A 54,319-nucleotide genomic window follows, 5' to 3' on the forward strand; every position below is an offset into this window, starting at 1 on the left:
TTCAACGCTGATTTCCTGGCGTTCGCCAAGTCCTAAATGCAGAAAGGGCCGCCGGCGCAATGGGAAATTGTCCATGCTATATTGCAAGTATGAACAAGCTGCCGGCGGTGCTGATGATGCTGTGCGCTAGCGTGCTCCCCGGAGCTGCGCTGGCCGAGGTCGTCACCGTCTATACCAGCGCCAGGGTGGCGCCACTGGTGGTTTCCGACGACCAGGGCATTTATCCCGACCTGATCCACTATTTAAACCGGCACGCACCAGGCGGGCTGAGCTTCAGGCTGGAATACCTGCCGCGCAAACGGCTGCAGCTGAAGGTGGAAAACGGCGAGCTGAACGGCATCGTCATCGGCATGATGCCGCGCTGGTTCGACGACGCCGCGCAGAAAAAATACCTGTGGACCACGCCGTTCGCGCTGGACCGCTACGTGGTGGTGTTACCGGCGGGACAGGCATACAGCCAGGCCAAGCCCGGTGCGCTGGCAGGGCGTTCGGTCGGCATGGTGCTGGGCTACAGCTATCCCGACCTGGAATCATGGATACGCCGGCAGGGTCTGATCCGCAGCGACGCTCCCAGCGACGATAAAAGCCTGGAAAAATTGCAGCTGGGACGGGTGGACAGCGTTGCCGCCGCCGAATCGGTCGTGCGCTACTACATGAAGGTGCACGGGATTCGCGAAGACAAACTCCAGCTGTATGGGCTGCCTTCCAGCCCAACCGAGCGGCGCTTTCTGGTGCCCCATTCAAAGGCGGCGGTCTACGAGAAGATTGCCCCTGTCATCCGCAAACTCAAGGACGATCCCGAGTGGCAGCGTCTGGTCTCCAAGTATGAATAAGCCTTAGCCCAGCCGCGCGTGGAAGAACTCCGTCGTGCGCTGCCACGCCAGCTTGGCAGCGGCGGCATCGAAGCGCGGCGTGGTGTCGTTGTTGAAGCCGTGCTCCACGCCGGGGTAGACGTGGTACTGATAGTTCACGCCGGCCGCCTTCAAGGCCTGTTCGTAGGCGGGCCAGCCGGCGCGGATGCGTTCGTCGTTGCCGGCGTCGTTGATCAGCAGGTGCGCCTTGATGTGCGCCACCTCGGCCGCCGGCGGCTGCGAACCGTAGAACGGCACGGCCGCCGCCAGTTCCGGCAATTGCGTCGCCAGATAGTTGGCGATGCCGCCGCCGTAGCAGAAGCCGACTACGCCCAGCTTGCCGTTGCCTTCCGGCTGTTGCTGCAGCCAGCGTGCGGCGGCGACGAAGTCGGCGCGCGTCTTCGCCGGGTCCAGCTTGCCGAACAGGGCGCGCGCCTTGTCCTCGTCGCCGGGATAGCCGCCCAGCGTGAACAGCGCGTCCGGCGCGAAGGAGATGAAGCCGTCCAACGCCAGGCGACGGGCGATGTCTTCGATATGCGGATTGAGGCCGCGGTTTTCATGCACCACGAGCACCAGCGGCAGCTTGCCCTTGGCGTCGGCCGGCGAGACCAGGTAGCCGCGCACTGTGCCGTTGCCTTGCGGCGAAGGCAGCTCGACGTAGCGGGTCTTGATGCGGCGGTCGTCGGCGGTGACGATGGGCGCGGCAAAGCTCGGGCTCAGCGCGCCGAGCAGGCTGGCGGCGGTCGCGCCGCCGACCGCATAGCGCGCCGCCGATGACAGGAAGTCGCGGCGCGTGATGCCGCCATGCACATACTGGTCGAACAGCTTCAATACTTCCGGATCAAAATCGGCGGCGGTTTTGCGTGTCATGTCTCGGTTCCTCGGGTAGGGGGCGATGGGCTAGTGTAGCGCAGCGCCGCTCCCGTGGCCGCCCGACCGGGCGGAATATTTCTGCATATTCAACGTTGGTTTTTGGCTCAGGCCGCGTCCACCAACTGCATTTTAACGTGCAGGCCGGCAGCAGCAGCCATGTTCACTAGCGCATCGATGGCAAACAAGTTGATTTTTCCGCGCATCAAATCGGAAACGCGTGGTTGGGTGACACCGAAGACTTTGGCTGCTTCAGCCTGGCTAAGTCCAGAGCCGGTGATGTAACTTTTCAATTGAAGCATCAGTTGGGAGCGTACCTTCATGTTCTCTGCTTCCTCCGGGGTGTCTTCAATGGCATCCCATACGCTTGTAAAACGTTGCGCGGTCATTTTCCCAACTCCTTCTTTAAATCACGGTAGCGTTGCGCTGCCAAATCGATATCGTGTTTGCTGGTCTGCTCGGTTTTCTTCTGAAAGCAATGTAGCACGTAGATGGCATCAGCAAATTTCGCCACATAAATGACTCGGAATGCCCCTGCCTCATCCCGAATCCGTATTTCCTTAACGCCTGGACCAACGGTGCCCATAGGCTTCCAGTCGTCAGGGTCTTTGCCATGTTGTACAAGGTCAATTTGGTGGCCTGCGTCGCGCTTGGCTGTCGCTGGAAAGGCGCGTAAATCCTCCAGGGAGCTACCGCGAAACTCTACTGGCTTGGGATCGGTCATGTCACGAATATACAAAAATTTGTATGAGCTGGCAAGCGATACGTCGTACCGATTCCCTTGGCGTCCGCCGATCTGCGAAGGTTTTTTGCTGCGTACAAAAACAAATGCCTCACGTGGATTCCACGCAAGGCATTGTTTTCAAAGCTAATTTTTGGTGCCGACTGCCGGTTTCGAACTGGCCACCTGATGATTACAAATCAACTGCTCTACCAAATGAGCTAAGTCGGCGAAACTTGTACGGGGCGAATTATACGCTATTTAATTCGCGTAAGGGTGGGGCGGCCGCCCTTTTTGGGCGGGTCCGTATCGTCGTCCGGGGCGCTTGGCGCCTCGGTTTTGACCTCTGCCGCGGTGGGTGGCGCGGCTGCCGGAACCGCCGCCAGCATCGGCGCCGGCGCGCTGATTTCCTCGTCCGGAACCGGCTCGGCAAAGCCCAGTTGCGGTTCGAACGCCATGCCCTGGCCGTTCTCGTTGGCGTAGATCGCCATCACATTATTGACCGGCACGTAGATCTCGCGCGAGACGCCGCCGAAGCGGGCGTGGAAGCGGATGCTGTCGTTGTCCATCTTCAGGCCCGAGGTGGCGCCGAAGCTGATGTTGAGGACGATTTCGCCCTTTTTCACATACTCCATCGGCACCGTGGTCGAGGCGTCGACCTTGACGGCGAGGTAGGGCGTGTAGCCGCTATCGGTGCACCACTCATAAATGGCGCGCAGCATGTAGGGCTTGGTTGAGATTTCAGACATGGTATTCCAGACTGCAGTAAAACACGGCGCGCCGCCCGCTAAGGCCGGCAAACGCGCCGATGGACTTCAAGTAAAACGGCCTGCTCCGCAATTAACGGCGCATGACCTTTTCCGACGGCGTCAGCGCTTCGATGTAGGCCGGACGCGAGAAGATGCGCTCGGCGTACTTCATCAGCGGCGCGGCGGTCTTCGACAGTTCGATGCCGTAGTGATCCAGACGCCACAGCAGCGGCGCGACCGCCACGTCCAGCATCGAGAACTCGTCGCCCAGCATGTACTTGTTCTTCAGGAACAGCGGCGCGAGCGTGGTCAGGCGGTCGCGGATTTCGGCGCGGGCCTTGTCGTGGCTCTTGTCGTTGCTCTTGGCGCGTTCGCTTTCGAGCACGTGCACGTGCACAAACAATTCCTTCTCGAAATTGAACAGCATCAGGCGCGCACGCGCGCGCATCAACGGATCGGCCGGCATCAGCTGCGGATGCGGGAAGCGCTCGTCGATGTACTCATTGATGATGTTCGATTCGTACAGGATCAATTCACGTTCGACCAGGATAGGCACCTGACCATACGGATTCATGGTCGAGATGTCTTCCGGCTTGTTGAACAGGTCGACGTCGCGCACCTCAAAGTCCATGCCTTTTTCAAACAGGACCAGACGGCAGCGTTGCGAAAATGGGCAGGTTGTACCCGAGTAGAGAACCATCATTTTTATAGTTCCTTAGAAGAACAAAGGGGGTGACGCCGCGAACGGATCACCCCGGATCGATCGCCCGCCAGCGCGGGCATCGCAAAACAAGCGCCGGCCAGCCGGCGCTCTCGATTATTTAACTTCTTTCCAGAACGACGCGTTCAGGCGCCATGCGAGGAAAGCGAACATCGCCATGAACAACACCACGGCCACGCCCAGTTTTTTGCGGGTCTGCGCTGCAGGTTCCGCCATCCACTCCATGTAACCGACCAGGTCGGCCACCGCAGTGTCATATTCCAGCTTGCTCAGTTTGCCCGGCGTGACTTGCTCGAAGCCGGCGAACTGGTGCGTCTTCTTGCCTTCCTCATGCGGATCGGCCACTTCTTCCATCTTGACCTTCTGCACGCCCTGCAGTTCCCACAACACGTGCGGCATCGCCACATTGTTGACCACCAGGTTGTTCCAGCCGGTCGGGCGGGTATCGTCCTTGTAGAAGGTGCGCAGGTAGGTGTACAGATAGTCGCCGCCGCTGCCGGCGCCCGACGCTTTCGCGCGCGAGATCACCGACAGGTCGGGCGGCACCACGCCGAACCATGCTTTCGCATCTTTCGGATTCATGGTGGTGGTCATCATTTCGCCGACCTTGTCGCCGGTGAACAGCAGGTTGGCCTTGATTTGCTCTTCCGTCAGGCCCAGGTCGCGCAGGCGGTTGTAGCGCATCGACGACGCGTTGTGGCAGTTCAGGCAGTAGTTGACGAACAGCTTGGCGCCATGCTGCAGCGCGGCCATGTTGTTCGAGCGGTCCGGTGCCTTGTCGAGCGCGACGCCGCCTTCGTTGGCCAGGGCCAGGCCAGGCAGCAGTGCCAGGATGGCGAGCAGTTTTTTAGAAAAATTCATGTAATGTCCTTTGTGTACTTTAGCCGAGTCGATCAGTGCGCGTGGAACACTACGCGGTCAGGAACCTTCTTGAACGTGCCCATGGCGCTCCACCAAGGCATGAACAGGAAGAAGCTAAAGTAAAGCAGGGTGCATACTTGCGAGAACAGCGTGCGGCCTTCGGTCGGCGGCAGGGTACCGAGGTAGCCCAGTGCCAGGAAGCAGAAGAAGAACACGCCGTACACATACTTGTGCCAGCTTGGACGGTAGCGGATCGATTTGACCGGCGACTTGTCCAGCCAAGGCAGGAAGGCGAGGATCACCACCGACGAACCGAAGAACACCACGCCCCAGAACTTGGCGTCCAGCACCTGCGGCAGCATGCCGATGATGGCGACCAGCGCGATGACGGCGATGGCGGTCTTGACCAGGCTCGACAGGCGCGACTTCAGCCACACGAACACCACGTAGGCGGCGACGAAGAACATCAGCACCCACATGAAGTCGGCGGTGGTGGCGCGCAGCACCGAGTAGAACGCGGTGAAGTACCAGGTCGGCGCGATGTGCAGCGGGGTCTTCAGCGAGTCGCCCGGCAGGAAGTTGTTGTACTCCAGGAAGTAGCCGCCCATTTCCGGCGCGAAGAACACGACGGTGCTGAAGATCAGCAGGAACACGGACACGCCGAACAGGTCGTGCACGGTGTAGTAAGGGTGCGACGGGATGGAGTCGACCGGGTGGCCGTCGGCGCCCAGGTTTTCCTTCACTTCGATGCCGTCCGGATTGCTCGAGCCGACTTCGTGCAGCGCGATCAGGTGGGCCGCCACCAGGCCCAGCAGCACCAGCGGGATCGCGATCACGTGGAAGGCGAAGAAGCGGTTCAAGGTGGCGTCGGAGACGACGTAGTCGCCGCGGATCCACAGCGACAGGTCAGGGCCGATCAGCGGAATCGCGCCGAACAGGTTGACGATCACTTGTGCGCCCCAGTACGACATCTGGCCCCATGGCAGCAGGTAGCCGAAGAACGCTTCGGCCATCAGGCACAGGAAGATGGCGAAACCGAACAGCCAGATCAGCTCGCGTGGCTTGCGGTACGAGCCGTACAGCAGGCCGCGCGTCATGTGCAGGTAGACGATGATGAAGAAGGCCGACGCGCCGGTCGAGTGCATGTAGCGCACCAGCCAGCCCCACGGCACTTCGCGCATGATGTATTCGACCGAACCGAAGGCCAGGTTGGCGTCCGGCTTGTAGTGCATGGTCAGGAAGATGCCGGTGACGATCTGCAGCACCAGCACCAGCATGGCCAGCGAGCCGAAGATGTACCAGAAATTGAAGTTTTTCGGAGCGTAGTATTTGCCCCATTGGTCATTCCACAGCTTCGTCAGCGGGAAACGGTCGTCGACCCAGCCCAGTGCTTTTTGTGCGGCCGGTGCATCGGCCGGGAATTTTGTCTCTTTGAAAGCCGCCATGATTTACGCCTCGCCTTTCTCGTCTTTACCAATGACCAGCTTGGTGTCGCTCAGGTACATATGACGCGGCACTTGCAGATTGTCCGGCGCAGGCTTGTTCTTGAACACGCGGCCGGCCATGTCGAAGGTCGAGCCGTGGCATGGGCACAGGAAGCCGCCTTCCCAGTCGTCCGGCAGCGATGGCTGCGGGCCCGGGGTGAATTTCGACGATGGCGAGCAGCCCAGGTGGGTGCAGATGCCGACGGCGATCAGGATTTCAGGTTTGCGCGAGCGCCATTCGTTGCGGGCGTACTCAGGGGTGAATTCTTCCGGGTTGCGCTTGGAGTCGGCGTCGGCCACTTTGCCGTCGGTCTTCTTCAGCGATGCCACCATTTCAGGGGTGCGCTTGATGATCCAGACCGGCTTGCCGCGCCATTCCACGGTTTTCATTTCGCCCGGGTTGAGGGTAGAAATATCCACTTCCACCGGTGCGCCGGCGGCTTTTGCGCGCTCGGACGGCTGGAACGTGCTTACCAGTGCCCCGGCGGTTGCCAGACCCACTACACCACCCGCCGCGCCTGTAGCGACGAGCAATCCGCGTCGGCCGGAATCGACCTGCTTTTCGATACTCATACAAACCCCAATCAGTCAAAGTGCGAACAAAATCTGAAAACCGCGAACAAAACCTGAAATCTGAAAACTTGTTGAAGCACGAATATAGCTTCTAGCAACCTTAAATTATAAGGTAAGCGTGATACGAATTAAAGCAAAAACGTTGCCGCAATCCCAATTGGGCGGTTTTCCGCACCGTTTTGGGCTTGAAATCTGCCGGGGCCGCCCCCTACTGGCGGACTTTTTACCCGTAATATTGATGCAAGACAAATTTATAGCGTAATTTGCGTTGCCGGTGCGCAAAGGGCAAGCGTGTTTGGAATCCAATTGAAAAAATAGTATGATCCAGACGCGGTTTTGTTCACAATTGACCACACAGCGGGGATGAGAAAATGTCAATGATGCAGGAATTTAAAGAATTCGCGATGAAGGGCAATGTGGTCGACCTCGCGGTGGGTGTGATCATCGGCGGCGCCTTCGGCAAGATCGTCGATTCGCTGGTGGCCGACATCATCATGCCGCCGATCGGCAAGCTGTTCGGCGGGCTGGACTTCGCCAATTACTATCTTCCGCTGAACGGCCAGGCCGCGAACCTGAGCCTGGTCGAGGCGAAAAAACTGGGCGCGGTATGGGCTTACGGTAATTTTGCTACTATCCTGCTGAACTTTGTGATCCTGGCGTTTGTCATCTTCCAGATGGTGCGCCTGATGAACAAGGCGCGCACGCTGAGCCATAAGGAAGATGCGGCGGCCGAAGCGGCGGCGCCACCGCCGCCGACGCCGGAGGATATCGTGCTGCTGCGCGAAATCCGCGACTCCCTGAAGAAATAAACAAGGACGCCGTCCAGCGGACGGCGGGTAGGAAGCTATGCGACGACTCTGGTTATTGTTTGCGCAAACGGTGACCGTCGTACTGGCACTGTATTTTGTCTACGCGGCCGTGGGGCCGGAGCGGCGCGCGCCGGTGCGCCTGCAGCAGATGGGCAACGCCGACCATCCGGCCGTGATGCTGGAGGCGGCGCCCGGCAAGGCGCCGGCCTCTGCGGGCGGTTCCTACCGCGCGGCGGCGGCGCGGGCGATGCCGGCCGTGGTCAACATCATCACCACCAAGACACCCAAGCGCGGCAAGCATCCGCTGCTGCGCGATCCCTTCTTCAAGAAATTCTTCGGCGACCGCGACCATGACGGCGAGAACGACGACGAAGAGTCCAGCCTGGGCTCGGGCGTCATCGTCTCCGGCGAAGGTTACATCCTGACCAACAACCACGTGGTCGAGGCGGCCGACGAGATCGAGGTGGTGCTGGCCGACGGCCGCAAGGCCGCCGCCAAGCTGGTCGGCACCGATCCGGAGACCGACCTGGCGGTGATCAAGATCTCGCTGGAAAAGCTGCCGGTGATCGTGCTGGGCCAGGCCGAGCAGGCGCAGGTCGGCGACGTGGTGCTGGCGATCGGCAATCCGTTCGGCGTCGGCCAGACGGTGACGATGGGCATCATCTCCGCGCTGGGGCGCAACAACCTGCACATCAACCATTTCGAGAATTTCATCCAGACCGACGCCGCCATCAACTTCGGCAATTCCGGCGGCGCGCTGGTGGACGCCAACGGCAACCTGCTCGGCATCAACTCGGCGATCTATTCGCAGACGGGCGGCTCGGTCGGCATCGGCTTCGCGATCCCGGTGTCGACCGCCAAGTCGGTGATGGAGGCCATCATCAAGTCGGGCCACGTGGTGCGCGGCTGGATCGGCGTCGAGACGCAGGAGATCACGCCGGAGCTGGCCACCAGCTTCGGGCTGACGCGCCAGAGCGGCGCCATCATCGCCGGCGTGGTGCGCAACGGCCCGGCCGACAAGGGCGGCATGAAGCCGGGCGACATCCTGCTGTCGGTGGACGACAAGCCGGTCACCGACACCAACGACATGCTCAACGTCATCGCCCAACTCGTTCCGGGCGGAAAAGCTAAAATGCGGGTCTTGCGCAAGAGCCGCGAGACCACGCTGGACATCACGGTCGGCAAGCGACCGGCCGGCGCCAAATAAGGATTACTGAATGCATCTGCGCGACCTGACTCAATTCCTCAAAGAACTGGCGGACAACAACAACCGTCCATGGTTCATCATGAACAAACCGCGCTACGACATCCTGCGCGAAGAATTCCTGCAGGTGGTGACGGAGATGATCGCCGAACTGGGCAAGTTCGATCCGGCCGTCAAGTTCAGCAATCCGAAGAAGGCGATGTTCCGCATCAACCGCGACGTGCGTTTCGCGCATGACAAGAGCCCGTACAAGACGCGCTTTTCGGCGGCGGTGGCGCCGAACGACATGCGCCGGCCGAGCAAGGCGGGCGGGCCGACCTACTACATGCAGATCGACGGCTCCGGCCGCATGCTGTTCGGCGCCGGCGAATACATGCCGCCGGCATCGCGCCTGAAGGCGCTGCGCCAGCACATGGTCGACGACGCGGCCGGCTTCAGCAAGGTATTGAAGAACAAGAAGCTGAAAGCGACCTACGGCGACATCCAGAACGAAGGCAAGCTGATGCGGCCGCCGAAAGGTTTCGACCCCGAGCACCAGCACATCGAGTACATCAAGCTGAAGAGTTTCTTCGTGTGGACTGAGATCGACCTGCCGCTGAACAAGCCGGAACTGCTGGTGCCGACGCTGGCCGCTGGCCTCAAGGATGCCTTCCCGCTGGTCCAGTGGATGCGGGAAGCCAAAGAAGAAGTGGGAGAGGAAGAGTAAGTTTAACTTGGCTTAGCTTAACTTAGCGCTTCACTTTTTCATCGCGCGGGTCGCGCGACAGCAGGCGGGCCACCATCGCTTGCGGCTGGTCGCCGTCGAACAGCACGCCGGCCACCGCGTTGGTGATCGGCATGTCGACGCCCAGGTTGGCCGCCAGCTCGCGCACCGCCTTCGAGCACGGCACGCCTTCGGCCACATGGCCCAGCTCCTGCACGATGGTGTCCAGCGCCTTGCCCTGCGCCAGCCCGAGGCCGACGCGGCGGTTGCGCGACAAATCGCCGGTGCAGGTCAGGATCAAATCGCCCATGCCGGTCAGGCCCATGAAGGTTTCGGTCTGGCCGCCCAAGGTGGTGCCGAGCCGGGTGATTTCCGCCAGCCCGCGCGTGATCAGCGCGGCGCGGGCGTTCAGGCCCAGCCCCAGCCCGTCGGCCACGCCGGTGGCGATGGCCAGCACGTTCTTCACCGCGCCGCCCACTTCCACGCCAACCAGGTCTTCGCTGGAATACACGCGCAGGTTGCCGCCGTGAACCGTCGCCACCACGCAGTCGCGCAGCGCCGCCGAGCTCGAGGCGATCGTCAGTGCGCACGGCAGGCCGCGCGCCACTTCCTGCGCGAACGACGGGCCGGACAAGGCGCCACCCGCCACGCCGGGCCCCAGCACTTCGCGCACGATCTGGTGCGGCAGCAGGCCGGTGCCGTATTCGAAACCCTTGCACAGCCACACCACGTTGGGAATGGTCCGCCCCTTGAGCGATTCCAGCAGCGGACGCAGGCCCGCCACCGGGCAGGCCGCGATCAGCAGGCTGTCCGGAGCGGCCACGTGGGCCAGCGCGGCGTCGAAACCGGCGGCCACGTTCAGGCCGGGCGGAAATGGATAGCCGGGCAGGTATTCGGTGTTTTCGCGGACGCGGCCCATTTCCTGCAGGGCGGCGTCGTTGCGGCCCCACAGCAGCACGTCATGACGCTGGGCCAAGGCCATGGCGACAGCGGTACCCCAGGCGCCCGCGCCCAGCACGGCCACCTTGCGGACTGCTGCCGCGGGTTTGTTTTGATGTTCTTGCATGGGACCTCATTCAGTGCCGGATGGCACTGCTACGGCAATTATATGCCCCAGACTTCGGAATTCTTGACGTAACCGACCAGGCCGTCGCGATGACGCACCTTGAGCCAGCCGCCGGCGGCCGCTTCGGTCACTTCCAGCAGCACGCCCTTGTCGGCGGTGAACACGGCGGCGGCGCTGTCGTCCGGCGTGGCGCGGATCTTCAGGTTGGGCGTGCGGATGATGACGTTGCGCTTGGCGGTCAGGCCCTTGGCCTCGGTCCACGCCAGTTCGCCGTTGACGTCGCGCACTTTCAGCCAGTCGCCGTAGGCCAGCACCACTTCCAGCGGCGCGCCGCGCGGCACGACAAACAGCTTGCCGCCCTTGGTCGATGGAGCGTCGTACAGGATGACCGGTGCGGAGCCCACCGTCTTGAAGTCGAACGCGTGGCTGCCGGCTGCTGCCAGCATCATGGTCAGACCTGCGATCAAACGGGGAAGAGTCATGGAATTACCTTGCAGGGGGACAGCGCAAACGCATGTCGGGTGATGCAGCTGCCGGACATGGCGTCCGGCAGCCAGGGTATTGCTTGCTACAACTTAGTGCGTGGTGGCGCCGTCGGCGGCGGCTGGTGCGGCGGCTGCCGCGTCAGCGATCGCTTGCATGCGCTGCTGGTAGAACACCTCGAAGTTGATCTCGGCCAGGTGCACTGGTGGGAAACCGGCACGGGTGATCACGTCGGCGATGTTGGCGCGCAGGTAAGGGTAGACGATGTTCGGGCAGCCGATACCCAGCAGCGGATCCAGTTGATCGGCAGGGATATTGCGGGCTTCGAAGATGCCGGCTTGCTTGCCTTCAACCAGGAATGCGACTTTGTCTTTGACTTTGGCGGTCACGGTGATGGTGACGGTCGATTCGAACACGCCATCGGCCAGCGGCTCGGCGCCTACGTCCAGCGCTACTTCGATGGTTGGCGCTTCCTGTTCCAGGAAGATTGCTGGGGAATTCGGTTGTTCCAGCGACATGTCTTTCAGGTAGACGCGTTGGATTTGGAATACTGGTTGCAGGTTTTCGTCAGACATGGAACGCTTTCGTTATAGTGAAAACGAGCGGCACGGGCCGCTCAAATAAGTTTGCTTTAAATAGGCTCAAATCAAACGCGAGGGCAATTGTATCAAAACCATTATGGTTTCCAAGGATTTCCGCCGCCCTCACGTTGTATTTGGGGTTCGTTAGCCATTTAACAAGGGTGACAGGCCACCGGCTTGATCCAGCGCATACAAATCATCGAAACCGCCGACATGGGTGTCGCCGATATAGATTTGCGGCACGGTGCGGCGGCCGGTCTTTTGCATCATCAACATGCGCTGTTCCGGGTCCAGGTCGACGCGGATCTTTTCCAGGCCGGTCACGCCCTTGGCTTCAAGCAGGCGCTCGGCGCGCACGCAGTACGGGCAAACGGCGGTGGTGTACATGATTACACGGGCAGTCATCAGGCATTCTCCCTGTTATTTAGCCAACGGCAGGCCGGCTTTTTGCCATGCAGCAATGCCGCCGTCCAGGTTGACCACATCGGCGAAGCCGGCCTTGGCCAGTTTAGCAGCGGCCGACGAAGCACGCGCGCCACTCTGGCAGACCACGATGATGCTCTTGCTCTTGAACTTGTCCAGTTCGCCGATGCGGGTGGACAAGTCGCCCAGTGGAATATTCTTGGCTTCCGGCAAGTGACCAGCGGCGAATTCCTTGGCGTCGCGTACGTCTACAATGGTGGCTTTGCCGCGGTTAATCAACAGCGTCACCTCTTGCGCGCTGGCGCGTTTGCCGCGCTGGGTCAGTACCGGCCACAGCAGGGCGCCGCCCGACAACACGACGATGGCGATGATGAAAATATTGTCAATGAAGAATTTCACAGGGTTCCAATGGTTTAAGTCAATCCGCGCATTATAAAATAGAAGCTGCAAGAGTTCTCGCAACACCGGTTTTTAGTCCCGTTCACTCCTTTTTGAAGATAGTTCACATGTATAAAATCGTATTCATGCGCCATGGCGAATCCACCTGGAATCTTTCGAATCGCTTCACCGGCTGGACCGACGTGGACCTGACCGCGAAGGGCATCAGCGAAGCCAAGGCGGCCGGCAAGGTGCTGAAAGAGTCAGGTTACACCTTCGACCTGGCCTACACCTCGGTGCTCAAGCGCGCCGTGCGCACGCTGTGGCTGGCGCTGGACGAGATGGACATGATGTACCTGCCGATCAAGAACGACTGGCGCCTGAACGAGCGTCACTACGGCGCGCTGCAGGGCCTGGACAAGGGCGAAACCGCCGCCAAGTACGGCGACGAGCAGGTGCTGGTATGGCGCCGCAGCTACGACACGCCGCCGCCGCCGCTGGACGCCAACGACGACCGCGCCTCGTACAACGACCCGCGCTACGCCGGCCTGGACAAGGCGCAGATCCCGCTGACCGAATGCCTGAAGGACACCGTGGCCCGCGTGATGCCGGCGTGGGACGAGGAAATCGCCCCGGCCATCCGCGCCGGCAAGAAAATCATCATCTCGGCCCACGGCAACAGCCTGCGCGCGCTGATCAAGATGCTCGACGGCATCAGCGACAACGACATCGTCGGCCTCAACATCCCGAACGGCCAGCCGCTGGTGTACGAGCTGGACGAGAACCTGAAACCGATCCGTCACTACTACCTCGGCGACGCCGACGCGATCGCCGCCGCCCAGGCCGCCGTCGCCAACCAGGGCAAGGCCAAGTAGTTGTCGCATTCTTCATTCCGGAAATGGCGTGGCGCAAGCGTCACGTTGATGTTGATGGCCGCGTTGGGCGGGCCGGCACACGCCGCCCAGTTCGGCAAGACCACCGAGCGCAGCAAGCAGAAAGCGGCGGCCGAGGCCGAGCGCGCCGGCTTGCAGCAAAAGCTCAGCGCGCTCAAGAAGGACATCGGCAAGACCGAAAGCGCCAAGGACGACGCGGCCGATACGCTGGCCGAGTCCGAACAGGCGATTTCGGACGCCAACCGTTCGCTGCGCGACCTGGCGCAGGAGCAGGGCGACACCAACACCCGGCTGCAGCAGCTGTCGGCCGAGCACGACCGGCTGGCGGCCACGGTCGCCCAGCAAAAGCAGCAGCTGGCCAAGCTGCTGCGCGATCAATATGTCGCCGGCAATGAAGACCGCATCAAACTGCTGCTGTCCGGGGACAACCCGAACCGCATCAACCGCGACCTGCAGATGATGGCCTATGTGTCGCAGGCCCAGGCGCGCCTGCTCGATTCGCTGCGCGCCAACCTGAAGGCGGTCGAGGTCAACCAGGCCGCGGCGCAGAACGCCAAGGACGAGCTGCAGGAAATCGCCGAGGAAGAACTGCAGCAGAAAGCCAGGCTGGAGCAGGAAAAAGGCCGTCGCGCCGAGCTGCTGGCCTCGCTGTCGAAAAAACTGGTGGCCCAGCGCAAGGAAGCCGGCAACGTCGAGCGCGACGAAAAGCGCATGGCCGGTCTGGTCGACAAGCTGGCCAAGCTGATCGAGGAGCAGGCGATCGCCGCCGCCGCCGAGAAGAAGCGCCAGGAACAACTGGCCGCCGCCCGCGCCGAGGCCAAAGCCAAGGCCGAAGCCGAGGCGCGCGCCCAGGCCCGGGCCAAGGCCGCCGCCGAAGCGGAGCGCCAGCGCCTGGCCAAGGCCAACGGCGCCAAGTCCGGCACGATCAAGCCGCAGCAACCGCAGCCGGCCAAGTCCGACGCGATCGACGCCGACGAATCGAAAGTGGCGCAGCAAAAGCCGGAGGGGGCGCCGAAGTCCGCCCCGGCGCCGGCCCCGCGCGACGAAAAACCGGCCGCGCCGGCAGACATCGCGCTGGCGCCGGCCGCACCGGCCGGCGCCTTCGCCGCCCAGAAAGGCCAGCTGCGCGCGCCCGTCACCGGCAAGGTCGCCGCCAAGTTCGGCACCAAGCGCGGCGACGGCCCGAGCTGGAAGGGCGTCTTCATCCGCGCCGCCGAGGGTTCGGACGTGCGCGCCGTGGCCGCCGGCCGGGTGGTGTTTGCCGAATGGCTGCGCGGCTTCGGCAACCTGATCATCGTCGACCACGGCGGCCAGTACATGAGTATTTACGGCAATAACCAGGCGCTGCTGAAACGGGCCGGCGACATCGTCAAGGCCGGCGACCCGATCGCCAGCGCGGGTAACAGCGGCGGCAACGAGGAATCGGGGCTATACTTTGAACTTCGCCATCAGGGCACGGCATTCGATCCGGCTGGCTGGATCAAGTTTTAAGGTTCGCGGAAAAACATGGGCAACAAAGTCAAGAGCATCGGCCTGATCGGCCTCGGTATGGTGGCCGGTGTGGCCGCCTCCTTGCAGTTTTCCGCCATCGCGCAAAAAGTCACCGGCTCGCCGCTGCCGCTGGAGGAACTGCGGCAGCTGTCCGACGTGTTCGGCCTGATCAAGTCCGACTACGTTGAAAACGTCGACGACAAGAAGCTGCTGACGGAAGCCATTTCCGGCATGGTCGCCTCGCTCGATCCGCATTCGGTCTACCTGGATAAAAAAGCCTTCCGCGAAATGCGCGAGACCGTGGCCGGCAAATTCGTCGGCATCGGCGTCGAAGTCGGCATGGAAGACGGCTACATCAAGGTCGTCTCGCCGATCGAGGATTCGCCCGCCTTCAAGGCCGGCATCAAGACCGGCGACCTGATCACCCGCATCGACGGCACGCCGATCAAGGGCATGTCGCTCGACGAAAGCGTCAAGAAGATGCGCGGCGAGCCGCACTCCAAGGTCACCGTCACCATCAGCCGCAAGGACGAGGACAAGCCCATCATCCTGTCCATCCTGCGCGAGGAAATCCGCGTCCAGAGCGTCAAGGCCAAGATCGTCGAGCCGGGCTACGCGTGGCTGCGCATCTCGCAGTTCCAGGAGCCGACCGTCGAAGACATGGCCAAGAAGATCGCCGCGCTATACGCGCAGGACCCGCACATCAAGGGCCTGGTGCTCGACCTGCGCAACGATCCGGGCGGCGTGGTGCCGGGCGCGATCGGTGTCTCGGCCGCCTTCCTGCCCAAGGATTCGGTGATCGTCTCGACCAACGGCCAGCTGCTCGACTCCAAGCAGACCTTCTACGGCCGCAGCGAGTTCTACTCGGTGCGCGGCAAGAACGACCCGCTGGCCAAGCTGCCGGCCGCGCTGAAAGATGTGCCGATGGTGGTGCTGGTCAACGCCGGTTCGGCGTCGGCATCGGAAATCGTCGCCGGCGCGCTGCAGGACTACAAGCGCGCCACCATCATGGGCACGCAGACCTTCGGCAAGGGCTCGGTGCAGACGCTGCGCCAGCTCACCGCCGACACCGCCGTCAAGCTGACCACCGCGCGCTACTACACGCCGCACAACCGTTCGATCCAGGCGCGCGGCATCGTGCCCGACCTGATGGTCGACGAAACCGCCGACGGCGACGGCTTGAACAGCCTGCGCGTGCGCGAAGCCGATCTGCAAAAGCACCTGGGCAACGACAAGGATCCGGAAGCCGACGGCGCCGTCAAGAAGGCCCTGAGCGCGCAGCGCGACGAGCTGGAAGACGACCAGCGCCTGTCGGCGCTGGCCAAGAAAGCCAAGCCGGTGGAATTCGGTTCGAAGGACGACTTCCAGCTGGCGCAGGCGATCAACCACTTCAAGGGCTTGCCGGTCAAGCTGTCGAAAGCCGAGGCCACGCCGGCAGCGGGCGGCGGCGAAGTCGGCGAGATCAAGTCGGACAGCAAGACCGATCCGAAACCCGCCGTGACCAAGCCCGACACCAAACCCAAGGCCAGCGAAAAAAAGCCGGCCTTGAAACAGCCGGTGACGCAATAACGGCCACCGCGCCGCCGCGACGAGAACCATGAACGACTCGCAACTGCTGCGCTATTCGCGCCACATCCTGCTCGATGAAATCGGCATCGAAGGCCAGCAAAAGCTGCTGGCCGCGCATGCGCTGGTGATCGGCGCCGGCGGCCTCGGTTCGCCGGCCGCGATGTACCTGGCGTCGGCCGGCGTCGGCCACATCACGCTGGTCGACAACGACACCGTCGACCTGACCAACCTGCAGCGCCAGATCGCCCACACCACCGACCGCGTCGGCCACTCGAAGGCCGAGTCGGCGCGCACCACGCTGCGGCAGATCAATCCCGAGATCGCCATCACCGCGCTGAACGAGCGCGTGGACGACGCCCGCCTGGCCGAACTGGTGGCGCAGGCCGACGTGGTGCTCGACTGCACCGACAACTTCGCCACCCGCCATGCCGTCAACCGCGCCTGCGTCGCGCTGGGCAAGCCGCTGGTGTCCGGCGCCGTGATCCGCTTCGACGGCCAGGTCAGCGTGTTCGATCCGCGCGGCGGCCAGCCCTGCTATTCCTGCCTGTTCCCGCAGGACCAGCAGTTCGAGGATGTGGCCTGTTCCACCATGGGCGTGTTCGCGCCGCTGGTCGGCGTGGTCGGCGCGACGCAGGCGGCCGAAGCGCTGAAGTTGCTGATGGGCGTCGGCAGCTCGCTGGCCGGCCGCCTGATGATGCTCGACGGCCTGCACATGGAATGGACCAGCATCGCCGTCGGCCGCAACGTCGATTGCCCGGTCTGCGCGGCCCTCAGGCGCGACTGAGGCGGCCATCGGGCAAGGTTAGGTAAAGAAGCCTCAAAATTAAGCGCGGTTTAAGCACACCGGCGCATAAATCGTGGCTTATACTCTGCTCTCACTTCAATCTGTTATCAATTTATGAAAAATTACTCCGTTTCCCGTCGTGCCGCGCGTGGTTTTACGCTGATTGAAATCATGGTGGTGGTGGTCATCATGGGCGTGCTGGCCGCGCTGGTCGTGCCCAAGCTGTTGAGCCGCACCGGCGAATCCAAGGTGGCGGCCGCCAAGGTCGATATCGCGACCGTGATGCAGGCGCTGAAACTGTACAAGCTGGACAACCAGCGCTATCCGACCACCGAGCAGGGCCTGCAGGCCCTGCTGACCAAGCCGACCACCGGTCCGGCGGCCAACGGCTGGAAGACTGGCGGCTATCTGGAAAAAATGCCGAAGGACCCTTGGGGCAACCCATACCAGTTCCTGTCGCCGGGCGTGAAGGGCGAGGTCGACGTGTTCTCCTACGGCGCCGACGGCGCGCCGGGCGGCACCGGCGACGATGCCGACATCGGCTCGTGGGAAAACTGATCGCCGACCGCGTACAAGGATAGCCGGACATGGGCGCCGCCCGCGAGCGTGGCTTCACGCTGATCGAGCTGCTGGTGGTGATGGTCATCCTGGGCATCACGCTGGGGCTGGTGTCGCTGAACGCGCTGCCGGGCCAGAAGCAGTCGATGCAGCAGGATGCGCAGCGCATCGCCCTGCTGCTGCAGCTGGCGCGCGACGAGGCCATCGTGCGCAACCGGCAGATCGCCTTCGAGGCCGGGCCGGACGGCTACCGCTTCCTGATCCGCAACGACAAGCAGTGGGACCTGGCGGTGCAGGACGACCTGCTGCGCGAGCGCGAATTCAAGCACGGCCCGGTAACGCTGATGCTGGACCCGCCGCCCAACGTGCCGGACGCGAACCTGCGCATCGTCTTCGGCCGCGAGCCGGTCGACAAGCCCTTTGTGCTGACCATGACCGGCGGCGGCGCCAGCGTCGTCATCCGCGCCGACGGCATCGGCCATTTCACGGTGGACTAGCATGCGGCCTATCAAACAAAGCAAACAAGCCGGATTCACCTTGCTCGAAGTGCTGGTGGCGCTGGTCATCGTCGGCACCGCGCTGGGCGCCTCGCTGCGCGCGGTCGGCAGCCTGACGCAAAACAGCGACGGCCTGCGCGGCGCGATGATGGCCACCTGGTCGGCCGAGAACCGGCTGGTGGCGCTGCGGCTGTCGAAGCAGTTCCCGGCGGTCGGCAAGCAGACCTACGAGTGCCCGCAGGGCGACATGAAGCTGATGTGCGAGGAGGAGGTCATCGCCAGTCCCAACCCGCGCTTCCGCCGGGTCGAGGTCAGCGTGTACGACCAGGCCGTGCCGGAGCGGCGCATCATCAAGCTGGTGCAACTGGTGCTGAACCAATGAAGACCAAGGGTTTCACTCTGGTCGAGCTGCTGGTGGCGATCTCGATCCTGGCCATCGTCGCCGTGCTGGGCTGGCGCGGCCTCGACGGCATCATCCGCTCGCGCGGCGCGCTGACGGCGCAGATGGAACAGACCCGCGGCATGCAGCTGGCCTTCGCGCAGCTGCAGAACGATTGCGAAAACCTGGCCACGTCGACGCTGCTGCACGGCCGCGCCTACCTGCAGGCCGAGAACAACCGCATCACGATGGTGCGCCTGGTGCTGGCCGAGAACGAGCCGTCCAGGCTGGAAGTGGTGGCCTACCGCGTGCGCGACGGCGTGCTGACGCGGCGCGAATCGATCGCCACGCGCGACCTGCAGCAGCTCGACGCGCTGTGGCAGGCCGCCGTCAGCGACGCCGACACCGTGGCCGGCGTGGCGCTGCAGTCGGGCGTGCAGGGCATGACGATGCGCTACTGGATGGCCAGCGGCTGGACCGCCGCCGCCTCGGTCTCGACCGCCACCAACAACCCGTCCGGCATGGAAGTGTCGCTGGCGGTAGAAGGCCAGCAGATACCGATGGTTAAATCCTTCCTGCTGGGGGCGCTATGAAGCTGCGGCGCCAGCGCGGCGTGGCCGTCATCACGGCGCTGCTGCTGACCACGCTGGCGGTGACCATCGTCGCCAGCCTGTTCTGGCAGCAGCAGGTGCAGGTGCGCTCGATGGAGAACCAGCGGCTGCAGCTGCAGACCCGCTGGATCCTGCGCGGCGCGCTCGACCTGAGCCGGCTGGTGCTGTACCAGGACTTCCTCGATTCGCCCAATCTGACGCAGCTCAACGGCATCTGGGCCACGCCGCTGGAAGAGACGCGGCTGGACGACTACATCGAGCGCGAACGCGCCGAAGCGGAAAATTTCAACGCCACGCTGTCCGGCAAGATGATCGACGCCCAGTCGCGTTACAATCTTGCCAACCTGGCCACGCAAAAGCAGGTCGACCAGAAGCAGATGGAGGTGTTCAAGCGGCTGCTGGTCAATCTGCAGCTCGATTCCAACCTGGCGCAGGCGGTGGCCAGCCAGGTGGCCGGTTCGCAGGCGGTGCTGGGGCAGGCGGCGGTGCCGGGCGCGCCGCAGCCGCAGCAGAGCGCCAGCGGGCCGCAGCCGATGGAGCTGGTGCGGGTGGAGGATCTGCTGGCGGTGAGCGGTTTTGCGCCGCAGGCGATCGAGCGCCTGCGCGATTTCATCATCATCCTGCCGTCGGCCGCGCCGACGCCGGTGAACGTGAATACCGCCCCGGCCGAGTTGCTGGCGGCGCTGGTCGACAAACTGTCCCTATCGGACGCGGCGGCAATAGTGAATAATCGCAAGCGCATCTATTTTTTGAACCCGGCGGGCTTCACCAACCTGCCGCAGCTGACGGCGGCCAGTTTGCGGCCGGAAGTGCCGTTCGATGTGAAGAGCAGTTATTTCCTGGCGTATAGCAAGGTGCGGCTGGACCGGGCGGCGCTGGATACCCAGGCCTTGCTGTCACGCGCCGGCAACGGCGTGACATCGGTGGCGTGGATACGGGAAAATTAATGGTATGGATAAAAGCGGTATGGATAAGAGCGTGAACGAAAGCGAGACCCTTTGACTACATTATTGATACGCTATCCGGCCAAGGCCAGCGTCGACAGCGGCGCGGCGCAGACCTGCCCGTACGCGCTGGTCGGCGACGGCGGCAACCTGCTGCAGCAAGGCGCTTCGCCGCTGGGCAACCTGGGCGACTTGGTGGCGTCGGCGCGCCGCGTCACGCTGCTGCTGGCCGCCTCCGACGTGACCTTGCTGCGTGTCGTGGTGCCGCCGCTGTCGGCCGCGCGCCTGAAGGCCGCCTTGCCGGCGCTGGTGGAAGAACAGGTGCTGGGCGATCCGGCCGACTGCGTGCTGGCCGCCGGCCCGGCCGACGCCGAAGGCGCGCGCACGGTGGCGGTGGTGCAGCGCAGCTGGCTGGAGGTGCTGGTCAAGGCCCTGCAGGCGCAGGGCGCGCACAGCATCTCGGCGGTGCCGGCGCAACTGTGCCTGCCGTTCCAGCCGGGTTCCGTGTCGGCCGCGCTGACCACCGGCGACGCCGGCTTCGAACTGATCATGCGCCAGTCGCAGACCATGGGCCTGGGCCTGACCCTGCCGGCGCAGCCGCAGGCGGCGCTGCAAACGCTGCGCGCGCTGGCCGGCGACGAACCGGTCACGCTGTACCTGGCGCCGGCGCAGATGGCGCAGTTCGCGCCGCTGGTGGCGGAGGCCGAATCGGGCCACGGCGTCACTTTGATGGAAGACCACTGGGCGCACTGGGTCGCCGCCTCGCGCAGCGCCGGGCTGGACCTGGCGCCGGCGCTGGGCGCCAGCGGCGCCTCGGCGCGCCGCTGGCAGCGCTGGCGCTGGCCGCTGCGCATCGCCGCGCTGGCGCTGGCGGTCAACGTGGTCGGCCTGAACGTCGAATGGCTGCGCCTCAAGCGCGAGGCCGACGCCGTGCGCGTGGCCATGCTGCAAACCTTCAAGGCCGCCTATCCGAAGGAGGCGGTGATCCTCGATCCGGCGGCGCAGATGCGCAAGAATATCTCGCTGGCCAAGGCCGACGGCGGCCAGCCCGGCGCCGATGAATTCACCGCCCTGAGCGCCGCCTTCGGCGAAGCGCTGAGCGTGCTGCCGCGCAAGGACATCATCGCCACGCTGGAGTACCGCGAGCGCGCGCTGCAGGTCAAGGTCAAGCCGAACACCGTCGACGGCGGCGCCATGGCCCAGCTGCGTTCCGCGCTGGCCGCGCGCAAGCTGGACCTGTCGGAAGCCAATCCCGGCACCTGGCAGATACGCCCGGCCACCGGTACCAGCACAGGCGGAGGAAAATCATGAGCACACCGGCACAAGCACTGCAAGAGTACCGCGGCCGCGCGGCCGCCTTCTGGATGGAACGCACCGAGCAGGAACGCCGCTTCCTCGGCGTCGGCGCCGCCGTGCTGGGACTGGCGCTGTTTTATTCGCTGCTGATTTCGCCGGCGCTGGACGGCCGCACCAAGCTGCGCAAGGAATTGCCGGAGCTGCGCCAGCAGGCGGCGGAGCTGCAGTCGCTGGCGCTGGAGGCGGCCTCGCTGCGGGGCCAGAACACCATCGCGCCGGCGCCGATGACGGGCGAGTCGCTCAAGTCCGGCATGAGCGCGCGCGGCCTGGTGCCGCAATCGGTGGCCATCACCGGCGAATACGCCAAGGTGCAGCTGAACGGCGCGCCGTTCGCCGCCGTCATCACCTGGCTGGACGCGATCCGCAGCGAAAGCCGCATCACGGTGCAGGACGCGAACTTCGTCGCCCAGGACACGGCCGGCATGGTCAACGCCACGCTGACGCTGCACCAGAACGCGGGCGGCCGATGATGCAAAAAGGCCGTCCATGAAGCGCGCCGTGCTATGGTTGCTGACCGTCGCGCTGACGGTGGCGCTGACGCTGGCGGTGTTCTTTCCGGCGGCATGGCTGGGGTCGCTGGTCGAGCAGCGTTCAGGCGGCCGTTTGACGCTGGGGGATGCGCAAGGTACGCTGTGGCGCGGCTCGGCCTTTATCGGCGGCGCGGCCAGCGGCAACAGCCCGGTCACGCCGCTGCTGCCTGGACGCTTCAGCTGGAAGATCTCGCCGCTGGCGCTGGTCGGCATGGTCGACCTGCAGCTGGAGAACAGCGAGGCGCTGGCGCAGCCGGTGACGTTCAAGGGCAGCTGGTCGCAATGGCAATTGAGCCCGTCGGCGCTGCTGCTGCCGGCGGAAGGCCTGGCCGGCCTGGGGGCGCCGCTGAATACGCTGGCGCCCAGCGGCGTCATGCGCCTGTCGTGGACCGCGCTGGAGCTGGTGCTGGCGGACCGTCAGGTCGCCATCAACGGCCGCACCACGCTGGAGATGACCGACATGGGCTCGCGCCTGTCGGCGATCCGGCCGCTGGGCAGTTATGCGCTGGCGCTGGACTGGCACGGCCAGGCTGCTGCGCTGACGCTGAATTCCGTCAAGGGGCCGTTGTTGCTGAGCGGCTCCGGCAATTTGAACAACGGCCGCCTGCAGTTTTCCGGGCAGGCCGAGGCAGCAAAAGGATACGAAGAGCAGCTGGCCAATCTGTTGAATCTGCTGGGCCAGCGCAAACCGGGTAGTGATCGCAACGTCATCGCATTAGAGTTCCATTGATAAAAGCTCAGATAATGAAAAAACAGTCCGTGAACAAAACCAATCTTCCCGCGCTGCGCCGCCTGAGCGCGGGTGCGATGCTGTGTTGCGCCATGGGCGTCGTGCCCGCCACGGCTTTCCTGCTGCCGGTACCGGCGCTGGCCGCGGCCGATGACGCCGCGCTGAACTTTGTCGGCGCCGACATCGAATCGGTGATCAAGGCCGTCGGCCACTACACCAACATCACCTTCGTCATCGACCCGCGCGTCAAGGGCACGCTGACGGTGGTGTCGGAAAAACCGGTGACCAAGTCGCAAGCCTTCAGCCTGCTGACCTCCGCGCTGCGCCTGCAGGGCTACGCCGTCGTCAGCGGCGACGGCTACGCCAAGGTGGTGCCGGAAGCGGACGCCAAGCTGCAGTCCGGGCCGACCCAGGTGGGCTCGGCGCCGACCGCGATCAAGGGCGACCAGATCATCAGCCAGATCTTCCACCTGAATTACGAATCGGCCGCCAACGTGGTCACCGTGCTGCGGCCGCTGATCTCGCCGAACAACACCATCAACGCCAACCCGGGCAACAACAGCGTGGTCGTCACCGACTATGCCGACAACCTGAAGCGGCTGGCGAAAATCGTCGCCGCGCTCGACATGCCGGCCGTGGCCGACGTCGACGTGATCCCGGTGCGCTACGCCATCGCCAGCGACCTGGCGACGATGGTCAACAAGCTGATGGACTCCGGCGCCGGTGCCGGCGGCGGCGACGCCAGCAAGGTCAGCGTGCTGGCCGATCCGCGCACCAACTCGCTGGTGCTGCGCGCGCCGTCGGCGGCGCGCTCCAACCTGGCCAAGTCGCTGATCTCCAAGCTGGACCAGCCGACCCAGGAACTGGGCAACGTGCACGTGGTCTACCTGAAGAACGCCGAAGCGGCCAAGCTGGCGCAGACGCTGCGCTCCGTGATGTCCGGCGACAGCTCGTCCGCCAGCACCATCGGCACCGCCGCCGGCGCCACCGGCCAGCAGGGCCAGGGCCTCGGCGGCCAGAACAGCAATACCGGCAATCAGGGGGGCCTCTCCGGCACCAGCGGCGGCAGCGGCGGTCCGAGCAACCCGCTGCTGACCGGCTCCAGCACGCAGCAGCAGGGCGGCGGCGGTTCGGCGGGCTTCATCCAGGCCGACGCCACCACCAACACGCTGATCATCACCGCGCCGGAATCGGTGTACCGCAACCTGCGCGCCGTGATCGACCAGCTGGACGTGCGCCGCGCGCAGGTCTACATCGAATCGTTGATCGTCGAAGTCACTTCCGACAAGGCATCCGAGTTCGGCGTGCAGTGGGTGGGTGCCACGGGCAACGCCAACAGCACCTACCGCGTGGGCGGCCTGCAGTCGTACGCCACCGGCACCGGCAACAATATCGGCACGCTGGCCACCGGCCTGCTGGGCGCATCCAGCGGGAGCACCACCACCTCGCCGACCCTGCCCGGCGCCGGGCTGTCGATCGGCGTGTTCAAGCAGGTGGCCGGCGGCCTGGGCCTGGGTGCGCTGGCGCACTCGCTGGAAAACGACGGCAACGCCAACATCCTGTCGACGCCGAATATGATCACGCTCGACAACGAACTGGCGACCATCCAGGTCGGCCAGAATGTGCCTATCCTGACCGGCCAGTTCACCACCACGTCCGGCACCAACAGCAATCCGTTCCAGACCATCGACCGCAAGGAAGTGGGGCTGACGCTGAAGGTGCGTCCGCAGATTTCCGAAGGCGGCACGATCAAGATGGCGATCTACCACGAGACGTCAAGCGTCGATCCGTCGTCGCTGAAGAACACCGCTGGCATCACGCTGAACAAGCGCGTGATCGAGAACAACGTCATCGCCGACGACGGCCAGATCATCGTGCTGGGCGGCCTGATCGAAGACACCGAAGGCGACAGCGTGGAAAAGGTGCGCGGCCTGGGCGACATTCCCGTGCTGGGCAACCTGTTCAAGTACCAGACCCGCAGCCGCAAGAAGACCAACCTGATGGTGTTCCTGCGCCCGGTGGTGATCCGCAACAAGGAGCAGAGCACCTCCCTGGCGACCGACCGCTACGACTACATGCGCGGCCAACAGGACGGCATCCTGCCGCCGGATAACATCCTGGTGCGCGACCTGGGCCAGCCGCAACTGCCGACGGTGGTCAACGGCCAGCTGTCGGGCGGCACGGTGACGCGGCCGATTCCGCCGGCGCCGGTGCCGGGCAAGACGCCAGGGTTGGCCGAGCCGGTCAAACCGCAGCAGTGATGAGCAACTGAGATGAGCAACCTTCTTCCCTATGCCTTCGCCCGCGACTTCGTGGTGCTGGCGCAGCAGAGCGACCAGGCCGAGAACACGGTCGACGTGATGGTGTGCGGCGCCACGGCGCCGGCGGCGATCGCCGAAGTGTCGCGCCGCTTCGGCCGCGTCCAGCTGAAAAACATGACGCGCGCCGACCTCGAGACGGCCATCGCCGCGGCCTACGCCAGCTCGGGCGGCAACGCCTCGATGGTGGCCGAGGAGTTCGACGCCGACCTGGACCTGACCAAGCTGCTGCAGGACGTGCCGGCCATCGAGGACCTGCTGGAATCGTCCGACGACGCGCCGGTGATCCGCATGATCAACGCGCTGCTGACCCAGGCGCTGCGCGACAGCGCCTCGGACATCCACATCGAGCCGTTCGAACAGACCTCGGTGGTGCGCTTCCGCGTCGACGGCTCTCTGCGCGACATCGTCCGTCCGCGCAAGGCCATCCACGGCTCGCTGATCTCGCGTATCAAGATCATGGCGCAGCTGGACATCGCCGAAAAGCGCCTGCCGCAGGACGGCCGCATCACGCTGCGCATCGGCGGCAAGCCGGTCGACGTGCGCGTCTCGACGCTGCCGACCGGCCACGGCGAACGCGCCGTGCTGCGCTTGCTGGACAAGGAAGCGGGACGACTGGACCTGAACCACCTGGGCATGAGCGAGCAGATGCTGCCCAAGTTCGACGCGCTGATCAACCAGCCGCACGGCATCGTGCTGGTGACCGGCCCGACCGGCTCCGGCAAGACCACCACGCTGTACGCCGCGCTGTCGCTGCTGAACGCGGCCACCACCAACATCATGACGGTGGAAGACCCGATCGAGTACGACTTGAACGGCGTCGGCCAGACCCAGGTCAACCCGCGCATCGACATGACCTTCGCCAAGGCGCTGCGCGCGATCCTGCGCCAGGATCCGGACGTCATCATGATCGGCGAGATCCGCGACCTGGAAACCGCGCAGATCGCGGTGCAGGCCTCGCTGACCGGCCACCTGGTGCTGGCGACCTTGCACACCAACGACGCCGCCGCCGCCGTCACCCGTCTGCTGGACATGGGCATCGAACCGTTCCTGCTGTCGTCGTCGCTGCTCGGCGTGCTGGCGCAGCGCCTGGTGCGCAAGCTGTGCGGCAGCTGCAAGACCTTCGACGGCCAGCAGTGGCACGCGGTGGGCTGCGAGCATTGCGGCCATACCGGCTACCAGGGCCGCGTCGGCGTGTACGAATTCCTGCAGACCACGGAGCAGATCCGCGCGCAGATCCACAACCGCGCCTCGGAGGCGGAAGTGAAGACGGCGGCGCTGGCCGACGGCATGCGGACCATGCGCGAGGACGGCGAGCGCTGGCTGGCCGCCGGCATCACCACGCAGGCCGAACTGCTGCGCGTGACCAAAGACTAGGCGAACGACGATGCCCGCATTCCGTTATGAAGCCGTCGATGCCGGCGGCGCCACCAAAAAAGGCGTGCTCAATGCCGACAGCGCGCGCTCGGCCCGTTCCGAGCTGCGCACGCAGGGGCTGGTGCCGCTGAAGGTCGACGCCATCGCCGCGCAGGTGGACGCCGCCGGCGTGGCCAAGAGCCGCGGCTTCGGCGAGCGCCTGTCCGCCACCGAGCTGGCTTTGTTCACGCGCCAGCTGGCCAGCCTGCTGGAGGCGGGCCTGCCGCTGGAGCAGGCCTTCACCGCCTTGCTGGAGCAGGCCGAACGTCCGTACATGCGCGACCTGATCGCCTCGATCCGCTCGGAAGTGATAGGCGGCGCCTCGCTGTCCGATGTGCTGGGCCGCCATCCGCGCGACTTCGCCGAGATCTACCGCGCGCTGGTCGCTTCCGGCGAACAGATCGGCCAGCTGTCACGCGTGCTGTCGCGCCTTGCCGACTACATCGAGCGGCGCAACGCGCTGATCCAGAAGGTGCGGCTGGCGTTCACCTATCCGGCCATCGTCACGGTGGTGGCGTTCTCCATCGTGATCTTCCTCCTGACCTATGTGGTGCCGCAGATCGTCTCGGTGTTCGCCAACACCAAGCAGAAGCTGCCCATCCTGACCGTCATCATGCTGGCCGTCTCCGACTTCGTGCGCAGCTACGGCATCGTGGTGGCGATCGCGCTGGTCGGCGCCTGGTTCATGTGGCGCCGGGCCCTGCAAAATCCCGCGCTGAAGCGGCGCTGGCATACCTGGCTGCTGACCGCGCCGCTGTACGGCAAGTTCGAACGCAGCCTGAACACGGCGCGCTTCGCCAGCACGCTGGCGATCACCACCGGTTCCGGCGTGCCCATCCTGCGCGCGCTGGAGACCAGCCGCGACACGCTGTCCAACGTCGCCATGCAGGAGCTGGTGGAAGAGGCCAGCGACGCCGTGCGCGAAGGCGTCAGCCTGGCGCGTTCGCTGTCGGCGCAGAAGCACTTTCCGCCGATGCTGATCCACATGATACGCGCCGGCGAGATCACCGGCGAGCTGCCGGCCATGCTGGACCGCGCCGCCGCCGCGCAGGAAGCGGACCTGGAGCGCCGCACGCTGACCATCGCCGGCCTGCTGGAACCGGCGCTGATCCTGGCGATGGGCGTGGTGGTGCTGCTGATCGTGCTGGCCGTGCTGATGCCTATCATCGAAATCAATCAACTGGTCCGCTGACAGAAGAACTAGAAGGAAATTATGAAGCGTTTGCCCTTGTTCGTAACCGTACTCGCCGTGGTGCTGCTGTCGGCATCGCTGGCCTATTGGGGACTGCAGTTGTTCAAGCCGCAGCAGCGCGCGATCGCCGCGCCGCCGGTGCAGGCCGCCGCGCCGCTGAACATCGAGGCGGCCAAGGGCCTGTTCGGCGGCCAGATCACCGTCGCCGCCGTCAGCAACTACCAGCTGCGCGGCGTGGTGGCCGCGCGCGGCAGCGACAGCGCCGCCATCATCGTGGTCGACGGCCAGCCGCCGCTGGCGCTGGGTGTCGGCCGCGAAGTGGTGCCGGGCGTGACGGTCAAGGAAGTGCATCCGAAATACGTGCTGCTGTCCGAAGGCGGCGCGATCAAGCGCATCGAACTGGCCAGCGACGCCGGCGTCGGCAGCACGCCGGGCATGGCGCCGCCGCAGACCGGCGTGTCGCCGCAGCAATCGCTGCTGCCGGGGCCGAACCAGCCGCCGCTGCCGCAAATCGCGCCGCCGGTGCCGACGCCGAGCACGCAGCCGATGCCCGGCACCTCGCAGCAACCGCCGCCGCGCTCCAGCGTATCGTCCACCACCGTCTCCCCCGGCCCCGACCGACAATGACAGGAAACCGTATGGCTCGTATAGCTATCATCCGTACCCTGGCCGCAGCAGTTTGCTGCGGCTTTTTCTTGGCGGCCGCGTTTTGCGGTCCCGCAGGCGCACAAACCGCCACCTCCGTTGCGCCCGACACAGCAATCAAGGCGCGGCCGAAGGTGGCGCTGGTGCTGTCCGGCGGCGGCGCGCGCGGCTTCGCCCACATCGGCGTGCTGCGCGCCTTGCAGGAACTGCGGGTGCCGGTCGACTTCGTGGTCGGCACCAGCATGGGCGCGGTGGTCGGCGGCGCCTATGCCGCCGGCAGCTCGGTCGACCAGCTCGAGCAGCTGGTGCGCCGCACCGACTGGAACGCCGTGGTGGCGGACCGTCCGCCGCGCGACGAGCTGGTGTACCGCCGCCGCGAGGAGGACCTGCTGCTGCCGTCGCGGATCGAATTCGGCGCCACGCTCGATGGCGTCTCGCTGCCGCCGGCCGCCGCCGGCAACGAGGCGCTGGAACTGGCGCTGAGCCGCGTGCTGCCGCACGGCGCGCGCGACAAGCCGGTCAACCAGTTGCAGCTGCCGTTCCGCTCCGTCGCCTCCGACCTGGTGACGGGCGAGCTGGTGGAACTGAACGACACCCCGCTGTTCCTGGCGATGCGCGCGTCGCTGGCGGTGCCGGGCGTGTTTGCGCCGGTGCGCGTCAACCAGCGCCTGCTGGTGGACGGCGGCCTGGTACGCAACCTGCCGGTGGACGTGGCGCGCGAAATGGGCGCCGACATCATCATCGCCGTCAACGTCGGCACGCCGCTGGCGCAGGAAAAGGAATTGGTCAGCGCGGTCAGCGTGGCGCAGCAGATGCTGCAGATCCTGACCGAGCAGAACGTCCAGCGCTCGCTCAAGGAGCTGCGTCCCAACGACATCCTGCTGGCGCCGGACCTGGGCGGCATCGGCTTCCTCGATTTCGGCCGCTACGACCGCGCGATGAAAGCCGGCGAGGCGGCGGTGCGTTCGATGAGCGAGCAGCTGGTCAAGCTGGCCTTGCCGGAAGCGCTGTATGCGTCGTACGAGGTGCGGCGCCTGTCGGCGCCGGTGCCGATCGACCAGCCGGTCAAGCTGGTCAAGCTGGAGGTGGCGCCCAGCGGCCGCATCAATCCGGAGGCGCTGGCGGTGCAGTCCGGCCTGAAGGTGGGGCAGATGGTCACCAGCGAAGAGGCGCAGCGCGCCGGCAACCAGCTGTTCGGACGCGGCGACCTGGCGCGCGTGGAGACCGAGATCCGCGACGACAAGGACGGCCGCAGCGTGTTGATCAAGCCGACCGAGGCCGATTGGGCGCGCAGCCGCCTGCGCGTGGGCCTGGAGCTGACCAGCGACTTCAGCGAGAACAATTCCTTCGAACTGAAGGTGATGCATGTGCTGTCGTCGCTGAACGACTGGGGCGCGGAGCTGCGCACCGTCGGCCGTGTCGGCACCGAGCGGGTGCTGGGCACGCAGTTCTGGCAGCCGCTGGGCGCCGGGTCGCAGTGGTACGTGGCGCCGGAGCTGGAATACGGTTCGGCCTCCGTCGATCTTTTCAACGCGTCGGGCTTCAAGCAGGCGCGCTACGGCTACAACTACCAGTCGGGCAGCGTGTCGCTGGGCCGCCAGCTGGGACACTGGGGCGACCTGCGCTACCGCGTCTCGCGGGAAAAGCAGAGCGCTCACCAGACCATCCCGGAAGTGCGCACCGAGGCGAGCGAGATCCACACGGTGCAGACGCTGTCGTTCGATGTCGACAGCCTCGATACGGTGGCCTTCCCGACGCGCGGCACCCTGTTCGACCTGGAGTGGCAGCGCGTGCTGCACAGCGGCGAGGCCGGCGCGGTGCCGACGCGCCAGAGCGTGCAGGGGCTGCAGGCCTTCCACGTCGACCGCTGGGCGGGACACGTGTACGCCGAGTGGGCGCGCAGCCAGGGTGCCGCCGCCGGCAACAACAACTTGGGCGGCTTCCTGCGCCTGTCCGGTTCCACGCCGGAGTCCATCGTCGGCAACCGCATCGTGCTGGGGCGGGTGGTGATGGCGCGCAGCATAGGCGCGATGCCGGCCGCGCTGGGCGGCGACGTGCGGCTGGGCTTTTCGCTGGAGGCGGGCGGTGCCTACGGGCCCAAGGATCCGCTGCGCTGGGGTTCGCTGCACCAGGCGGCCAGCGGCTTCGTCGCGGTCGATACCCGCTTCGGCCCGCTGTACTTCGGCGCCGGCACCACCAAGGGCGGCAACAGCAGCGCCTATCTGTTCCTCGGGCCTATCTGGTAGCTTTTACCGGCGGCGTCTGTGCCCGGCGCAGGGCCGTGAAGGCGGCGAATTCCCACGAGCGGAAGCCGACCAGCAGGGTGAAGCCGTCGCGTTCGTGCGGCGCCAGCTTGCGGTCGCCCTGGTGCAGCCGCGCCAGTTCGCCGGCCAGCTGCTGGATGCGGCCGACCAGTTCCTCGGCGCTGGGCAGCGACAGCCGCGCCGGCAGGCACAGCAGCGTTTCGCCGGCGCCGTCGAAGCTGCCGTTGAAGTAGTCGGCCACCGCATGCTCGCGGAAGAATTGCTGCACCGGGCCGTCCGGCAGCCAGCGGAAGGCGTTCGACACGCGCAGCCGGTAGCGGTTCAGCGGCTTCAGTTCGATCACGCCCAGGCGGTCCAGCTCGGCCAGCAGCATGATGCATTCCGGCTCGCTCAGTTGATAGGTTTCCAGCACCTGTTCCATGGTCCAGTGGCCCAGGCAGCAGATCGCCATCAGCAGCAGGTGCGGCTGCGCCAGCAGGGCTTTTTCCTGCGTCAGGGTCAGCGCGTCGGCCTGAGGCGTGGCGTCGGCGGCGCCGCGCAGCACGTCCTCCATCGCCACGCCGGCCGCCTTGCAGATCTGCGCCAGGCGCGACAGCGACATGTCCTGCTGGCCGAACATGCGCTTGACGCTCGATTCGCTCATCGCGATGCGCTCGGCCAGCATTTTGTAGGTGACGCCGGCGGCCCGCATCTGGGTCCGCAGCACTTGCAGCAGCAATTCCGGTGAACTCATGGCTTGCCTTGGTAAAAAAACAAAAGGTATCGTAGCACGGTACCCGCCAGCGTGAAAAGCACGGCTTGGAATAATCAGGTAGTACATCGCGCCGAAGTGGGGGACACTGCGCCACGTTCACTCATCCCCAAGGAAAACCATGTCCCCAATATTCAAAAGTCTGTGCGGCGCATTGATCGGTGTGGCCCTGGCCGCCGGCAACTGCGCCGGCGCAGAGGAGTTGTCCCCTTACTACGTGGGCGCCGACCTCGGCATCCACACCAAGTACAAACTGGAATGCTGGAATGGCACAGGCTGCGACGACATCGCCGGCCGCAGCGGCCGGCTTTATGGGGGCTACACCTTCGGTTCGAACGTCGTATTCGGCAAGGACAACAGCAACTCGGTGGAGCTGAGCACTTTTGAATTCGGCAATGTCCGCAGCGTGGTGCAGTCGTCGCCGGATGGCGGTCATCTGCCGGCCAAAAGCAAGGTGTATGGACTGGCGCTGGACTACGCATCGCGGCTGAAGCTGAGCGACAGGCTGTCGCTGGTCAGCAGGGCAGGCTTGAGCATGGCGCGCAGCAGCGTCCAGTACGCGGACGCCTTCACGCTGAACAACTACGGCGCGGCGGGCAGCGTGCGCCACAACCGTTTCGGCCTGACTTACGGCCTGGGGCTGTCCTACGCGGTGGACAAGAATTGGTCGGTGAACGTCGACTGGCGCCGCACGCCGGTCAAGCTGGGCGCCAACGACAAAACCCACGTCGACATGGTCTCGTTCGGCGTCGGCTACAACTTCTGACGAATTAACCCGAGCGCGGGCGCCACCACCGGCGCCCGCTGACGGTTACCGCTCTTCCGGATCCGGCTTCAGGTTGATCCTGGCCAGCAGGCGCTTGGCCGCCTGCCGGTCCGTCGATTGCGGCTTGGCGTGCGGGCCGGCGCCGCCGGCGCGCGCCTTGGCCGCCACCGCGACCGGATTGCGCGGCGGCTTCTGCGACGGTTCCACCCGTATCGTCATCTTCTGGCGGGTCGACAGTGCCTTGTTTGCCATCGCCAAACTCCTTTACAACACTGGGTTACAGCACATAGCGCGACAGGTCTTCGTTGACCGCCAGCGCATCGAGCCGCGCGTTCACATACGCCGCGTCGATGGCGATGACCTTGCCGCTGTCTTCGCTGGCCGTGAACGACAGTTCCTCCAGCAGCTTTTCCATCACCGTGTACAGGCGGCGCGCGCCGATGTTCTCGGTGCGCTCGTTGACCGAGTAGGCGATTTCCGCCAGCCGCGTGATGCCTTCCGGCGTGAACTCGATCTTGACGTTCTCGGTCGCGAGCAGCGCCTCGTACTGCTTGGTCAGGCAGGCGTCGGTGCTGGTCAGGATACGCTCGAAATCGGCGATCGACAGCGATTCCAGTTCGACGCGGATGGGGAAGCGGCCCTGCAGCTCCGGGATCAGGTCCGAAGGCTTGGCCAGGTGGAAGGCGCCGGACGCGATGAACAGGATGTGGTCGGTCTTGATCATGCCGTACTTGGTGTTGACGGTGGTGCCTTCGACCAGCGGCAGCAGGTCGCGCTGCACGCCGGCGCGCGAGACGTCGGCCCCGCCCACTTCCGAGCGCGAGGCGATCTTGTCGATCTCGTCGAGGAACACGATGCCGTTCTGCTCGACGTTCTGGATCGCCTTCTGCTTCATCTCGTCGTCGTTGACCAGCTTGGCGGCCTCCTCGTCGAGCAGCACCTTCATCGCTTCCTTGATCTTGACCTTGCGCGCCTTCCTGCGGTTGCCGCCGATGCCGGAGAACATGGACTTGATCTGCTCGGTCATTTCCTCCATGCCGGGCGGCGCCATGATTTCCATCTGCGGGCCGCTCTCGGCCAGCTCGATCTCGATTTCCTTGTCGTCCAGCTCGCCCTGGCGCAGGCGCTTGCGGAAGGTCTGGCGCGTGCTGTCGCCATCCTTGCCTTCCTTCGGCGCGTCCGCCGCGGTGCCCTGGTGGAAGCCGAAGTCGCGCGCCGGCGGCAGCAGGATGTCGAGCACGCGGTCTTCGGCGGCGTCCTCGGCGCGCGCGCGCACCTTGGCCATCTCGGCCGAGCGGGTCTGCTTGACGCCGATGTCGATCAGGTCGCGGATGATGGTGTCGACGTCGCGGCCGACATAGCCGACCTCGGTGAACTTGGTGGCCTCGATCTTGATGAAGGGCGCGTCGGCCAGCTTGGCCAGGCGGCGCGCGATCTCGGTCTTGCCGACGCCGGTCGGGCCTATCATCAAGATGTTCTTCGGCGTGATTTCATGGCGCAGCGGCTCTTCCACTTGCTGACGCCGCCAGCGGTTGCGCAGCGCGATGGCGACCGCCTTCTTGGCCTTGCCCTGGCCGACCACGTGTTTGTCGAGCTCGCCGACGATTTCCTGCGGAGTCATGTTCATGCTGGATCCAGAGTTTCAATGATGTGATTCAGATTGGTGTAGATGCACAATTGGCCGGCGATGGTCAGTGATTTTTTGACGATTTCCGCCGGCGACAGTTCCGTGTTTTCCACCAGCGCCTTGGCCGCCGATTGCGCGTAGGTGCCGCCCGAGCCGATCGCGCCGATGCCGTCTTCCGGCTCCAGCACGTCGCCGTTGCCGGTGATCACCAGCGTCGATTCGGTGTCGGCCACCAGCAGCATCGCCTCCAGCCGGCGCAGCACGCGGTCGGTGCGCCAGTCCTTGGCCAGCTCGACCGAGGCGCGCAGCAGGTTGCCCTGGTGTTTTTCCAGCTTGCCTTCGAAACGGTCGAGCAGGGTGAAGGCGTCGGCGGTGCCGCCGGCGAAGCCGACCAGCACCTTGCCCTGGTACACCTTGCGCACCTTGCGGGCCGTGCCCTTCATGACGATGTTGCCCAGCGTGACCTGGCCGTCGCCGCCCAGCGCGACTTCCTTGCCGCGACGCACGCACAGGATGGTGGTGCCGTGAAATTGTTCCATAGTTACCTCAAAGTAATGACGCGGACTGCTTCAAGACTGAAAAGTGGGGCTGGAAACTAGGATTGCAAGTTCAGTACTTATGCGGATAAATCCGGGCGATGTCGGCGTAGCCCAGCAACCTCAGCAAAGCGGTGACCAGGTGGTTGACGTCGCGGAATTCGATTTTCTTGCCCTGCTGGTGCAGCGCCAGCAGGCAGGCGTGGGCCTGGTTGGCGCAGGCATAGTCGATGCGCGTCAGCCGCGAGCAGTCGAACACCAGCGTCTGGTACTGATCAGCATAGTGCTGTATCGCCGGGAGTAAAGGGCCGAGCTGGTGTTCCACCTGCGGCGGCAGCATGAAGCGGTCCGGCGAGGCGGAAACGTGCTGGACCGGGGCCGTCGCCACCTTGTGCGGCGCCACGAACGACGGCGGCGACACTTCGAAGGTGACGCAGTAGTCCATGCCGATCTGCTCGAATTCCTTTTCTCGGTTCAGCAGCTGCAGCAGCTCCAGCAACAGCAGCCACGGCGCCTCGGTGTCGTCGCGGCGGCCGACGGCGATGCTGGCGCGCAGCAGGCCGACCAGCGCCGGCGCCGCCACCAGGATCAGCTCGCGCTGCCTGGCCTGCAGCTGGCGTAAGGTGTCGAGCAGCAGCGCGCAGCCGCCCGGCTCGATCGCGGTGACGCGGCCGAATTCCAGCCGCAGCACCGGGTTGTCGGCGGACAGCTGGCGCAGCCGCTCCAGCTGCGGGTCGATGTGAGCGTCCAGCACGCCGGCAAACGATTCGGTCGGCGTCACGCCGGCCCATTCCGGCGAGGCGGCGGCCAGCACGGCCGGCGCGTTCCACGACGGCGGCGAGGTTTCGAAGGTGCTGGCGTAGTCGATCGACAGGTTGTCGAAGCGCTCCTGCTGGCCCTGCACCTGGTACAGGTCGAACAGCATCCACCAGACGGTGCGGTCGCCGCCGGCCTCGCTCACCGCCGCGCTCAGCAGCTGCTCGGCCACGGCGCCCTGGCCGTTGGCGTACAGGATGGCGATTTCCTCGACCACCGGCGCGGTCTCGGCGGCCACCGCCAGTTGCGGCAAGTCTTCGTCGCGCAGCAGCAGCGTGGTGGGGATGTCGGCCAGGGCCTGGGTGTCGGGGCCGCCGGCGGTGGCGGCGCGTTGTCTGGGCGGGCGGTTGCGCTGGCTGCCCCAGGCCGGTTCCGGTTCGTTGAAGATGTCGAAGGTCATCGCCGATTCGATGGCGTCGATCTTCATCGCGGTGGCGCGGGCGATCTCGCGCTGGCGCGCCTGCTGCAGCTGGCGCTCGGTTTCGCTGTTGGCGGCCAGGCGCGCGGCCTCGTCGTCGTCGGACGGCTGCACCGTCGCCGCGGCGCTTGCGGCGTCGGTCTTCTTGAAGATGGAGAACAGTCCCACGCTGATCCTCGTTAGCTGCCGTAAAAAAAAGCACGCGGCCGGCGTGCTTTTTTTAAAGTCGAGGCGAATTAATCGCCGTACAGTTTCTGCTTCAGTTCGCGGCGCTGCTGCGCTTCCAGCGACAGCGTCGCGGTAGGGCGGGCGATCAGGCGTGGAATGCCGATCGGTTCGCCGGTTTCCTCGCACCAGCCGTAGTCGCCGCCGTCGATGGCGACGATCGATTGCTGGACCTTCTTGAGCAGCTTGCGCTCGCGGTCGCGGGTGCGCAGTTCCAGCGCGTGTTCCTCTTCGATGGTTGCGCGGTCGGCCGGGTCCGGCACGAGCACGGTTTCGCGCAGGTGTTCGGTAGTTTCGCCTGCGTTTTTCAACAGCTCTTTCTCCAGCGCTTGCAGCTTCGCTTTGAAAAAGGCCATTTGCGCCGGATTCATATAATCCTTTTCATCCATCTTCAGAATTTCTTCTTCGGTCAGGATGCGGTCGGCGGCGGCGGGGGTCGATTTATTAGTTTTGGTCATAACTTCGCTTACCTTCGATACGACAGAGTTTTCACATTAATCAGCCCGGGTTTTGTAGCTTTTTAGCTATCCCCACAAAACCCGGATAGTTTATACCAGACATTGTTCCAAACCACTAATAAAGATATCTTTCGGCAGATTTTTGCCGATAAACACCATTTTGCTGCCACGAACGTCGTTTTCTCCCCATTTGGCGCCCAGGTCGCTGCCCATAATCTGGTGCACGCCCTGGAACACCACCTTGCGGTCGGCGTCTTTCATCAACAATACGCCTTTGTAGCGCAGCATGCGAGGACCATAGACATTCACCAGGCCGCCAAGGAACTCGTCCAGCTTGGCGGTATCGAACGGGCGTGTGCTTTTGAACACAAAAGCCGCGATATCGTCGCTGTGGTGGGCATGGTGGTGGTTATGGCTGTGCGCATGATCGTGCCCATGGGCGTGATCGTGGCCGCAGTGCTCATCATGCACGTGATCGTCGTCATGGGCCTGTTCTGTTTCCAGGAAGTCCGGATCGAGCTCCAGTTTGTCGTTCAGGTTGAAGCCCTTCAGGTCCAGCACCTCGGACAGCGGCGCGCGGCCGAAATCGGCCTTGCTGATCGGCGCGCGCGGGTTGATGCGCTTGAGGCGGGCGGTCAGGGTGGCGACGTCTTCGGCGCTGACCAGGTCGGTCTTGGACAGCAGCATCTTGTCGGCGAAACCGACCTGGCGCTGGGCTTCCTCGTGCTGGTCCAGCTGGTCCATCGCATGGCGGGCGTCGACTACGGTGACCACGGCGTCCAGCATGTAGTGAGTGCCCACTTCTTCGTCGACGAAGAAGGTCTGCGCCACCGGGCCGGGATTGGCGAGGCCGGTGGTCTCGATGACGACGCGGTCGAACTGCAGTTCGCCGGCCGCGCGCTTCTGCGCCAGGCCGCTCAGGGCGACGATCAGGTCGCCGCGCACGGTGCAGCAGATGCAGCCGTTGTTCATTTCCACGATTTGTTCGCCGCTATCCTGGACCAGGATTTCGTTGTCGATGTTTTCCTGCCCGAACTCGTTCTCGATGACGGCGATGCGCATGCCGTGCTGCTCCTGCAGGATGCGGTTCAGCAGCGTGGTCTTGCCGGCGCCGAGGAAGCCGGTGAGGATGGTGGTCGGTATCAGTGCCATGGTACGTGCCAGTCTGGTCTATGGGGATACCCTAGATGGGGATCAAATGCAAAAATGCAATCGGCCGATTATGCCGGAATTTGGCGGATGCTAGCAAATCGCCCGTTTGAGGCGTATCAGTACCGCCTATTTGATTTTGGCCCGGGGGTGCGCCTTGTCGTACACCTCGGCCAGGTGCTGGAAATCCAGCGCGGTGTAGACCTGGGTCGAGCTGATGCTGGAATGGCCCAGCATTTCCTGCACCGCCCGCAAGTCGCCCGACGACTGCAACACGTGCGAGGCGAACGAATGGCGCAGCATGTGCGGATGCACGTGCACCGGGGCGCCGCTGGCCACGCCGTGGGCCTGCAGGCGCTGCTGTATCACCCGCGGCGAGACCCGGGTGCCGCGGCTGCTGAGGAACAGCGCGTTGCCGCCGTCGGCCGGCGCCGGCCGCACGGCGATCCAGGCCGCCAGCGCGTCCATCGCCGCCTGGCCGACCGGCACGATGCGCTGCTTGTTGCCCTTGCCGGTGACGACGACTTCGTGGTTTTCCAGCGCCACCCAGCCCAGCGCGCCCTTGCCGGCGGTCAAGTCCAGTCCGGCCAGCTCGGATACCCGCAGGCCGCTGGAATACAACAGTTCGAACATGGCGCGGTTGCACAGCCCGGCGGCCTCGGGGGCGGCGCCGGCGTGCGGCGTGGACGGCGCCACCAGCCGCACGGCGTCGTCGACCGACAGCGCGCGCGGCAGCGTCCTGGCCTGCTTGGGTGCGCGCACGCCCTGCACCGGGTTGGAGGATAGGGTGATCTGGCCGCTCAGCCATTCGAAAAAGCCGCGCCAGCTGGACAGCTTGCGGGCGATCGAACGGGGATCGAGCTGGCGCGAGTGCAGTTTGGCGGTCAGCCGGCGGATGGCGAAATGGTCGAGCTGCGGCCAATCCTGGCCGGCCGACAACTCGGCCAATTCCTGCAGATCGCGCGCATAGGCGGCCACGGTGTGCGGCGACAGCTGGCGCTGGTCGCGCAGCTGGGCCAGGTAAGCGTCGATCCAGGTCAGCTTGCTGTCTGGTTCGGCGCTCATGGTGTCGTTCAGGCCAGCAACCAGGCCAGCGCGGTGCTGGTGGTTTCGCCGATGTGGACCAGGAAGTCGGTGGCCATCAGCGAGGTGAAGCGGGCCGGATCGGCCGAGCCCAGGATCAGCAGGCCGAAGGCGCTCTTGTTGCCCGGTTTGCGCAGTGGAATGATGACGGTGGACGTGATGCCGGACGCGTCTTCCAGCCAGCGCACCGCTTCGAAATCCTTGTTGGTGCCGCAGTACGGCGCCATCAGGCTGTTGGCGAAGATGCGGGCGTCTTCCGACACGCCGTTGACGAACCATTCGCCGGCATAGTCGGGGGCGGTTTCCCAGATGCGCAGCGTGACCTGCGGCACGTCGAAGCTGGACTTCAGGCCGCTGACCACGGCGTGCGGCATGGAGCCGACATCTTCCGCTTCCAGCAGGATCTTGGTCCAGCGGTGAAATTTGTTGGCGATGGCTTCGTTCTCGGCCGCCAGGCGCATCAGGTTGCTCATGCGCAGTTCCAGCGCCTTGTACTTGTCGCGCATCACTTCCATCTGGCGCTCCTGCAGCGACACGGCGCGTCCCGTCAGCGGGCTGGCCAGTTTGATTTCGCCCAGCAAATCGGCATGCTCTTCGAAGAAATGCGGGTGATCGGTCAGGTATTGTGCGACGAGGGTGGAATCCAGGGGGGCAGTCATTGAGTTACTTTATCTACGTGTGTTGAGAGGCAAGGTCATTCTAAACGAAAAAAAACGGACATGGTTGCCCATGTCCGTCATTCCCCAACACTATCGCCGGCAGTTCTTGCCGACTGCGCGACTTAGAAGTTGTGGTGGATACCGACGCTGTAGAAATTCAGCGTGGTTGCTGCCTTCTTGTTCGAGGCATCAACATACAGATAGGTGCGGGCCGACAGGTTGTAGTCGTAGCCGATCGACGCCTGCTTGGTCTTGGCGATGGCTGGATTCGCCAGGACGTTGTCCGGGGTCTTCTGGCCGTAGCCGGCGCGGATCAGGCCAGCACCAACGGTGTAGTTGGCGCCGATCAGCCAGGCCTTGGTCTTAGGATTGATCAGCACGCTGTTGGACTGGTCTTGCGCCTGGTAGGAAGCCATCAGCTTCAGATCGTTGATAGGCTTCAGCGAAGCGCCGATCGACCACAGCTTGGTCTCCACCGCGTTCTTTTCGTAGGCGATGTAGGCGGCGAACGGACCGTTGTTGGCGGTGGCGCTCAGCGAGTACGGCGCGGTGTTCAGCGTGGTGTTGGCCGGGTATTGCGGCGCGGCGGCGGTGCCCTTGCCGACGATCGCGGCGTTGCCCAGTGCATCCTTGGTGGCAACGGTGGCGTTGATCTGGAAGATGCCGGCGATGACCGGGGTGTTATAGAAGATGGCGTTCGAGAAGCGGTTGGCCGAGTTGCCGACCGGGCTCAGCGGATCGCTGGTGTAGCCGGCCACTTGCAGGTCGGTCTGGTAGCCGGCGACGGCTGGCATGCCGCTCCATGGTTCGAAGGCGGTGCTGGTTTCCTGGAAGGCGGTCAGGCCGCGGCCCAGGCGGACGGTACCGAAGTCGCCCTGCAGGCCGACGCGGCTCTGGCCCTGGAACAGTGGACGGCTGTTGGCGCCCGACGTGTTTTCAATGGTGCCGGTGTCCGGCTCGTAGCGGATCTCCAGTTGGAAGATGGCTTTCAGGCCGCTGCCCAGGTCTTCGACGCCGCGGAAACCCAGTTTGTTGTTGTCACGTTTGCCAACGGCGACGGTGGTGCCGGTGCGCTTGGACAGACCTGCATCTACAGTGCCATAGATGGTCACGGACGATTGCGCGTATGCGCCAGCAAATACGCCCATGAGTGCCAAAGCCACTAAAGATTTTTTCATTTGAGTTATTCCTTTATGAGTGAACGTGCAAATTTCTGAAGCTGTCAGGCCGCATGACGACCCTTGGTTGGTAAGAACCTTAATGTCTCGCCGGGTCAAAAGCGCTGGAATGGTTGATTATGACCGCTTGTTTTGGTCGAAAGCCAAAGAAATCCGCCTTCTTGTTGTATTTTTGAAACGCTTAATTCGTAGGCCATTGGCCCCTGTTTGACCATTATTTCCTTTCATTCGGGCATCAAATTAGCTCTAGCCTACAGGCGGAAACGGGTGGCCGCCGTTGTGCCAAATCAAACCGATCCGCATATTGTCTAGGGTGTGGCGCGGATCGCACGCTACACTCATAGCTATAACCGGTCGTCACCAGCTTGCGCGGGCGGCGCACATGCGCCGCCCGCTACCATGAAACGGACTAATAGTGAGACGATGGCAAATCGAGAAGAGTTAGGCATTATCCGGGGCGCCCGCGCGGGAGACGCGGTGTGCCAGCTGGCGCTGGGCAAGCTCTATCTGTTCGGCGGCGCCAGCCTACCGTTGAGCCTGCCAACCGCCCTGCACTGGCTGAACCGCGCCGCGCTGCAGGAACAGGATGAGGCCTGGATGTTGATCGGCAGTCACGTGCCGTTCGAGCATGCGCAGCATTGCCTGCCGTCGGTGCTGTCGTGGTACGACCGCGCCTACGATGCCGGCATCGAGCAGGCCGGCCTGGTGCTGGCCCAACTTGTGCTGAATCAGGCGCAGCCGGCGGAATCGTTGCATTTACGCGACAAGGCGCTGCAGGCGCTGGAATCGGCCGCCCGCTCCGGTTCGGCCGAGGCGCAGTGGCTGCTGGCCCATCAATCCGGCGCGCAACCGCCGGTTCCCGCGACGCAGGCGCCGGCGCCGGCGCGCCAAGGCGCGCGCGTGCTGCCGGTCAGCCGCGGCAATGCACGCCAGCAATGGCTGGCGCGGGCGGCCGACGGCGGCCTGGCCGCCGCCCAATACGCGGTGCTGGAACAAAGCTGGAACGGCGATCGTGAGGCATTTTTACAACGCGCGCTGCCGCTGGTGCGCGCGCTGCTGGCCGAGGCGCCGCTCGATGCCGAAGCGGCCCGCCTGGCCGACTGGCAGCCCGAGCCGGTGCAACAGACGCTGCTGGCCCGCTGCGCCGAGTTGCTGGACGGCTTGCCGGACCACGAGGCCGAACTGCGGCATTGCCGCGAACTGGCCGCGCACGGCGGCGACCGCGCCGCGCAACTGGCGCTGGGGCTGTGGTTTGCGCGCATGGACGGCGAGGGCAGGCGGCAAGCCAACGGCATCACCGCCGTCAATTTCAAGCGAGCAATACGCTGGCTGACGCTGGCCGGCGAGCAGGGCCTGGCCGACGCCTGGTACGCGCTGTCGCGGATCTACCTGAAGCCGGAATTTTCGCAGCGCAGCGTGGCCGAGGCGCAGGGCTACCTGGAGCGCGCGGCCGACATGGGACACAAGGGCGCGCAGCTGGAATGCGGCATGTATGCGTGGCGCAACCGCCGCACCGACGAATACAGCGACGTGCGCGCCGCCTACTGGCTGCAGAAAGCCGCCACCCAGGGCTGTTGCGAAGCCGAGGCGGCGCTGCTGCGCGTCGCCGCCGAGCCCAAGGAAGCGGAGTGGACCGGCGCGATCCTGGCCGGCCTGACGCGCGAGGCGCTGGAAAGCCAGCCGCTGCTGGCGGCCCGCCTGGAACTGGCCGAGCTGTTCGGCCTGAGCCGGGCTGAAGCGTTGTTACTGGATGTGAAGGCGGCCGACCAGGGCCATTGCCTGGTGGTGGATATCCGCGCCAGCTATGGTCGCAGCAAGCGGCGGCTGATCTTGCTGCGCACGGCGCGCGAGCGGCAGGCGCTGGACCGCATCGTGCGCCTGTTCGAGAGTGTCGACAGCGGACCCGATGGGCTGGAAGGCAATTACCGCCAGCGCCTGTACCGCCTGAAGACCTGGGCGCCGGCCGCAGCCGGAGTCGCCGCCGGCGACGACCGGTTGGCCGCCTGACGCCGCTTTAACGCCGGTTTAGATTTCTATCTCGCCTTCGAACACCGTCACCGCGGGGCCGGTCAGCCACACCGGCTGGCCCGGGCCGTCCCAGCTGATCGACAGCTGGCCGCCGCGCGCATCGATGCGCACCGGGCTGTCCAGCAAGCCGCGGCGGATGCCGGCCACGGCGGCCGCGCAGGCGCCGGTGCCGCAGGCCAGCGTTTCGCCGACGCCGCGCTCGAACACCCGCAGCCTGACGTGGTTGCGGTCGAGAATCTGCATGAAGCCGGCGTTGACGCGGTTCGGGAAGCGCGCATGGTGCTCGATCAGCGGACCGGTCAATTCCACCGGCGCCGTGTCGACGTCGTCGACGATCTGCACCGCGTGCGGATTGCCCATCGATACCACCGAAATCAGGATCTTTTCGCGCGCGCCGCCCAGTTCCAGCACCAGCGGCCACAGCGTGTCCTCGGCCTGCCGCTCGCCGTGCAAGCCTTCGGCGTCGAACGGCACGCGCGCCGGCTCGAGCACCGGCGCGCCCATGTCCACCGTGATGCTGCCGTCCAGCTCCAGCCGCGGGGCGATCACGCCGGCCTTGGTTTCCACCGTGATGCTGCGCTGGTCGGTCAAGCCTTTTTCCGACACGAACTTGACGAAGGCGCGCGAACCGTTGCCGCACTGCTCGACTTCGCCGCCGTCGGCGTTGAAGATGCGGTAGCGGAAATCGCAACCCGGCTGGGTCGGCTTTTCCACCAGCAGGATCTGGTCGGCGCCGACGCCGAAGCGGCGGTCGCCCAGCAGCTTCCACTGCGCCGGCGTGAAGGCGATGGCCTGGTTGATGCCGTCGATGACGACGAAATCATTGCCGGCGCCGTGCATTTTGGTGAATTTGAGTTTCATCTGCGCTTTTATTGTTTGCTGTACAGGGACGGTTCGCCAGGCGGCCGGGTCTTGAACCGCTTGTGGGTCCAGAAATACTCGGCCGGCGCCTCGCGCACGCGCTCTTCGATGAACTCGTTCATGCGGCGGGTGGCGGCGACCATGTCGGGACCAGGGTAATTGTCCCACACTGGATAGAATTTCACACGCCAGCCCTGGTAATCGGGCAGGAAGGTGGCGATCACCGGCATCACCTGGGCGCCGGTGGTGGCGGCGATGCGGGCGGTGGCGGTCAGGGTGGCCGCCTCGATGCCGAAGAAAGGGACGAACTCGGCATCCTTGTCGCCGAAGTCCATGTCCGGCAGCATGAAGTAGGGCAGCTTGTCGCGCAGCGCGCGCAGGATGGGCTTGATGCCGTCCTGGCGCGTGAACAGCTTGACCGGCTTGAAGCGGGCGCGGCCGGCGCGCAGCACCCGGTCGAAGGTGGCGTTCTTTTGCTGCACATACATCGACGAGGCGCTGGCCACCATCGCGATCGAGGCGCCGGCCACGTCCAGGCAGACGAAGTGCGGGCACAGCAGGATGGTCGGCTTCGAGCTCATCTCCTCGACCGGCACTGGACCCGGCTCGACCTTGATCAGGCGGTTCAGGCGCTCCTCGGAAGCCCACCACAGGATGCCGCGCTCCCACACGCTGCGCGAATATGCCTGGAAGTGGCGGCGGGCGATGTCGACCCGCTGCGCTTCGGTCAGCTCCGGCATGCACAGGCGCAGATTGGTCAGCGTGATGTGGCGGCGCGAGCGCATCGCCACGAACAGCAGGCTGCCGACCAGGTCGCCAAAGCGGCCCAGCACCGGCAAGGGCAGCCAGTGCAGCAGCCACATGATCCCCAGCAGCAGCTTCATGGCTGTTCTCCCGCGTTTGCCGCGGTGGGCGCTTCGATGCCGGCCGGTACCTTGTAGCGGTTGTAGCTCCAGAAATACTGGGCCGGGCTGCGGGCGATCAGGCGCTCCATGGCGCCGTTGATGGCCTGGGCCTGCTCGGCGGCGCTGCCGTCCAGCGTGCCGTCGAAGGGCACGAAGCGGATCACATAGCCGCGTCCGCCAGGCAGGCGCTCGGCGTAGGTGACGATGACGGTGGCGTCGCCCAGCTGCGCCAGCTTGGCGGGCAGGGTCATGGTGTAGGCGTCGCGGCCGAAGAACTTGGCCCACACGCCTTCGCCTTCCTGCGGCACCTGGTCCGGCAGCAGGCCGATCGGCTTGCCTTTCTTGAGGCACTTGGCCAGCATGCGCACGCCGGACATATTGGCCGGCGCCAGCAGCAGATTGTCGCGCGCGCGGGCGCCTTCGATCAGCGGTTTCAATGCGGCTTTTTTAGGCGGGCGGTACATCACCATCAGCTCGGTGCGCAGCGCGATTTCCTGCGCGACGATTTCAAAACAGCCCAGGTGCGGCGTCAGGAACACAATGCCGCGTCCGGCGTCCAGCTCGGCCTGGACGATGCTCCAGTTCTCGTCGGTGGCGTGGCGCGACACGCGTTGCGGATCGGCGCACCAGATGAAGGGCAGTTCGACGATGCTCTTGCCGGCCTCGGCGATCGCCGCCGACAGGTGTTGCGTATAGCCGGCCAGCGCCAGATTGTCGCGCATGCGGCGGCGGTAGGAAGGCGAGCTCAGGTAGACCAGCCAGCCGAGCGCGGCCCCCATTGCGTGCAGAAACGGCAATGGGAAAAATGAAAGAAAACGAAAAATGGGAACAAGCATGAAGATGTTTTGTTGATTTGAAGGTGATTTTGGCCTCTGTTGCTATGCCAAAATTTTTTTAAGAAGCGTAAAATACCACGTATGCAGTATCCGCTGAGTTAACAGACAACTTGCGTGGCGGAATATAAATGTCGCTAAAGCGTCGCAAGCCGTATTGGTTAGCGACAAACATATCAACCAGTATCAGGAGCTTGCGATGTCAAACGATTATCTCTTCACCTCGGAATCCGTCTCCGAAGGCCATCCGGACAAGGTCGCCGACCAGATCTCCGACGCCATCCTGGATGCGATCCTGACCCAGGACCCCAAAGCCCGCGTTGCCGCGGAAACCTTGTGCAACACCGGCCTGGTGGTGCTGGCAGGTGAGATCACCACCCACGCCAACGTGGATTATATTCAAGTCGCGCGCGAAACCATCAAGCGCATCGGCTACGACAACACCGAATACGGCATCGACTACAAAGGTTGCGCCGTGCTGGTGGCCTACGACAAGCAATCGCCGGACATCGCCCAGGGCGTGGACGAAGGCGCCGGCATCGACCTGGACCAGGGTGCCGGCGACCAGGGCCTGATGTTCGGCTATGCCTGCGACGAAACCGCCGAGCTGATGCCGGCCGCGATCCACTACGCGCACCGCCTGGTCGAGCGCCAGTCGCAGCTGCGCAAGGATGGCCGCCTGCCATGGCTGCGTCCGGATGCCAAGTCGCAAGTCACGCTGCGTTACGTCAACGGCCGTCCGGTGTCGGTCGACACCGTCGTGCTGTCGACCCAGCACGCGCCGGAAATGCAGCACAAGCAGATTGAAGAAGCGGTGATCGAGGACATCATCAAGCAGGTGCTGCCGCGCGAGTGGCTGGTCGACACCAAGTACCTGGTCAACCCGACCGGCCGCTTCGTCATCGGCGGTCCTCAGGGCGATTGCGGTCTGACCGGCCGCAAGATCATAGTCGACACCTACGGCGGCGCCAGCCCGCACGGCGGCGGCGCGTTCTCGGGCAAGGATCCTACGAAAGTGGACCGTTCGGCGGCCTACGCCGCGCGTTACGTGGCCAAGAACGTGGTGGCCGCCGGCCTGGCGCGCCAGTGCCAGGTGCAGGTCAGCTACGCGATCGGCGTGGCGCGTCCGATCAACATCACCGTCTACACCGAAGGCACGGGCGTGATTCCTGACGAGAAAATCGCCGCGCTGGTGATGGAGCATTTCGACCTGCGCCCGAAAGGCATCGTGCAGATGCTGGACCTGCTGCGTCCGATCTACGCCAAGACCGCCGCCTACGGCCACTTCGGCCGCGAAGAGCCGGAGTTCAGCTGGGAGCGCACCGACAAGGCGGCGGCCCTGCGCGCCGCCGCCGGCCTGAAGTAATCCGGCCGGTACAGTAAAAACGCCCTGCGGGGCGTTTTTTTTTGCTAAAATGCGCCTTCCGAGGAGCGTTGCGACGAATCACGAATTCGCCAGGCTCGGAATCTGCAACTGCGCTCACGTTACTTTTTTCAACACATGAAAGGAGGGCGTGATGAACGCCGTACTCAAATCCGCACAAGACTACCTGGTCGCCGACATCTCCCTGGCGCCCTGGGGCGACAAAGAAATCAAGATTGCCGAAACCGAAATGCCTGGCCTGATGGCCATCCGCGAGGAATTCGCCGCATCGCAGCCGCTCAAGGGCGCGCGCATCACCGGTTCGCTGCACATGACCATCCAGACCGCCGTGTTGATCCAGACGCTGGAAGCGCTGGGCGCCAAGGTCCGCTGGGCCTCGTGCAACATCTACTCGACCCAGGACCACGCCGCCGCCGCCATCGCCGCCGCCGGCACGCCGGTGTTCGCCATCAAGGGCGAAACCCTGGACGAGTACTGGGACTACACCCACCGCATCTTCGAATGGCCTGCCGACGCAGCGGGCAACGCCGTCTACTCGAACATGATCCTGGACGACGGCGGCGACGCCACCTTGCTGCTGCACCTGGGCGCCCGCGCCGAGAAGGATATTTCGGTGCTGGCCGCGCCAGGTTCCGAAGAAGAAATCTGCCTGTTCAACGCCATCAAGGCGCACCTGGCGATCGACCCGTCGTGGTACTCCAAGCGCCTGCCGCAGATCCTGGGCGTGACCGAGGAAACCACCACCGGCGTGCACCGCCTGTACCAGATGCACAAGGAAGGCAAGCTGGCCTTCCCGGCCATCAACGTCAACGACTCCGTCACCAAGTCCAAGTTCGACAACCTGTACGGCTGCCGCGAATCGCTGGTCGACGGCATCAAGCGCGCCACCGACGTGATGATCGCCGGCAAGGTCGCTGTCATCGCCGGCTACGGCGACGTCGGCAAGGGCTCGGCGCAGGCGATGCGCGCGCTGTCGGCGCAAGTGTGGGTCACCGAAATCGATCCGATCTGCGCGCTGCAGGCGGCGATGGAAGGCTACCGCGTCGTGACCATGGACTACGCCGCCGAACACGGCGACATCTTCGTCACCTGCACCGGCAACTATCACATCCTGACCGAGAAGCACATGCTGGCCATGAAGGACCAGGCCATCGTCTGCAACATCGGCCACTTCGACAACGAGATCGACGTCGCCGCGCTGAAGAAGTACACCTGGGACAACATCAAGCCGCAAGTCGACCACGTGATCTTCCCGTCGGGCAAACGCATCATCCTGCTGGCCGAAGGCCGACTGGTCAACCTGGGTTGCGGCACCGGCCATCCGTCGTACGTGATGAGCTCGTCGTTCGCGAACCAGACCATTGCCCAGATCGAGCTGTACGCCAACACCGACAAGTATCCGGTCGGCGTGTACGTGCTGCCGAAGCACCTGGACGAGAAAGTCGCGCGCCTGCAGCTGAAAAAGCTCAACGCGCAACTGACCGTGCTGACCGAAGAGCAGGCGGCCTACATCGGCGTGTCGCAGCAAGGTCCGTACAAGCCTGACCACTATCGTTATTAAAACCTCCGTCATTCCCGCTTGCGCGGGAATGACGCCGTGCCACTTTGCAGCGAGTCTTAACTATGCGTTTGGTCCTTACCTGGTTAATCAATGCAATTGCCTTGCTGGCAGTTCCCTACCTGATGCATTCCGTCGATGTCACAAGCATAGGCGCAGCCCTCGTCGCGGCTCTTGTACTGGGCCTGGTAAATACGCTGATCCGCCCCGTGCTGCTGTTGCTGACGCTGCCCGTGACCCTGGTGTCGCTGGGCCTGTTCATTTTCATCATCAACGGCTTCATGTTCTGGCTGGTCGCCCAATGGGTGGACGGCTTCCACGTCGACAGCTTCGTGTCGGCCATCGGTGGCGCACTGTTGTACAGCGTGATTTCCTGGGCTCTGTCTACCTTACTTTTGAAGAACTCAGATGGCTAATCATAATTTCAGTATCGAATTCTTTCCGCCGAAGACGGCGGAAGGCGCGGAAAAGCTGCGCGTCACGCGCGCCAAGCTGTCCGAGCTGAAGCCCAAATACTTCTCCGTGACGTTCGGCGCCGGCGGCAGCACGCAGCGCGGCACGCTCGACACCGTGGTGGAAATCCTCGCCGCCGGTGAAGACGCCGCGCCGCACCTGTCCTGCGTCGGCGGCACGCGCGAATCGATCCGCGAGATCCTCACCGATTTCAAGTCGCACAACATCAAGCGCATCGTCGCGCTGCGCGGCGACCTGCCGAGCGGCTACGGCGCGGCAGGCGAGTTCCGTTACGCGAACGAGCTGGTGGAGTTCATCCGTCAGGAGACCGGCGAGTGGTTCCACATCGAAGTGGCGGCCTATCCGGAAGTGCACCCGCAGGCCAAGTCGCCGCAGGACGACTTGCTGGCCTTCGAGCGCAAGGTGAAGGCCGGCGCCAACGCCGCCATCACGCAGTACTTCTACAACGCCGACGCCTATTTCCAGTTCGTCGACCAGACCCGCAAGCTGGGCCTGGACGTGCCCATTGTGGCCGGCATCATGCCGATCACGAACTACACGCAGCTGATGCGCTTCTCCGACATGTGCGGCGCCGAGATCCCGCGCTGGGTGCGTTTGAAGCTGGCCAGCTTCGGCGACGACAGCGCGTCGATCAAGGCCTTCGGCCTCGACGTGGTGACGCAGCTGTGCGAGCGGCTGCTGGCCGGCGGCGCGCCAGGCCTGCACTTCTACAGCATGAACCAGGCCGCCGCGACCACCGCGCTGTGGCAGCGGCTGGTGTAACGGGCACGGGCTTAATCCACCTCGGCCTCGGTCACGATGCGGTCCAGCGCCACGTCGTGACCGTCGCTGTCGAACCGCACCTGCAGGCACCGGTAGGCGATGCCCACCGTCTGCGGGCGCGGCTCCCGCGCCAGGGTGCGGTCGTAAAACCCGCCGCCATACCCCAGCCGATAGCCTTGCGGATTAAAACCCAGGCACGGCACCAGCAGCGCCGGCGGATACGCCGCCTGCAGCCGCAGATCGGCCGGCACCGCCACCCCCATCGCATCCTTGACCATCGCCTCGCCGATGCGCCATTCGGCAAACTCCAGCGCCGCATGTTTTTCCACCACCACCGGCAGCAGCAGCCTGGCGCCCAGGCGGGCCAGCTCGGCATAGGCCGCATGCAGGTCCGGCTCGTCGCGCAGCGGCCAGTAGACCCCCAGCGCCGCCGGCTGCGCGGCGCGCCACCACGCCACCACCTGTGCGCCGATCGCATGGTCCCACGCGGCCCGCGTGGCCGCGTCCAGCGCGCGCCGCGCGGCCAGCAGGCGCTTGCGCAAATCGGCCTTGGCCATGGTGGCCGGGGCTGGTGGTTCGGTCGCGCTGCGTGGTATTCTAGGGTCGCTGGTCATGGTTCAGATATTAAAGACTTTAGAGAGTTGCACATTGATTTCCGCTTCGAAATGGATTGCCGGCGCCGTCGCCGTGGTCATGACTGTGGCCCTCAGCGCCTTTGCCCATGCCGACGACCTTGGCGATGACGGCCGCAGGGCGGACGACTCCTTCCTGCTGCTGCGCGACGCGGTGCGCCAGGACGATGCCGCCAAGGCCGATTTCTACGCCGCCCGCCTGACCGATTATTCGATCCCATCCTATGTCGATTATTATCGGCTGAAACCGCGCCTGAAGGATGCTTCAAGCGCTGAAATCCGCGATTTCATGAAGCGCTACGAAGGCCAGGCCATCGTCGACCGCCTGCGCAACGACTGGCTGCTGGAGCTGGGCCGCAAGCGCGACTGGGCCACCTTCGACGAGCAGCTGCCGCTGTTCGTGCTGAACGACGACACCCAGGTCAAATGCTACGCGCTGCAGTCGCGCGCCCTCAAGGGGCAGAAGGTGGCCGGCGAGGCGCGCGAGCTGCTGACCGCGCCCAACGGCTACGGCGAACCGTGCGCCGGCCTGATCGCCACCTTGTACCAGGCCGGCCAGTTCGGCGTCGACGACCTGTATGCGCAACTGCGCCTGTCCGGCGAGTACAACGCCACCGGCCAGGCGCGCCGCATCGCCGCGCTGCTTGGCGGGAACGAGAAGAAGGCGGTGCAGGCGGTCGACCTGCCGGCCCTCGCGCTGACCAAGGGCGCCGGCAGCGGCCGCACCGATCACGAGATCTACATCGTCGCCATCGGCCGCATGGCCAAGACCAGCAGCAGGCTGGCGGTGCTGGCGCTGGACAAGGCCGCGCCGAAAATGACGGCGCAGGAGCAGCAGGAAGCGTGGGCGGCGATCGCGCTGCAGTCGTCGTATTCGCTGTCGCCGGAGACCACCGAGTACTGGCAGAAATCGAACGGCGCCGCGCTGTCGATCGACCAGATCCAGTGGAAGACCCGCATCGCGCTGCGCAACGGCGACTGGCGGCAGGTGGAGAAGAACATCCGCGCCATGCCGTCTGCGCTGCGCGGCGATCCGGCCTGGGTGTACTGGCTGGGCCGCGCGCTGATGGCGCAGTCCAATGCCGGCCAGCCGACGGGAGAGGCGCTGCAGCTGTTCCACAGCATTGCCGACCAGTCCAACTTCTACGGCCAGCTGGCGCTGGAGGAAACCGGCAAGCTGGTGACGATCCCGCTGCCTGGCTTGCCGATCGGAGCAAACGAGATCGCCCCCATCGCGGCCAACCCGAACTTCCAGCGCGCGCTCAAGTTCTTCAGCATGCGGCTGCGCTTCGAAGGCACGCGCGAATGGAACTGGGGCCTGCGCGGCCTGAGCGAACGCGAACACCTGGCCGCCGCCGAATTCGCGCGCCAGAACAATATCCTCGACCGCATGGTCAACACCTCGGACCGCACCCGCATCCAGGTCGACTACACGCAGCGCTTCCCGTCGCCGCACATCGACATCATGCATCCGACCACGCAGACGCTGGGCCTGGACAAGGCCTGGGTCTACGGCCTGATACGCCAGGAATCGCGCTTCATCATGGACGCGCAGTCGAACGTCGGCGCCTCGGGCCTGATGCAGGTGATGCCGTCCACCGGCCGCTGGGTCGCCAAGAAAATTGGCCTGGCCGACTTCGCACAGAACATGCTGAGCGACGTGCGCACCAACATCCTGCTGGGGGCGAACTACCTCAACATGGTGCTGGGGAACATGGACGGCTCGCAGGTGCTGGCCACCGCGGCCTACAACGCCGGGCCGGGCCGCCTGCGCTCATGGCGCTCGACCCTGACCAAACCGATGGACAGCGCGGTCTTCATCGAATCGATCCCGTATGTCGAAACCCGTACCTACGTCAAGAACGTAATGTCGAACACGACCTACTACGCGGCGCTGTTTGAAGGGCGGCCGCAATCGCTGAAGGCGCGCCTGGGCAACGTCGCGCCGAAGGGCTACACCGAACAGGAACAGCAGGAATCGAGCTTCGGTTCGCGCTAAAGAACACCAACCACTACGGACGCATCATGCAGAGCACTCAACTTGATCCCAGCCTGTCGCAATCCCTGGCCGCCGCGCGCGAACCGGGCCTGACGCTCGTCATCGGCAACAAGAACTATTCGTCCTGGTCGATGCGGCCATGGGTGGCGATGACCGCCTTCGGCATACCGTTCCAGGAAGTGCGCGTGCTGCTGGACCAGCCCGACACCGCCAACCGCATCTGCGGCTACTCGGCCAGCGGCCGCGTGCCGGTGCTGCTGGCCGGCGAGATGACGATCTGGGACAGCCTGGCGATCTGCGAATACCTGGCCGAGCAATTCCAGGAACTGCACATGTGGCCGCAGGACGTGGCCGCGCGCGCGATGGCGCGCTCGATCTGCGCCGAGATGCACGGCGGCTTTTCCGACCTGCGCAACTCGATGTCGATGAATATCCGCGCCAGCTATCCGGGCAAGGGCCGCACCAACGGCACCCAGGCCGACATCGGCCGCATCAGCGAAATCTGGGAAGAATGCCTGTCGCGCTTCGGCCACCACCAGTTCCTGTTCGGCGACTTCTCGATCGCCGACGCCTACTACGCGCCGGTGGTGATGCGCTTTAAAACCTACGGCGTGGCGCTGGCGCCGGCGCTGGACGCCTACTGCCAGCGCGTGCAGGCCCATCCCGCCGTGGCCCGCTGGGTCGCCGAGGCGCTGGCCGAAACCGAAACGGCGCCCAGGCACGACGCCGAGATGCCGGATTAAGCGATGCAGATATATGTCGTCGGCGGCGCCGTTCGCGATGAGCTGCTTGGGCTGCCGGTCAAGGACCACGATCACGTCGTCGTCGGCGCCACGCCGGACGACATGCTGGCCAAGGGCTTTCGCCCGGTCGGCAAGGACTTCCCGGTGTTCCTGCATCCGGACACGCAGGAGGAATACGCGCTGGCCCGCACCGAGCGCAAGACGGCGCCCGGCTACAAGGGCTTCGTGTTCCATACTTCGCCCGACGTCACGCTGGAAGACGACCTGGTACGGCGCGACCTGACCATCAACGCCATCGCCCGCGCCGGCGACGGCACGCTGACCGACCCGTACGGCGGCCGGCGCGATATCGAGGCGCGCATCTTCCGTCACGTGTCCGACGCCTTTGCCGAAGACCCGGTGCGCATTTTGCGCGTGGCGCGTTTCGCCTCGCGCTTCAGCGATTTCCGCGTCGCCCCCGAAACCAACGCGCTGATGAGGCGGATGGTGGAGCAGGGCGAGGTCGACGCGCTGGTGCCGGAGCGCGTGTGGCAGGAACTGGCGCGCGGCCTGATGGAGGCCAGGCCGTCGCGCATGCTGGAGGTGCTGCGCGACTGCGGTGCGCTGGCGCGCATCCTGCCGGAACTGGACGTGCTGTGGGGTGTGCCGCAGCCGGAGAAATGGCATCCCGAGATCGACACCGGCCTGCACATGTTGCAGGTGATCGATTGCGCGGCGGAGGCGGGGCTGGAGCTGCCGACGCGCTTCGCCTGCCTGATGCACGACCTGGGCAAGGGCGTCACACCGTCCGGAAGCTGGCCGGCCCACCATGGCCACGAGGGCATGGGCGTCAAGCTGGTCGAACAGGTGTGCAAGCGCCTGAAGGTGCCGACCGAGTGCCGCGACCTGGCCGTGATGACGGCGCGCGAGCACGGCAACGTCGGCCGCGCCCTGCAGCTGCGGGCCAACACCATCGTCAAGCTGCTCGAGCGCTGCGACGCCTTCCGCAAGCCCGCCCGCTTTGTGCAGATGCTGCTGGCGACCGAATGCGACTCGCGCGGCCGCATCGGCCCGCAGGCCAGCTATCGCGACGCGCCGTTTCCGCAGAAGGCGTGGCTGGAGAACGCCATGGCGGCGGCGCGCGGCGTCAACGCCGGCGAGATCGCCCAGGCCAGCGCCGCGGCGCCGCAGCGCATCCCCGAACTGGTGCACAACGCCCGGGTCAGCGCCGTGAAGGCGGCGCTGCCGGTGTCCGACGCTCCCGGCACGGACGGATAAAGAAGGGTACAATTGATCGTATGTTGCACTGCACCATAATTATTTGGCAAGTATGAACTCGATCGATCTGTTCCAAAATCCGCTGCGCCGCTGGGGCAAGCACAAAGACGACAAGCGTCGTCCGACGGTGCTCGTCAAGGAGCTGCACGAGCGCGACCGGCGGCGCATGGTCAAGCACTTCCTCGGCCTGGAGAGCGGCGACCGCCTGCTGCGCTTCGGCACCGTGCTGCCGGACGAGCAGGTCGAGAACTACGTCAACCGCATCGATTTCTCGCGCGACATGGTGTTCGGCGTGTACAACCGCATGTTCAAGCTGGTGGCGGTGGGCCACCTGGCGTTCGCGCCGCGCGATGAATCCAGGAGCGCCGTCACCGAGAAGGAGAGGGTGGCGGAGTTCGGGGTGTCGGTCAGCAAATCGGCGCGCGGCATGGGCATCGGTTCCAGGCTGTTCGAGCGCGCCGCCATCCACTGCCGCAACAACGACGTCGACACGCTGTATATGCACTGCCTGTCGTCCAACAAGACGATGATGCACATCGCCAAAAAGGCCGGGATGGAAATCC

At 64.7% G+C, this 54,319-nt stretch carries 59 protein-coding genes, 1 tRNA gene and 1 riboswitch (2 of these 61 only partly in view); of the genes, 32 read left to right on the forward strand and 28 right to left on the reverse strand.

Translation table 11 applies throughout. The annotated features are described in order from the left end of the window. Window positions 1-36, forward strand: the end of a protein-coding gene (locus tag ABWW33_RS22950) for an alpha/beta fold hydrolase (protein WP_353403897.1). It extends 960 nt beyond the left edge of the window; the window shows 36 of its 996 coding nt (coding positions 961-996); its start codon lies beyond the left edge, outside the window; the stop codon is at window positions 34-36. Window positions 37-89: 53 nt separating this feature from the next. Next, entirely contained in the window at window positions 90-833 is a 744-nt protein-coding gene (locus ABWW33_RS22955) for a substrate-binding periplasmic protein (protein ID WP_353403898.1), read from the forward strand. Between the two features lie 3 nt (window positions 834-836). On the opposite strand, the gene ABWW33_RS22960 is transcribed toward ABWW33_RS22955, so the two are convergent. The 9 genes from ABWW33_RS22960 to petA all read right to left on the reverse strand — a co-directional run bounded on the left by ABWW33_RS22960 (window position 837) and on the right by petA (window position 6,830). Further along, window positions 837-1,721, reverse strand: coding sequence for a dienelactone hydrolase family protein (locus tag ABWW33_RS22960; protein ID WP_353403899.1), 885 nt, complete (start codon window positions 1,719-1,721; stop codon window positions 837-839). A 107-nt stretch (window positions 1,722-1,828) separates the two neighbouring features. Next, the gene (locus ABWW33_RS22965) at window positions 1,829-2,110 is read right to left on the reverse strand and encodes a helix-turn-helix domain-containing protein (RefSeq protein WP_353403900.1); all 282 of its coding nucleotides are present in this window, start codon (window positions 2,108-2,110) and stop codon (window positions 1,829-1,831) included. Next, window positions 2,107-2,445 carry a type II toxin-antitoxin system RelE/ParE family toxin gene (locus ABWW33_RS22970; RefSeq protein WP_353403901.1) on the reverse strand — a complete coding sequence of 113 codons (339 nt, stop codon included), beginning with the start codon at window positions 2,443-2,445 and terminating at the stop codon, window positions 2,107-2,109. Before ABWW33_RS22970 ends, ABWW33_RS22965 begins: the two co-directional genes overlap by 4 nt. Window positions 2,446-2,597: 152 nt before the next feature. Then, a tRNA-Thr gene (locus tag ABWW33_RS22975) sits at window positions 2,598-2,673 on the reverse strand. 26 nt (window positions 2,674-2,699) lie between these two features. After that, on the reverse strand, window positions 2,700-3,191 hold the full coding sequence (locus ABWW33_RS22980) for a ClpXP protease specificity-enhancing factor (RefSeq protein WP_353403902.1): 492 nt from the start codon (window positions 3,189-3,191) through the stop codon (window positions 2,700-2,702). Between the two features lie 91 nt (window positions 3,192-3,282). Then, window positions 3,283-3,894 (reverse strand): glutathione S-transferase N-terminal domain-containing protein, encoded by a 612-nt coding sequence (locus ABWW33_RS22985; protein WP_008443913.1) that lies wholly within the window; start codon window positions 3,892-3,894, stop codon window positions 3,283-3,285. Between the two features lie 114 nt (window positions 3,895-4,008). After that, entirely contained in the window at window positions 4,009-4,773 is a 765-nt protein-coding gene (locus tag ABWW33_RS22990) for a cytochrome c1 (RefSeq protein ID WP_176652989.1), read from the reverse strand. A 32-nt stretch (window positions 4,774-4,805) separates the two neighbouring features. Next, window positions 4,806-6,218, reverse strand: coding sequence for a cytochrome b (locus tag ABWW33_RS22995; protein WP_176652988.1), 1,413 nt, complete (start codon window positions 6,216-6,218; stop codon window positions 4,806-4,808). Between the two features lie 3 nt (window positions 6,219-6,221). Next, window positions 6,222-6,830, reverse strand: a complete 609-nt coding sequence (petA, locus tag ABWW33_RS23000; RefSeq protein ID WP_176652987.1) for a ubiquinol-cytochrome c reductase iron-sulfur subunit — start codon at window positions 6,828-6,830, stop codon at window positions 6,222-6,224. Between the two features lie 371 nt (window positions 6,831-7,201). Here petA and mscL point away from each other — a divergent pair, with 371 nt between their 5' ends. From mscL to ABWW33_RS23015, 3 genes are read left to right on the forward strand one after another with little or no spacing between them, the layout of a single operon-like run. Further along, window positions 7,202-7,639: a large conductance mechanosensitive channel protein MscL gene (gene mscL / locus ABWW33_RS23005; protein WP_353403903.1), complete on the forward strand. Its 438-nt coding sequence runs from the start codon at window positions 7,202-7,204 to the stop codon at window positions 7,637-7,639. A 37-nt stretch (window positions 7,640-7,676) separates the two neighbouring features. After that, window positions 7,677-8,846 (forward strand): Do family serine endopeptidase, encoded by a 1,170-nt coding sequence (locus ABWW33_RS23010; protein WP_176652985.1) that lies wholly within the window; start codon window positions 7,677-7,679, stop codon window positions 8,844-8,846. Between the two features lie 10 nt (window positions 8,847-8,856). Continuing rightward, window positions 8,857-9,549, forward strand: a complete 693-nt coding sequence (locus tag ABWW33_RS23015) for a DUF2461 domain-containing protein (protein WP_353403904.1) — start codon at window positions 8,857-8,859, stop codon at window positions 9,547-9,549. 22 nt (window positions 9,550-9,571) lie between these two features. On the opposite strand, the gene ABWW33_RS23020 is transcribed toward ABWW33_RS23015, so the two are convergent. The 5 genes from ABWW33_RS23020 to ABWW33_RS23040 all read right to left on the reverse strand — a co-directional run bounded on the left by ABWW33_RS23020 (window position 9,572) and on the right by ABWW33_RS23040 (window position 12,498). After that, window positions 9,572-10,612, reverse strand: a complete 1,041-nt coding sequence (locus ABWW33_RS23020) for an NAD(P)H-dependent glycerol-3-phosphate dehydrogenase (protein ID WP_176652983.1) — start codon at window positions 10,610-10,612, stop codon at window positions 9,572-9,574. A 38-nt stretch (window positions 10,613-10,650) separates the two neighbouring features. Then, complete coding sequence (locus ABWW33_RS23025; protein ID WP_176652982.1) at window positions 10,651-11,094, reverse strand: SH3 domain-containing protein; 444 nt, start codon at window positions 11,092-11,094, stop codon at window positions 10,651-10,653. Between the two features lie 93 nt (window positions 11,095-11,187). Further along, window positions 11,188-11,670: a protein-export chaperone SecB gene (gene secB / locus ABWW33_RS23030; protein WP_176652981.1), complete on the reverse strand. Its 483-nt coding sequence runs from the start codon at window positions 11,668-11,670 to the stop codon at window positions 11,188-11,190. Window positions 11,671-11,820: 150 nt separating this feature from the next. Further along, window positions 11,821-12,081 carry a glutaredoxin 3 gene (gene grxC / locus ABWW33_RS23035; protein WP_176652980.1) on the reverse strand — a complete coding sequence of 87 codons (261 nt, stop codon included), beginning with the start codon at window positions 12,079-12,081 and terminating at the stop codon, window positions 11,821-11,823. Between the two features lie 15 nt (window positions 12,082-12,096). After that, a complete protein-coding gene (locus ABWW33_RS23040) occupies window positions 12,097-12,498 on the reverse strand; it encodes a rhodanese-like domain-containing protein (RefSeq protein ID WP_176652979.1) in 402 nt (133 codons plus the stop codon). Window positions 12,499-12,605: 107 nt separating this feature from the next. On the opposite strand from ABWW33_RS23040, the gene gpmA reads away from it, so the two are divergent. The 17 genes from gpmA to ABWW33_RS23125 all read left to right on the forward strand — a co-directional run bounded on the left by gpmA (window position 12,606) and on the right by ABWW33_RS23125 (window position 30,636). Further along, the gene (gene gpmA, locus ABWW33_RS23045) at window positions 12,606-13,352 is read left to right on the forward strand and encodes a 2,3-diphosphoglycerate-dependent phosphoglycerate mutase (RefSeq protein ID WP_176652978.1); all 747 of its coding nucleotides are present in this window, start codon (window positions 12,606-12,608) and stop codon (window positions 13,350-13,352) included. Between the two features lie 48 nt (window positions 13,353-13,400). Beyond that, a complete protein-coding gene (locus tag ABWW33_RS23050; RefSeq protein ID WP_353403953.1) occupies window positions 13,401-14,861 on the forward strand; it encodes a murein hydrolase activator EnvC family protein in 1,461 nt (486 codons plus the stop codon). Window positions 14,862-14,876: 15 nt separating this feature from the next. Next, on the forward strand, window positions 14,877-16,430 hold the full coding sequence (locus tag ABWW33_RS23055; protein ID WP_176652977.1) for a S41 family peptidase: 1,554 nt from the start codon (window positions 14,877-14,879) through the stop codon (window positions 16,428-16,430). A 28-nt stretch (window positions 16,431-16,458) separates the two neighbouring features. After that, entirely contained in the window at window positions 16,459-17,214 is a 756-nt protein-coding gene (locus ABWW33_RS23060; protein ID WP_353403905.1) for a HesA/MoeB/ThiF family protein, read from the forward strand. Between the two features lie 114 nt (window positions 17,215-17,328). Then, window positions 17,329-17,772 carry a type II secretion system major pseudopilin GspG gene (gspG, locus tag ABWW33_RS23065; protein WP_176652975.1) on the forward strand — a complete coding sequence of 148 codons (444 nt, stop codon included), beginning with the start codon at window positions 17,329-17,331 and terminating at the stop codon, window positions 17,770-17,772. Window positions 17,773-17,801: 29 nt separating this feature from the next. Further along, window positions 17,802-18,269, forward strand: coding sequence for a GspH/FimT family pseudopilin (locus ABWW33_RS23070; RefSeq protein WP_353403906.1), 468 nt, complete (start codon window positions 17,802-17,804; stop codon window positions 18,267-18,269). Window position 18,270: 1 nt separating this feature from the next. Then, window positions 18,271-18,651: a type II secretion system minor pseudopilin GspI gene (gspI, locus tag ABWW33_RS23075; RefSeq protein WP_353403907.1), complete on the forward strand. Its 381-nt coding sequence runs from the start codon at window positions 18,271-18,273 to the stop codon at window positions 18,649-18,651. Then, window positions 18,648-19,241 (forward strand): PulJ/GspJ family protein, encoded by a 594-nt coding sequence (locus ABWW33_RS23080; protein WP_353403908.1) that lies wholly within the window; start codon window positions 18,648-18,650, stop codon window positions 19,239-19,241. Before gspI ends, ABWW33_RS23080 begins: the two co-directional genes overlap by 4 nt. Further along, window positions 19,238-20,206 carry a type II secretion system minor pseudopilin GspK gene (gspK, locus tag ABWW33_RS23085; protein ID WP_353403909.1) on the forward strand — a complete coding sequence of 323 codons (969 nt, stop codon included), beginning with the start codon at window positions 19,238-19,240 and terminating at the stop codon, window positions 20,204-20,206. Before ABWW33_RS23080 ends, gspK begins: the two co-directional genes overlap by 4 nt. 51 nt (window positions 20,207-20,257) lie before the next feature. Further along, on the forward strand, window positions 20,258-21,514 hold the full coding sequence (gspL, locus tag ABWW33_RS23090) for a type II secretion system protein GspL (RefSeq protein WP_353403910.1): 1,257 nt from the start codon (window positions 20,258-20,260) through the stop codon (window positions 21,512-21,514). After that, entirely contained in the window at window positions 21,511-22,029 is a 519-nt protein-coding gene (locus ABWW33_RS23095) for a type II secretion system protein M (protein ID WP_353403911.1), read from the forward strand. Before gspL ends, ABWW33_RS23095 begins: the two co-directional genes overlap by 4 nt. A gap of 16 nt (window positions 22,030-22,045) precedes the next feature. Beyond that, window positions 22,046-22,819, forward strand: coding sequence for a type II secretion system protein N (gene gspN, locus ABWW33_RS23100; RefSeq protein ID WP_353403912.1), 774 nt, complete (start codon window positions 22,046-22,048; stop codon window positions 22,817-22,819). A 14-nt stretch (window positions 22,820-22,833) separates the two neighbouring features. Further along, the gene (gspD, locus tag ABWW33_RS23105; protein ID WP_353403913.1) at window positions 22,834-25,080 is read left to right on the forward strand and encodes a type II secretion system secretin GspD; all 2,247 of its coding nucleotides are present in this window, start codon (window positions 22,834-22,836) and stop codon (window positions 25,078-25,080) included. Between the two features lie 12 nt (window positions 25,081-25,092). Then, the gene (gene gspE / locus ABWW33_RS23110; protein WP_353403914.1) at window positions 25,093-26,514 is read left to right on the forward strand and encodes a type II secretion system ATPase GspE; all 1,422 of its coding nucleotides are present in this window, start codon (window positions 25,093-25,095) and stop codon (window positions 26,512-26,514) included. A 10-nt stretch (window positions 26,515-26,524) separates the two neighbouring features. Next, window positions 26,525-27,745 (forward strand): type II secretion system inner membrane protein GspF, encoded by a 1,221-nt coding sequence (gene gspF, locus ABWW33_RS23115; RefSeq protein ID WP_176652965.1) that lies wholly within the window; start codon window positions 26,525-26,527, stop codon window positions 27,743-27,745. A gap of 21 nt (window positions 27,746-27,766) precedes the next feature. Beyond that, on the forward strand, window positions 27,767-28,372 hold the full coding sequence (locus ABWW33_RS23120; protein WP_353403915.1) for a type II secretion system protein N: 606 nt from the start codon (window positions 27,767-27,769) through the stop codon (window positions 28,370-28,372). Between the two features lie 11 nt (window positions 28,373-28,383). Then, entirely contained in the window at window positions 28,384-30,636 is a 2,253-nt protein-coding gene (locus ABWW33_RS23125) for a patatin-like phospholipase family protein (protein WP_353403916.1), read from the forward strand. Here the strand turns inward: ABWW33_RS23125 and ABWW33_RS23130 are convergent. Next, entirely contained in the window at window positions 30,626-31,387 is a 762-nt protein-coding gene (locus tag ABWW33_RS23130) for a helix-turn-helix domain-containing protein (protein ID WP_353403917.1), read from the reverse strand. The genes ABWW33_RS23125 and ABWW33_RS23130 overlap by 11 nt on opposite strands. A gap of 139 nt (window positions 31,388-31,526) precedes the next feature. Between ABWW33_RS23130 and ABWW33_RS23135 the strand changes: the two genes are divergently transcribed. Then, complete coding sequence (locus tag ABWW33_RS23135) at window positions 31,527-32,171, forward strand: outer membrane beta-barrel protein (protein WP_353403918.1); 645 nt, start codon at window positions 31,527-31,529, stop codon at window positions 32,169-32,171. A 45-nt stretch (window positions 32,172-32,216) separates the two neighbouring features. Here ABWW33_RS23135 and ABWW33_RS23140 read toward each other — a convergent pair whose 3' ends face one another. The 9 genes from ABWW33_RS23140 to ABWW33_RS23180 all read right to left on the reverse strand — a co-directional run bounded on the left by ABWW33_RS23140 (window position 32,217) and on the right by ABWW33_RS23180 (window position 40,320). Continuing rightward, complete coding sequence (locus ABWW33_RS23140; RefSeq protein ID WP_176652961.1) at window positions 32,217-32,423, reverse strand: hypothetical protein; 207 nt, start codon at window positions 32,421-32,423, stop codon at window positions 32,217-32,219. Between the two features lie 25 nt (window positions 32,424-32,448). Further along, window positions 32,449-33,798 carry an ATP-dependent protease ATPase subunit HslU gene (gene hslU, locus ABWW33_RS23145; RefSeq protein WP_353403919.1) on the reverse strand — a complete coding sequence of 450 codons (1,350 nt, stop codon included), beginning with the start codon at window positions 33,796-33,798 and terminating at the stop codon, window positions 32,449-32,451. Then, a complete protein-coding gene (gene hslV, locus ABWW33_RS23150) occupies window positions 33,795-34,337 on the reverse strand; it encodes an ATP-dependent protease subunit HslV (RefSeq protein ID WP_353403920.1) in 543 nt (180 codons plus the stop codon). The genes hslU and hslV overlap by 4 nt, the downstream gene beginning before the upstream one ends. A 70-nt stretch (window positions 34,338-34,407) precedes the next feature. After that, complete coding sequence (locus tag ABWW33_RS23155) at window positions 34,408-35,736, reverse strand: STAS domain-containing protein (RefSeq protein WP_176652958.1); 1,329 nt, start codon at window positions 35,734-35,736, stop codon at window positions 34,408-34,410. 68 nt (window positions 35,737-35,804) lie between these two features. Next, complete coding sequence (gene dksA / locus ABWW33_RS23160) at window positions 35,805-36,251, reverse strand: RNA polymerase-binding protein DksA (protein WP_008443997.1); 447 nt, start codon at window positions 36,249-36,251, stop codon at window positions 35,805-35,807. Window positions 36,252-36,341: 90 nt separating this feature from the next. Beyond that, window positions 36,342-37,403: a CobW family GTP-binding protein gene (locus ABWW33_RS23165; RefSeq protein ID WP_353403921.1), complete on the reverse strand. Its 1,062-nt coding sequence runs from the start codon at window positions 37,401-37,403 to the stop codon at window positions 36,342-36,344. A gap of 126 nt (window positions 37,404-37,529) precedes the next feature. Beyond that, window positions 37,530-38,465 (reverse strand): tyrosine recombinase XerC, encoded by a 936-nt coding sequence (locus ABWW33_RS23170; RefSeq protein WP_353403922.1) that lies wholly within the window; start codon window positions 38,463-38,465, stop codon window positions 37,530-37,532. A gap of 8 nt (window positions 38,466-38,473) precedes the next feature. Next, a complete protein-coding gene (locus ABWW33_RS23175) occupies window positions 38,474-39,142 on the reverse strand; it encodes a DUF484 family protein (RefSeq protein WP_176652955.1) in 669 nt (222 codons plus the stop codon). 122 nt (window positions 39,143-39,264) lie between these two features. Next, the gene (locus ABWW33_RS23180) at window positions 39,265-40,320 is read right to left on the reverse strand and encodes a porin (RefSeq protein WP_353403923.1); all 1,056 of its coding nucleotides are present in this window, start codon (window positions 40,318-40,320) and stop codon (window positions 39,265-39,267) included. A gap of 423 nt (window positions 40,321-40,743) precedes the next feature. Between ABWW33_RS23180 and ABWW33_RS23185 the strand changes: the two genes are divergently transcribed. Then, a complete protein-coding gene (locus ABWW33_RS23185) occupies window positions 40,744-42,327 on the forward strand; it encodes a tetratricopeptide repeat protein (RefSeq protein WP_353403924.1) in 1,584 nt (527 codons plus the stop codon). An 18-nt stretch (window positions 42,328-42,345) separates the two neighbouring features. Here the strand turns inward: ABWW33_RS23185 and dapF are convergent, their stop codons facing one another. The 3 genes from dapF to ABWW33_RS23200 are packed head-to-tail and all read right to left on the reverse strand — an operon-like array spanning window position 42,346 to window position 44,950. Beyond that, window positions 42,346-43,209, reverse strand: a complete 864-nt coding sequence (gene dapF, locus ABWW33_RS23190) for a diaminopimelate epimerase (protein WP_176652952.1) — start codon at window positions 43,207-43,209, stop codon at window positions 42,346-42,348. 8 nt (window positions 43,210-43,217) lie between these two features. Next, complete coding sequence (locus ABWW33_RS23195; RefSeq protein ID WP_353403925.1) at window positions 43,218-44,093, reverse strand: LpxL/LpxP family acyltransferase; 876 nt, start codon at window positions 44,091-44,093, stop codon at window positions 43,218-43,220. Then, window positions 44,090-44,950: a lysophospholipid acyltransferase family protein gene (locus tag ABWW33_RS23200; RefSeq protein WP_353403926.1), complete on the reverse strand. Its 861-nt coding sequence runs from the start codon at window positions 44,948-44,950 to the stop codon at window positions 44,090-44,092. The genes ABWW33_RS23195 and ABWW33_RS23200 overlap by 4 nt, the downstream gene beginning before the upstream one ends. 196 nt (window positions 44,951-45,146) lie before the next feature. Between ABWW33_RS23200 and metK the strand changes: the two genes are divergently transcribed. From metK to metF, 4 genes are all read left to right on the forward strand, one after another. Continuing rightward, window positions 45,147-46,313 (forward strand): methionine adenosyltransferase, encoded by a 1,167-nt coding sequence (metK, locus tag ABWW33_RS23205; RefSeq protein ID WP_353403927.1) that lies wholly within the window; start codon window positions 45,147-45,149, stop codon window positions 46,311-46,313. Between the two features lie 54 nt (window positions 46,314-46,367). Beyond that, window positions 46,368-46,436, forward strand: a riboswitch (S-adenosyl-L-homocysteine riboswitch). A gap of 28 nt (window positions 46,437-46,464) precedes the next feature. Further along, a complete protein-coding gene (gene ahcY / locus ABWW33_RS23210; RefSeq protein ID WP_353403928.1) occupies window positions 46,465-47,892 on the forward strand; it encodes an adenosylhomocysteinase in 1,428 nt (475 codons plus the stop codon). Window positions 47,893-47,954: 62 nt separating this feature from the next. Beyond that, complete coding sequence (locus ABWW33_RS23215) at window positions 47,955-48,305, forward strand: phage holin family protein (protein ID WP_176652947.1); 351 nt, start codon at window positions 47,955-47,957, stop codon at window positions 48,303-48,305. Next, the gene (metF, locus tag ABWW33_RS23220) at window positions 48,298-49,125 is read left to right on the forward strand and encodes a methylenetetrahydrofolate reductase [NAD(P)H] (protein ID WP_176652946.1); all 828 of its coding nucleotides are present in this window, start codon (window positions 48,298-48,300) and stop codon (window positions 49,123-49,125) included. Before ABWW33_RS23215 ends, metF begins: the two co-directional genes overlap by 8 nt. An 11-nt stretch (window positions 49,126-49,136) precedes the next feature. Here the strand turns inward: metF and ABWW33_RS23225 are convergent, their stop codons facing one another. After that, on the reverse strand, window positions 49,137-49,682 hold the full coding sequence (locus tag ABWW33_RS23225; protein WP_353403954.1) for a 5-formyltetrahydrofolate cyclo-ligase: 546 nt from the start codon (window positions 49,680-49,682) through the stop codon (window positions 49,137-49,139). Window positions 49,683-49,818: 136 nt separating this feature from the next. On the opposite strand from ABWW33_RS23225, the gene ABWW33_RS23230 reads away from it, so the two are divergent. The 4 genes in view from ABWW33_RS23230 to ABWW33_RS23245 are tightly spaced (at most 52 nt apart) and all read left to right on the forward strand, a layout consistent with a single transcriptional unit that may run on beyond the window. After that, complete coding sequence (locus ABWW33_RS23230) at window positions 49,819-51,756, forward strand: lytic transglycosylase domain-containing protein (protein ID WP_353403929.1); 1,938 nt, start codon at window positions 49,819-49,821, stop codon at window positions 51,754-51,756. 26 nt (window positions 51,757-51,782) lie between these two features. Further along, window positions 51,783-52,499: a glutathione S-transferase family protein gene (locus ABWW33_RS23235; RefSeq protein ID WP_176652944.1), complete on the forward strand. Its 717-nt coding sequence runs from the start codon at window positions 51,783-51,785 to the stop codon at window positions 52,497-52,499. Between the two features lie 3 nt (window positions 52,500-52,502). Next, window positions 52,503-53,756 carry a multifunctional CCA addition/repair protein gene (locus tag ABWW33_RS23240; RefSeq protein WP_353403930.1) on the forward strand — a complete coding sequence of 418 codons (1,254 nt, stop codon included), beginning with the start codon at window positions 52,503-52,505 and terminating at the stop codon, window positions 53,754-53,756. A 52-nt stretch (window positions 53,757-53,808) separates the two neighbouring features. Then, window positions 53,809-54,319: the 5' portion of a GNAT family N-acetyltransferase gene (locus ABWW33_RS23245; protein WP_176652942.1), read on the forward strand. The gene runs 167 nt beyond the window's last position; 511 of the gene's 678 nt are visible here — the first part of the coding sequence; its start codon is at window positions 53,809-53,811; its stop codon lies beyond the right edge, outside the window.

The organism is Duganella hordei (assembly GCF_040369125.1).
In the GTDB taxonomy this organism is placed as follows: Bacteria; Pseudomonadota; Gammaproteobacteria; order Burkholderiales; family Burkholderiaceae_D; genus Rugamonas; species Rugamonas hordei.

Coding starts and splice junctions, on each gene's coding strand:
- ABWW33_RS22955 (WP_353403898.1), top strand. CDS start 90: ATGAACAAGCTGCCGGCGGTGCTGATGATGCTGTGCGCTAGCGTGCTC.
- ABWW33_RS22960 (WP_353403899.1), bottom strand. CDS start 1,721: ATGACACGCAAAACCGCCGCCGATTTTGATCCGGAAGTATTGAAGCTG.
- ABWW33_RS22965 (WP_353403900.1), bottom strand. CDS start 2,110: ATGACCGCGCAACGTTTTACAAGCGTATGGGATGCCATTGAAGACACC.
- ABWW33_RS22970 (WP_353403901.1), bottom strand. CDS start 2,445: ATGACCGATCCCAAGCCAGTAGAGTTTCGCGGTAGCTCCCTGGAGGAT.
- ABWW33_RS22980 (WP_353403902.1), bottom strand. CDS start 3,191: ATGTCTGAAATCTCAACCAAGCCCTACATGCTGCGCGCCATTTATGAG.
- ABWW33_RS22985 (WP_008443913.1), bottom strand. CDS start 3,894: ATGATGGTTCTCTACTCGGGTACAACCTGCCCATTTTCGCAACGCTGC.
- ABWW33_RS22990 (WP_176652989.1), bottom strand. CDS start 4,773: ATGAATTTTTCTAAAAAACTGCTCGCCATCCTGGCACTGCTGCCTGGC.
- ABWW33_RS22995 (WP_176652988.1), bottom strand. CDS start 6,218: ATGGCGGCTTTCAAAGAGACAAAATTCCCGGCCGATGCACCGGCCGCA.
- petA (WP_176652987.1), bottom strand. CDS start 6,830: ATGAGTATCGAAAAGCAGGTCGATTCCGGCCGACGCGGATTGCTCGTC.
- mscL (WP_353403903.1), top strand. CDS start 7,202: ATGTCAATGATGCAGGAATTTAAAGAATTCGCGATGAAGGGCAATGTG.
- ABWW33_RS23010 (WP_176652985.1), top strand. CDS start 7,677: ATGCGACGACTCTGGTTATTGTTTGCGCAAACGGTGACCGTCGTACTG.
- ABWW33_RS23015 (WP_353403904.1), top strand. CDS start 8,857: ATGCATCTGCGCGACCTGACTCAATTCCTCAAAGAACTGGCGGACAAC.
- ABWW33_RS23020 (WP_176652983.1), bottom strand. CDS start 10,612: ATGCAAGAACATCAAAACAAACCCGCGGCAGCAGTCCGCAAGGTGGCC.
- ABWW33_RS23025 (WP_176652982.1), bottom strand. CDS start 11,094: ATGACTCTTCCCCGTTTGATCGCAGGTCTGACCATGATGCTGGCAGCA.
- secB (WP_176652981.1), bottom strand. CDS start 11,670: ATGTCTGACGAAAACCTGCAACCAGTATTCCAAATCCAACGCGTCTAC.
- grxC (WP_176652980.1), bottom strand. CDS start 12,081: ATGACTGCCCGTGTAATCATGTACACCACCGCCGTTTGCCCGTACTGC.
- gpmA (WP_176652978.1), top strand. CDS start 12,606: ATGTATAAAATCGTATTCATGCGCCATGGCGAATCCACCTGGAATCTT.
- ABWW33_RS23050 (WP_353403953.1), top strand. CDS start 13,401: ATGTTGATGGCCGCGTTGGGCGGGCCGGCACACGCCGCCCAGTTCGGC.
- ABWW33_RS23055 (WP_176652977.1), top strand. CDS start 14,877: ATGGGCAACAAAGTCAAGAGCATCGGCCTGATCGGCCTCGGTATGGTG.
- ABWW33_RS23060 (WP_353403905.1), top strand. CDS start 16,459: ATGAACGACTCGCAACTGCTGCGCTATTCGCGCCACATCCTGCTCGAT.
- gspG (WP_176652975.1), top strand. CDS start 17,329: ATGAAAAATTACTCCGTTTCCCGTCGTGCCGCGCGTGGTTTTACGCTG.
- ABWW33_RS23070 (WP_353403906.1), top strand. CDS start 17,802: ATGGGCGCCGCCCGCGAGCGTGGCTTCACGCTGATCGAGCTGCTGGTG.
- gspI (WP_353403907.1), top strand. CDS start 18,271: ATGCGGCCTATCAAACAAAGCAAACAAGCCGGATTCACCTTGCTCGAA.
- ABWW33_RS23080 (WP_353403908.1), top strand. CDS start 18,648: ATGAAGACCAAGGGTTTCACTCTGGTCGAGCTGCTGGTGGCGATCTCG.
- gspK (WP_353403909.1), top strand. CDS start 19,238: ATGAAGCTGCGGCGCCAGCGCGGCGTGGCCGTCATCACGGCGCTGCTG.
- ABWW33_RS23095 (WP_353403911.1), top strand. CDS start 21,511: ATGAGCACACCGGCACAAGCACTGCAAGAGTACCGCGGCCGCGCGGCC.
- gspN (WP_353403912.1), top strand. CDS start 22,046: ATGAAGCGCGCCGTGCTATGGTTGCTGACCGTCGCGCTGACGGTGGCG.
- gspD (WP_353403913.1), top strand. CDS start 22,834: ATGAAAAAACAGTCCGTGAACAAAACCAATCTTCCCGCGCTGCGCCGC.
- gspE (WP_353403914.1), top strand. CDS start 25,093: ATGAGCAACCTTCTTCCCTATGCCTTCGCCCGCGACTTCGTGGTGCTG.
- gspF (WP_176652965.1), top strand. CDS start 26,525: ATGCCCGCATTCCGTTATGAAGCCGTCGATGCCGGCGGCGCCACCAAA.
- ABWW33_RS23120 (WP_353403915.1), top strand. CDS start 27,767: ATGAAGCGTTTGCCCTTGTTCGTAACCGTACTCGCCGTGGTGCTGCTG.
- ABWW33_RS23125 (WP_353403916.1), top strand. CDS start 28,384: ATGGCTCGTATAGCTATCATCCGTACCCTGGCCGCAGCAGTTTGCTGC.
- ABWW33_RS23130 (WP_353403917.1), bottom strand. CDS start 31,387: ATGAGTTCACCGGAATTGCTGCTGCAAGTGCTGCGGACCCAGATGCGG.
- ABWW33_RS23135 (WP_353403918.1), top strand. CDS start 31,527: ATGTCCCCAATATTCAAAAGTCTGTGCGGCGCATTGATCGGTGTGGCC.
- ABWW33_RS23140 (WP_176652961.1), bottom strand. CDS start 32,423: ATGGCAAACAAGGCACTGTCGACCCGCCAGAAGATGACGATACGGGTG.
- hslU (WP_353403919.1), bottom strand. CDS start 33,798: ATGAACATGACTCCGCAGGAAATCGTCGGCGAGCTCGACAAACACGTG.
- hslV (WP_353403920.1), bottom strand. CDS start 34,337: ATGGAACAATTTCACGGCACCACCATCCTGTGCGTGCGTCGCGGCAAG.
- dksA (WP_008443997.1), bottom strand. CDS start 36,251: ATGACCAAAACTAATAAATCGACCCCCGCCGCCGCCGACCGCATCCTG.
- ABWW33_RS23165 (WP_353403921.1), bottom strand. CDS start 37,403: ATGGCACTGATACCGACCACCATCCTCACCGGCTTCCTCGGCGCCGGC.
- ABWW33_RS23170 (WP_353403922.1), bottom strand. CDS start 38,465: ATGAGCGCCGAACCAGACAGCAAGCTGACCTGGATCGACGCTTACCTG.
- ABWW33_RS23175 (WP_176652955.1), bottom strand. CDS start 39,142: ATGACTGCCCCCCTGGATTCCACCCTCGTCGCACAATACCTGACCGAT.
- ABWW33_RS23180 (WP_353403923.1), bottom strand. CDS start 40,320: ATGAAAAAATCTTTAGTGGCTTTGGCACTCATGGGCGTATTTGCTGGC.
- ABWW33_RS23185 (WP_353403924.1), top strand. CDS start 40,744: ATGGCAAATCGAGAAGAGTTAGGCATTATCCGGGGCGCCCGCGCGGGA.
- dapF (WP_176652952.1), bottom strand. CDS start 43,209: ATGAAACTCAAATTCACCAAAATGCACGGCGCCGGCAATGATTTCGTC.
- ABWW33_RS23195 (WP_353403925.1), bottom strand. CDS start 44,093: ATGAAGCTGCTGCTGGGGATCATGTGGCTGCTGCACTGGCTGCCCTTG.
- ABWW33_RS23200 (WP_353403926.1), bottom strand. CDS start 44,950: ATGCTTGTTCCCATTTTTCGTTTTCTTTCATTTTTCCCATTGCCGTTT.
- metK (WP_353403927.1), top strand. CDS start 45,147: ATGTCAAACGATTATCTCTTCACCTCGGAATCCGTCTCCGAAGGCCAT.
- ahcY (WP_353403928.1), top strand. CDS start 46,465: ATGAACGCCGTACTCAAATCCGCACAAGACTACCTGGTCGCCGACATC.
- ABWW33_RS23215 (WP_176652947.1), top strand. CDS start 47,955: ATGCGTTTGGTCCTTACCTGGTTAATCAATGCAATTGCCTTGCTGGCA.
- metF (WP_176652946.1), top strand. CDS start 48,298: ATGGCTAATCATAATTTCAGTATCGAATTCTTTCCGCCGAAGACGGCG.
- ABWW33_RS23225 (WP_353403954.1), bottom strand. CDS start 49,682: ATGGCCAAGGCCGATTTGCGCAAGCGCCTGCTGGCCGCGCGGCGCGCG.
- ABWW33_RS23230 (WP_353403929.1), top strand. CDS start 49,819: ATGACTGTGGCCCTCAGCGCCTTTGCCCATGCCGACGACCTTGGCGAT.
- ABWW33_RS23235 (WP_176652944.1), top strand. CDS start 51,783: ATGCAGAGCACTCAACTTGATCCCAGCCTGTCGCAATCCCTGGCCGCC.
- ABWW33_RS23240 (WP_353403930.1), top strand. CDS start 52,503: ATGCAGATATATGTCGTCGGCGGCGCCGTTCGCGATGAGCTGCTTGGG.